Genomic DNA, 57,306 nt, shown 5'->3' with positions numbered 1-57,306 from the left:
GCGGGCCGGCCCCTTGTGAACTGCGGAAAACATCGTCCAACGACCGCGCGAGCGGACGCGTGGCCGGCCGGACGGGCGCCGCGCCGGGGGACGTCGTGAGCGGCGGGCATCGGCGACCGCGCGCCGGGAATCGTACCGCCCGGCCGCGCCCGCCGGCCGGGGCGCTCCCACGTCCGCGACCACGCCCGCCACGACGCGGCTCACTCCTCGTCGTCGGTCACCGGCAGCGTCGGTACGGCGGAGAACACCCCGCGCGGGTCGTAGCGGCGCTTGGCGCGGCACAGCCGCTCCCAGTTCCCGCCGTAGGCCAGCCGCACCCGGTCGGTCTCGTCCGGGGCGAGCAGGTTGGGATAGCCGCCCGGCAGGGCGAGCGGGGCGAGCGCCGCGGAGGTGCGCTCGGCCCAGTCCCGGTGCGCCCCCGGCTCGTCGCCCGGCGCCCAGACCGCGATCACCTCGGCGAGCAGGTGGTCGGCGCGCAGCCCGAACGCGGTGTCGGTGACCCCGATCCGGCTGGCCGCGCCGTGGAAGTGGTGCAGGGCGATCGCCGAGTACGGCGAGCTGACCCGCCGGGCCGCGTCGACCAGCACCTCGACGGCGTCGTCGGTGAGCTCCGGCAGCCACCGGGTACGCAGCAGGTAGTGGTTGCCGTCGACCATGCCGTCGTCGAACATCCGCAGCACGTCCTCGTACGGCAGGGGCGCGACCTGGTCGACCAGCGGGGTGCCCCACGCCCGGATCCGGTCGACGTGGCGCTGCCCCGCCGCCGGGTCGGCGCCGCTGTGGACCGGGCAGACGAAGACCAGCGGCTCACCCTGCGGGCCGGGCAGGAAGCCGGCCATCACGGTCAGCTCGTCGGGGGCGTCGGCGAGCAGGTCGCGGTAGCCGCGCAGCACGTCGACCGCCTCGTCCAGGGCGAACATGACCATCCCGGCGAGGGCGGCCGGCAGCCGGTGCGCCCGGTACGTCAGCCGGGTGACCACCCCGAAGTTGCCCCCGCCGCCGCGTAGCGCCCAGAACAGCTCGGGCTCGTGGGTCGGGTCGGCGACGACCCGGCGACCGTCGGCGAGCACCACCTCGGCGGCGAGCAGGTTGTCCAGGGCGAGGCCGTGCCGGCCGCAGAGCGGACCGTACCCGCCGGCGAGGGTGAGGCCGGCGAGGCCGACGGCGCGGACCACGCCGGTGGCGACGACCAGGTCGTACGGGCGCAGGGCGGCGACCACGTCGGCGGCGGTGACGCCGCCGGCCACGGTGACCGTCCCGGCGGCCGGGTCGACCTCGACCTCGCGCATCCCGGTGAGGTCGAGCACCAGGCCGCCGTCGCGCAGCGCGCGCCCGGCCCAGTCGTGGCCGCCGACGCGGACGGTCAGCGGCAGCCGGCAGCGCCGCGCGACGCGGAGCACGGCGGCGACCTCGCCGACGTCGCGGCAGCGGGCGATCATCGCGGGCGCCCGGTCGACCGCGCCGTTCCACACGGTCACAGCGGCGGGAAAGTCGACGTCGGCGGGCTGGAGCAGGCGGTCACCCAGCAGCTCACGCAGAAGGTCGGCGGCGTGGGAGACGGTGGGGGCGGAGGTCATCGAAGCTCCTCGGCCCGGGCCCCGGTGACGCCCGGCGCGCCCGCGGCGGAACCCGGATCCTCCCAGTGGACACCCGCGCGGCGGGAACCGCCGTCACCCGCCCGACAGTCCCCGGCGACTCAGCTCCCGGCCTTGGCCAGCGGGAACTCCATCGAGCCGGCCGGGCAGAGGAAGGTCAGCACGTCCACCTGGTAGAGCCCGGCCTGGACCGCCGGATCGGCCTCCATGACGGTGCGCACGTCGTCGACCGAGCCGGTGCGGGCCAACCCGATGCCGATCGGCGGGGCCGGCTCGCGCGCCGGCCCGTCGATGGAGCCGGCGACCAGCACCAGGCCCCGGCGTTGCAGGGCCTGCATGTGCTCGGCGTGCTCGGACTGGAGCCGCTGCACCGTCTCGCTGGGCAGCGCCGGGCCCGCCGGCCCCGGATAGAGCACGATGCACTCGTAGGTGTCGAGCGCGAAGTCCACCCTCGGCGTACCCGTCATGGCGCTCCCTCCCGCGCGGCGGGCGTCCGCGCCCCCGCCGCTCCCCCGACGGCCAGCGTCCCACGGCCGGGGCGCCCGCGCCCCCGGCTCCGGTCAACTCCCCGGTGCCGCGCCGGTTTGCCCACCGGGTGGGTCGTCCCCCGGATCCCGCCGACGGCGTGCTCGACGAGGGTCGGCGACGCACCTCGCTGGTACGGTCCGACTGATGGGGGCACGCCCGAGCCGCCGAGCGGAGGTCCCGACGTGACGGACCGGCACACGGCGCGGCTGCGCCGGCTGGTCGGCAGCGTGCTGGGCGTCACCCGGCTCGGGGCCGGCCGGCTCGCGCGCCGGCTGCGGGAAGCCGGCGAGCGGAGACGCGCCGGGCGGGCGGAGGCGGTCGCCCGCGCCGACCAGCAGCGATCCGACCAGCGGTTCCGGAGCCTGGTGGAGGCGTCCAGCGCGGTGGTCTGGACCGCCGACGCGACCGGGGCGATCGTCGCGCCACAGCCGTCCTGGGAGGCCTTCACCGGGCAGCGCTGGGAGGAGTACCGGGGCACCGGCTGGGGGACGGCGGTGCACCCGGACGACCAGCTGCGCATCCGGGCCGCCTGGCAGGAGGCGCTGACCGCCCGGGCGCCGCTGTTCGAGGCCGAGGGGCGGCTCTGGCACGCCGCCAGCGACGGGTACCGGCACTTCGCCGTCCGCGCGGCCAGCCTGCGCGACGCCGACGGCGCGATCACCGAGTGGATCGGCACCATCTACGACATCGAGGACCGGGTGGTCGCGGAGGCGGCGGCCCGGCGCACCGCGGCGATCAGCACCGCCCTGCTGGACAGTGCCCCGATCGGCATCGGCCTGGTCGACCCGGAGCTGCGCTACCTCCAGGTCAACCCGGAGCTGGCCCGGCTGAACGGGTTGCCGGCCGAGGCCCACCTGGGGTTGCGCCCCGGCGAGGTGCTGCCCGCGTACGAGCCTCGGATCGAGGAGTTGATGCGCCGGGCGCTGGAGCGGGGCCCGATCGTCGGGGTGGAGTTCACCGCCGAGCCGGAGCGGCCGGGAGTGGGCCGGCGTCACCTGGTGGCCAGCTACTTCCCGATCCGGATCCCCGACGCCGACGAGCCAGTGGGGCTCGGGTTCACCGTCGTCGACGTCACCGAACGCACCCGGCTGCTGGAGGAGCTGGGCGCCCAGCGGGCCCGCTTCGAGCGGTTGGCCGCCACCGACGTGCTCGCCGTGTTCGGCGGCGAGGAAGACCGGATCACCGAGGCCAACGAGGCGTTCCTGGCGATGCTCGGCCACACCGCGCAGGACGTCGCGCAGGGCCGGCTGACCTGGCCCGGCCTCACGCCCCCCGGCTGGGAGGAGGCGGACGCGCGGGCCCTGGCGGAGCTGCGCGCCACCGGCCGGGCCGGCACGTACGACAAGGAGTACCGGCACGCCGACGGGCACCTCGTCCCGCTGCAGATCGGGGTGGTGGCGCTGCGACGGCAGCCGCTGCGCTGGCTGGCGTACGCGACCGACCTCAGCGCGGAGCGGGCCACCCAGGCGGAGCTGCGGCTGTTCCAGGCGCTGGTGGAACGCTCGGGTGACTTCATCGCGGTGGCCGCGCCGGACGGGCGGGCGGTCTACGTCAACCCGGCCGGTCGGGAGTTCGTCGGCCTGGCCGACGGCGCCTCGCTGGATGAGCTGCGGCTGTTGGACTTCGCCGCGCCGCAGGCGCGCGAGGTGTGGCGCGCGGAGCTGATCCCGGCCGCGCTGCGCGCCGGGCACCATCGGGCGGAGAGCCGACTGGTCCGGTTGGACACCGGCGAGCAGCTCGACGTGGACCATCAGACGTTCACCGTCACCACCGGCGACGGTCGGGACACCACGGCGTTCGTCGCCACGGTGGCCCGGGACATCAGCGACCGGCAGCGGGCGCTGCGGCAGGCCGAGGGGCTGGCCGGGCTCGCCGGGGCGCTCAGCTCCGCCCGGGGCCGGGACGCGGTCGTCGACGCGATCACCTCGACCGCGCCGGCGGTGGTCGGGGCGTCCGCCGTCCGGGTGGCGGTGGCGCCGCCGGGGTCGCCGACCCTGCAGGTGTCCGACGGCGCCGGCCGGCATTCGCTGCCGGTGGCGGCCGACGTGCCGCTGGCCCGGGCGGTCCGCGAGGACACGACCGTCCCGTTGGCCGGCGACGCCGGGGTCTGCCTGCCGCTGCGCGACGGTGACGGCGGGGTGTCCGGCGCGCTGGAGGTGCGCTGGGGCCAGCCGGTCGCCGACGACGACGAGGCGCGGCGCACCCTGCTCGACGCGATGGCCGGGCTGTGCAGCCAGGCCCTGCGGCGTGCCGAGCTGACCGGGTCGGCGCTGGCGATGGCCGACTTCGCGGCGCGGCTGAGCGTGACCCGGTCCGCCCAGGAGGCGATCGAGGTCATCCTGTCGGCGGCGCCGGCGACGATGGGGGCGGCCGTGCCGGGCTTGGCGATGCGGGACGAGGGGCAGCGGCTGCGGCTCTGGTACGGCGAGACGCCGGAGGCGCTCGCCGCCAGCTTCGCCGACCTGACCCTGGACGACCCGCGGCCGATCGCCCGGGCGCTGCGCACCGGCGAGCGGATCGTGCTGCGGGACCGGGCCGAGTTCGCCGCGCGCTTTCCCGGCCTGGCCGACCCGGTCGGCGCGCACGGCATCGTCACCACGGTGGCGCTGCCGCTGCTGGACGCGCAGCGCCAGCCGATCGCCGCGCTGGGCTTCGGCTGGTTGCGGGAACGCCCCCTGCGGGAGGGCGACCTGGCCCTGCTGGACACCATCGCCGACCTCTGCGAGCAGACCCTGGAACGGGTCCGGCTGGCCGCCGCCGAGCACAACCTGGTGACCCGGCTGGCGGGACGGCTGCGTACCTCGGCGGCGGTGGCCCCGGCCGCCCTGGACCTCGCCACCCGCTACCAGCCGGCGATGAGTGGCCTGCACCTCGGCGGCGACTGGTACGACCTGATCGCGCTGGACGGCGGCCGGCTGACGGTGGTGGTCGGGGACGTGGTGGGGCACCGGGTGGAGGCGGCCGCCGACATGGCGCAGCTGCGGACGGTGGTGAACACCCTGATCCGTACGGGGGTGCCGCTGGCGGAGGTGTTCCCCCGGGTGACCGAGCTGATCGGGTTCGGGTTCCTCGGCACCTGCCTGGTGATGGAGGTGGACCCGGGGGCGGGCGAGGTGGCGGTGGCCCGGGTCGGGCATCCGCACCCGGTGCTGGTGCGCCCCGGCCGGCCACCGGAGACGGTGTCGACCGGCAACGCGCTGCCGTTGGGGATGGTCACGGACCCGGTGCCGGTGACCCGGGTGCCGTTCGGCCCGGGCGACCTGCTGGTCGCGTACACCGACGGGTTGGTGGAGCGGCGGGACCAGGACTACGACGCCGGGGTGGCGGCGCTGCACGAGGTGATCGCGCCGGTGCGGGACCAGCCGGTGGAGGCGATCGCCGACGCGATCCTGACGAAGCTCTCCGGTTCCGAGGACGACCAGGCGCTGGTGGTGATCCGGCACGTGGGGTGAGCCGGCGGTGCCGGTCCCCGGCCTTCGACGGCCGGCCGCCGCGCGGGTGGCCGGCCGTCGGAGCTGTCACAGGGCGAGGCAGTGGGGGCGGATCGGGGCGTCGGTGAGGGCCTGCCGCACCACCGAGTACGTGGTGCCGTCGAGCACCAGCCCGAGGTGACCGACGATCCGCAGCGGACAGGCGGACTGGATCAGCACGTTGGTCGCGCCCTCGCCGAGCGCCGCGTTGCCGACCGGCCGGACCAGCTCGTCCTGCCAGGTGCGGACGGTGGTCCAGCGCACCGCCCCCGGCGTGTCGTCATCGCCGTTGAGTTCGGCGAGCAGTGCCGACCCGATGGACATCTGCTGGCAGGCGACGATGCCGGCGCAGCTGCCCAGCCCGATGAACTTGAGGATGTTGGCGACGTAGGTGCCCTGCTGGGGGACGCCGAGGCTGACGAAGCGCCCGACGGCGTCGACGCCGCCGAGGAACTTCACGTACCAGCGGGCGACCAGGCCACCCTGGGAGTGCGCGACGAGGTCCACCTTCGACGCGCCGGTGCTGGCGCGCACCTTGTCGACGTGCCCCTTCAGGGCGCGGGCGGACTCCCGGAGGTCGCCGAAGCCGAGCCCCGGCAGCTCGTAGATCGAGACCCGGAATCCGTTGGCGCGCAGTCGGGCGGCGATCGGCTCGTAGGCGATGGAGACGCCGATGGTTCCCCCGACGACGATGACGGGGTTGGCCGTGGCGGCGACCGTGGCGGCGGACGCGTCGGTGGGCGCCGGGACGGTGGAGGCGGGGCGGTCGGGGGCGGCGCCGGCGGCGGTGGCCGGGACGAGCAGGGCGGCGACGGCGGTGGCCGTCGTCGCGGCGGCGAGGATCGTTCGGAGCAGCATGGCTGCACCTCCGGTGGGAGGTACCCGGGGAGCCGGGACGGGGTGGGTGAGGGATCCGATCGATCGTGGGAACGATGATGCGTGGCTGATTTCACAGTCGTCAATGGAAAGTTACGGGCCGGTAACGTGAAGTCGCCCCTGGGGCACAAACCGGCGTATCGGACCTCACCCGGCCGGCGCCCCCGGCACCCGGGTTGCGCTGCGGGAATGGCGAGGCCACTGAGGACGGTCTGGTCGGGCGGGTCGTCGGTGGAGTCGCGAGGCGACCGCACCGGCACCTGAGGCTGCGCGGCGAGGCGGCGGTGGCGGGAACCGGTCCCCATCGCCGGCGGGGAGTTGCCGGGCGCGCTTTAGAGCTGATGTCGCAGGCGAATCAGGGGTGGGAGATTCGGGTCGGTCGGTACTCGTCCACGCTGGATGGGTGCCGGGCGACCACTCGCACGGGATCCGCTGCCCCATCGACCGGATGGCATGCTGTGCCGGTGCCTCGGAGACCAGCACCGGACGAACGGCTGCGGGTGATGCCCTGGTGGCTGGTGCCCGTCGGTCTGCTGCTCGCGGTGCTGCTGGGCTGGCTGGTGCTGGACTGGCTGCTCGGCGAGGCGGACCGCGCCGCCCAGCCGGACACCCGCGCCACGCTGCGCGTCGACGCCATCCGCACCGGGCTGACGGTGGTGGCCGGCACCGGTGGCGGGCTGGCGCTGCTGCTCGCCGGCCGGCGGCAGTGGATCAGCGAACGCGCGCAGCGGCACCAGGAGACCGTCGACGCGCGGGACCAGGCGCACCGGGAGCGGGCGCAGGCGCACACCGAGGCGGTCGCCGAGGCCGCGCAGCGGCACCAGGACCGGCAGGCCGAGGCCGCGGAGCACGACGCGGCCGAGCGTCGGGTGACCGAGCTCTACACCCGCGCGGTCGAGCTGCTCGGCAGCGACAACCCGGCGGTACGCCTCGGCGGCCTGCACGCCCTCGATCGGCTCGGGCAGGACAACCCGGCCCAGCGCGGCACCATCGTCGCGGTGCTCTGCGCGTACCTGCGGATGCCCGCGCCGGACGACGACGCCCGCGAGACGGAGGTACGCCGCACCGCGCAGCGGGCGCTCACCCGACATCTGCACGCGGACGACGACGCCTGGTGGCCCGGGGTCAGCCTCGACCTGACCGGCGCGCGGCTGGACGCCTTCGACGCCAGCGGCTGCACGCTCGTCGACGCGGACCTGCGCGGCGCGGTCTGCGCGGGCACCACCCGGCTGACCGGCGCCACCGTACGGGGTCGGCTCCAGCTCGTGGCGGCGACCTTCGACGAGCTGGTCCTGGACGGCCTCACCGGCGACGCCGAGGTCCTGCTGGACGACGCCCGCTGCACCGGCGGAATCAGCCTCGACCGGGCCGAGCTGCGGGGCGGTCTCTCCGCGCGTGGGGCGATCCTCGGCCGGTTCTCCGCCCGCGGCGTGACGTTCCACCAGCCGGCCAGCTTCGACGGCGCCCGGTTCACCGACGGCGCCAGCTTCCGCGAGGCGGTGATCCTCGGCGGGCTCGCCCTGGACCACGCCGAGTTCGCCGGGGACGCCGACTTCCGGGCCGCCCGCTTCGCGGACCTGGCCCTGTTCCGCTGGACGGTGTTCCGGGACGGGGCGTGGTTCGAGAGGGCCCGCTTCGAGGGGCCGGTGAACCTGGGCCGGGCGACCTTCCACGGGCCGGTGACGTTCGGCGGGGCGACGCTGACCCAGCGACCCCTGGTCGACCGGGTCCGGGCCAGCGCCTCCGCCGCGCACGTCTGGCCGGAGGGGACGGCCGTGTCCGCCCTGGACGACGACTGGCTGCTGCTCACCGACCCGTGAGGCGCGCGACGTCAGGCTCAGTTTCCCAGGGCCTGGACCTTCGCGATCGTCTCCTGGACGTGCTGCCGGGCCGGGTCGCCGCCCTGGGAAGCCTGCTCCAACGCCTGCCGGTAGGAGTCGATGACGCCGATCAACTGGCCGGCGGCCACGCCCTCCAGCGCGCCGGCCACCAGGGCCCGCGCCTCGGCGGCGTCCTGCGCGGCGGCGGCCGCCTTGGCCTTCGCCTCGTCCAGCTTCTGCGCCGCCGCTGCCAGCCTCGCGATGATCTGCGCCGCGCTCACGCGCCCTCCCCCGGTCACCCCGCGTCGATCGGCCGCGCCACCGCACCGGCAGCGACCACAGGGGAGCCTACGAGATCCGCGCAGCGACCGCGACCATGCGAGAACGTAGGGAGCGCGCTACCGCTCGGCGACGAAGACGCCGACACCACCAACACCCTCAACGAGGCCCTCGATTTTTAGCGCGTTGATCGCCTGCCGCACGACGATGGACGACACGCCGTGCTGACGACACAGCTCAGAGGTTGAAGGCAGCTTGTCGCCGGGTGCGAGTTCACCGGACTGGATCTGGGCGCGGATGCCGTCTGCAATCAGCGCCCACTTGGCTTTGGCGGGCATTGGTGTCTCCCAGGTCTGCACCGCCATTTGATCACGAGCAACTTGGTATAGCAAGCAATGTGTGGTCGCGACGCTTGCGCGTGCATCACCTGTTATATACGCTTACATCGACCGGCTCCCAGGTCTGCAAACCCGGAGTTGGTCCGTTCCCACCGCACAGAGCGCCCGGCCGGTCCCCCGCCGGCCGGGCGTGCCGGACCGGCCCACAGGCCACTCGACCCGCCCGACACCGCACGGGTGCAGAGCACAGCGACACCAGACCCGAGGAGACCGACCCGACGGGAGAGACCCGTGGACGACCTACCCGAGCAGTCCGGCTTCGTGTCCACGCAGGACCTGGCCGACGCCGACGACATCCTCTTCGCCCATCCCCCGCGCCCGGTCAGCCGCTGGGTCTGCGGCTGCGGCGAGGACTACCCGTGCCCGGAGGTGCGCTTCGCCCTGCTGGTCAGGGGCGAACGATAAACGCGCCGGCCTACCGGGCGTACGCGGCGCAGCGGATCGCCGAGGCGCGGCGGACGATCGACGAGCACACCGTCGAGGCGTACACCGGGGTGTGCCGGGGCTGCGGACGGCCCGGGCCTTGCGACGCGCAGCGGGACGCGCGGACCTTGTTGCCGCCGCACGCCGGCGCGGGCGGGCCATCGCGCGCCGCCGCGGGACGACGGACGGCTCAACCCTGGCGGCTCAGCGCAGCAGGCGGACCAGCAGCAGGCTGGCGCAGTAGGCGGTGGGTACCAGGGCCACGCAGATGACGAAGCCGAGCGGGACGAAGCGGGGCGGGTCGACGGTGGCCAGAGCGGGACGACCCCAGCGGCCGAGGATGAACCAGCCGGCCGCGAACGACAGCACCGGCAGCCCCGCGCAGATCCACGCGCCCAGGGTGAAACCGCTGACCAGCCCGACCCCTGACGCCACCACCAGCACCAGCATGAGCAGCACGCCGACGGCGGCGCAGGCCACGTAGACGGCGACCGCCCGGGCCGTCGGCGTCCAGGTGGGCAGCAGTTCGGGCCGCTGGGCGAGCGCCTCGACGTACCCGGTGTGCCGGTCGGCCTCGTCGGCCAGCCGACGCGCCTCCTCCAGCACGACCACCGGATCGTCGGCGCCGGTGACCGCGAGGGCCGGCGCGCCGGCCGGGTCGGTCGCTGACGGGGCCGGATCGCCGCCGGGCGCCGGAGCCGCGTCGGGCGGCACGCCGATCGCCCGGCCGAGCTGGTCGAGGCGCTGGCCCTGGACGGCGAGCCGCTGCCCCAGCTCCGCGACCCCGGCGTGCAACCGGCGGCGGCGTTCCGCCTCGGCGGCCGCGCCCCGCTCCCCCTCGCGTACCTGGACGGAGAGTTGGCGGACGGCGGCGGCGTATTCGTCGAAGGTGGACACTCAGCGCTCCTCCTCCTCGAGCCGGTGCCCGGGCCGGACGAACGGCACGATCAGCGCGGTCCGCTGGGCGTGCCGGTCCACCAGCAGCGCCCGATCGGCCCGCGGCGTGTACGTCAGGTCGGTGACCCCGAGGTGCAGGCCCAGGTCGACGGCGGGCACGTCGAGGGCGACCAGGCAGGCCACGTCGTCCCGGTTCTGCGCGCCGCCGAGGTCGTCGGCGAGCCGGCGCAGCCCGCGCCACCAGCCGAGCAGGTGCACCCCGTGGCCCGGCCCCTGGCGCAGCAGCGCCCGCAGGTCGTCGTGCCCGGAGCGGAAGGTGCCCGGGTCGGGCCGGCCGAGGGTGGCGGCGGCCGCGTCCATGCCGAACACCACCAGGTACGTCCGGCCGCCGTCGGCCGCACCGGCGGCCAGTTCGGCGACCCGCCCGGGCAGGCCGGCGGCGTCGAGCAGGGTGACCGGGTGGCCGGCGGCCTTGATCCCGGCTGCGGTCTCGTCGGCCAGCTCGTCGGCGGCCTCCACCAGCGGCACGAGCACGAACTCCGCCTCGCCGGGGGTGTGCTGGCGGGCCAGCCCCAGCGCGGCGGCGCGCAGCACGTGCGCGCCGGTCGTCGCGGTGCCGACCACCGCCAGGTGCCGGCCGGGGGTGGCGTCCAGGGCGAACTGGGCGGGGGTGCCGTCCACGTCGACCGTCCGGCCGACCAGTGCGACGGGACGCCGGCCGCCGGGGCGCAGGGCGGCGCCGGCCGGATCGTCCTCCAGGTGCGCGGAGGCGTACCCCCGGAAGACGGCCGGGGGACGCGAGCCCGGCGGCCGGTCGTCCCACAGCTCGTAGCGCAGCCGGGCGACCTGCCGGCCGTCGGCGTGCGCGTCGGGGAACCGGATCAGGGTGTCCGCGCCGGCCGCGCCCGCAGCGGTGTTGACCACGGCGGTGCCGAGCGCGGTGGCGGCGCCGGCGGTGGCGCGGGGGCCGAGCACCGAGTCCCCGCCGGGCAGCGCCACCCGGAGCGCGAACTGCCCGAACAGCGACTCAGCCCGGCCGTAGAGGGCCTCGATGCCGGTGGTGCTCTGGCTGGCCAGCACCAGGTGCACGCCGTACGAGCGGCCCTTGCGGGCCAGCTCCTCCAGCAGGTCGGCGGCCTCCCGGGCCAGCCGGTCGTTGCCGGCGAGCAGCACGTGGAACTCGTCGACCACGACCACCGTCCGGGGCACCGCCTGCTCGGGCGGGAGGTCGGCCAGCTTGGTGACGCCGTGCCGCTTGAGCAGGTCGGCCCGCCGCCCCAGCTCCCGGCGCAGCTCGCGGAGCACCGCGAGGCCGTACTCCCGGTCGGACTCGACGCCGACCGCGCGGGCGTGCGGCAGGAACGACGGGTCCCGCTCGGTGGGGACGAACTCGGTGAAGCTGACGCCCTCCTTGAAGTCGAGCAGCCAGAGCTGGAGTTCGGCCGGGGAGTAGCGGGCGGCGAGGCCGTAGAGGACGTCGATCAGGAAGACCGTCTTGCCGGCGCCGGTGCGCCCCCCGACCAGCCAGTGCGGGGTGGCGTCGTCGAAGGCGAGGGTGGCCGGCGCGCGACCGGCCCGCCCGACGACCGTCCGCAGGCCGGTCCGCGCCGACTCGGTCCAGCGCCGTTCGGGCAGCAGGTCCGCGACGTGCAGCGCCGCGTCCCGGCGTACGGCCGCGTTCAGCCGCGCGGCGAGCGAGCGGACGGCCTCGGCGGGCGGGTCGCCGTCGAGCAGCACCGGTACGGCCAGCCCGGTGCCGTCGTCGCCGAACGGGTGCGCGGGCGGGTCGCCGACCCAGGCGTACCGCTCGTCCAGGCGCAGCGTGGTGGCGCCGCCCAGGGGGAGGGCGGGCTGGCCGGGCCGCGGGTCGGGGTGCCCGGCGAGCAGGACGCAGACCGCGGCGGTCGGCCCGGCGTGGGTGAGCGCGGCGAGCCGGGCCAGCTCCCGGGGGGCCGGGGCGGAGGCGGCGACCACCAGCAGCAGCTCGGCGTCGTCCGGGCCGGCCTGCTGGGCCGCGCGGGCGTGCGCCTCGGCCGCGTCGAGCAGCGCGCCGATCTCCCTCTCGGTGGTGGCGGTCGCGCCGAGGACGCCGGCGTCGCGCAGCGGGCGCAGCGGCAGGAACGTGGCGCCCAGCGCGGCCGGGTCGATGCCGACCACCCGGACCGCGCCCGGCGTGGCGGTGGCGAGCAGCCGCAGCACCAGCAGCCGCAGCAGCACGGCCACCCGGGGGTCCCGGGCGTCGGCGTTGACGGTGAGGTGGCGGCCGGCGCCCAGGGGCAGCAGCAGCGGGAAGCGTCCGTCGGCGGTGGACGCGTCGCCGATCCGGACGGGCGCCGGCACGTCGGTGCCGGTGGCGCCGCCGGTGCGCGGGGCGGCCAGGCCGTCCGCGAGCCGGCCCAGCCGGGCGATGAGGTCGACGGTGCGTTCCGGCGCGGGCTGGCCGGCCAGCCGGTCGAGCAGTGCCCGGGCCCGGTCCCACCGCTCACGGGCCTGCCGGTGGACCGCGACCGCCTGCCCGTACGCCGACGCGAGCCTGCCCACCCTCTGCTCCCCACCCACGTCCGTCCGGTCGAGCAGAACCCTAACGGAGCCGGGCCCGCGACGCACGGAGCTGTCGTCGCCTGCTTCGCCAGCGACGCCGCCGGGTCCGCGGTGGACGTGCCGGACGGCCGGTGGCTCCAGAGGGCCGCCGGCCGTCCGGTCGCGGGTCAGCCGAGCGCCGCGTTCAGCGCCGGCAGGTAGCCGTAGCGGTAGCCGTCGGCGTCCGGGTGGTACGCCTCGATGACGCCGCTGACGTCGCGGATCCACGGGTCGGCGGCGCAGACGCCGTGACCGGCGAACCAGGACCGGGTGTCGGCGAAGGTGGCGCCGGCCGCGCGGGCCCGGTCGGCGGTGACGGTGGCGAGCAGGTCGGCGGCCTCGTTGAGGATGGTGCGCTTGTAGGTGCTCATGGCCAGCAGCCCGCAGTAGTTCGTCTCGAACAGTCGCGGGTAGCCGAGCACGATCAGCCGGGCGTTCGGGGCCCGGCTGCGGATGGCGGAGTAGGTGGCGTCGAGCCGGCCGGGCAGGGTCGAGGTGGCGAACGCCTTGGCGTCGTTGACCGCGTTGGTGCAGGTCGAGGTGCTGCCGAAGCGGCAGCTGGTGATGACGTCGGCGAAGCCGGCGTCGTTGCCGCCGATGGTGACGGTGACCAGGGTGGTGCTGGTCCGCAGCGAATTCACCTGGCTGTTGATCACGTCGGCGGTGACCGCGCCGCCGCAGGCCGGGAAGGTGAAGCTGGTGACCGCGTTGGCGGCGGCCCAGAGCGGGGCGTACGACTTCTGGCTGCGGAAGCAGCCGGACCAGTCGTACGGGCCGGCGCCGACGCCGGAGGAGTAGGAGTCGCCGAGGGCGACGTAGTTGACGGTGGCCGCCTGGGCGGTGCCGGGGACGAGCACGACCCCCAGGACGGTGGCGAGCAGCGCGGTCAGCGCGGTGACGGCGCGGGCCAGGGCGCGGTGGGACATGTCGGGACCTCCACGGGACAGGGGTGGTGGGATCCTCGTGACCGCGCGCGTGGCCAAAGGTGTTACTGGTCGGTAATCGTATCGAAACATTTAGATCAAGTGAACAGCTGGCCAGGCCGGATGAGGCTGACACGTTCACAAACGTCGATTAGGTTGGCGGATGCGAACACCCCGACGGAGGGAGTCCACCTCGTGCGACGTGTCTTCACGGCGGCCATCGCCGCCCTGACCGTCACCACCGCCGGCACCCTGGTGTCCGGCGTCCCCGGCCAGGCCGCCCTACCGGGCGACCGGCCGGTCCCGGTCGCCGCCGCACCGGCGCCCGGCAGCCCGGGCCTGGGCGACATCTACTATCCCGACTACGGCAACGGCGGGTACGACGTCGACCACTACGACGTACGCCTGCGCTACGACCCGGCCACCGACCGGCTCACCGGCACCACCACCATCCTGGCGCGGTCCACCCAGGACCTGTCGCGGTTCAACCTGGACTTCCTGCTCGACGTGGAGTCCGTACGGGTCAACGGCTGGTCCGCCACCGTCACCCGGGAGGGCGTCCACGAACTCGTGGTCGCCGCGCCGCGCCCCATCGCCCGGGGCCAGCTGCTCACCATCGTGGTGAGGTACTCCGGCGTGCCGTCGGAGACCCTGGTCAACGGCTACACCGGCTGGACCCGCACCGCCGACGGCGCGCTGGCCGTCAACGAACCCGAGTCCGCCTGGTGGTGGTTCCCGGCGAACGACCACCCGCTGGACAAGGCCACCTTCGACATCTCGGTCTCGGTGCCCACGGGCGTCGAGGTGGTCAGCAACGGCGTGCAGCCGGGCAGCCCGGTCGCCGAAGCGGGCAACCGGACCCGGTGGAGCTGGCGCACCACCAGGCCGACCGCCACCTACCTGGCGTTCCTGGCGATCGGCCAGTACGACATCGTCACCGACACCGCGCCGAGCGGGCAGCCGGTGATCAACGCGTACAGCACCACGCTGGGCGAGCGCGGGCCGACCGCGCGGGCCAGCATCGAGCGGACCGCTGAAATCGTCGACTGGGCGAGCGGGCTCTTCGGGCCGTACCCGTTCGAGGCGCAGGGCGGCGTCGCCGGACCGGTGGACGGGATCGGCTTCGCCCTGGAGACGCAGACCCGCCCGGTGTACGGCCCCGGCTTCTGGCGGCGCGGCGCGAACACCTACGTCGTGGTGCACGAGCAGGCCCACCAGTGGTTCGGCAACTCGGTCTCGGTCGCGCAGTGGCGGGACATCTGGCTCAACGAGGGCTTCGCCTCGTACGCCTCCTGGCTGTGGTCGGAGGAGCAGGGCGAGGGCACCGCGCAGGAGCTCTTCGACTTCACCTACGCCAGCTACCCGGCCGAGTCGCCGTTCTGGCAGGTGCTGCCGGGCGACCCGGGCGCCGACCGGGTCTTCGACCGCGCCGTCTACGACCGGGGCGCGATGGCGGTCCACCAGATCCGCCTCGCCGTGGGCGACGAGGCGTTCTGGCGGATCCTGCCGGCGTGGACGACGGAACACCGGTACGGCAACGGCACCGTCGCGCAGTTCCAGGCACTGGCCGAGCGGATCTCCGGCCTGGACCTGGACGAGGTCTTCCAGACCTGGCTGTTCACCGCCGGCCGGCCGACGGTGGCCACGGCCCGCGCGACGGCCACGGCCGCTCCCCAGCAGCCGAAGTCGTGGACGAAGATTCGCGAGGCGCACCAGCTCCTGCAGCGCTGACCCCGCTCCGGCCGGGTGCCCGTCCCCGACTCCGGGCCGGGCACCCGGCCGGTACGACGTCCACCTCCGCCGCGGGCACGTAGCCCGGGCGGGGGTCAGGCCCTCGGCGTCGACACCGGCGGCCCGGTCGGGGCGCCGGTGTCGGCCTCGATCGCCCGGATGTGCCGGTAGGCGAACCAGAGCGGCGGGAAGGCACCGACGGCGAAGGAAAGGTCGACCAACGTCCAGAACCACGGGATGTCCCGGATCGGCCCGCAGATCAGCGCCAGCGGCACGATGCCCGCGCACGCGATCATGCCCAGCTGCACCACCCAGACGTTGCGCACCGGGTCCCGCAGCGGCCCCCAGAAGGCCACCGCCAGCACCAGGTGGGCGAAGGCGAGCCAGTCGGTACCGTAGAGCATGAAGGGGTGGCGGTCGCCGGTCTCCACCAGCCCGGTGTGCACCCGCTCGACCCAGGCGACCAACGCCGGCAGGTCGTCGGCGAGCGGGGCCAGCGCGCGCAGCAGCCAGCGCACCTCGATCTCGAGCGGGAACGCGGTCACTCCACTGAGGAAGAGACCGACCAGCACGACCCACAGCCACCGGCGGATGCGCCGCAGCCGCTCCTCGGTATCCATGCCCGGAGCGTAGCGATGATCTTCCCGCCGCCCGGCCCCGTGGACGCCGCATCCCGCGCCGAACCTCATGACCTCGCTCACCCGCGGCCGGTCCCCGCGACCCCGGGTGACCCCACGAGGAACGGCGACGCGGCCACGAAGGGATCTGCTCAGGGCAGGTAGTCGGACGGGGGTACGTCGACCGGGGCCGCGCCGGCCAGCCGGGGGCGACGGCGGGGCCGGGCCGGCCCGCCGCCCGGGCAGCCGTGGGCGGCCCGCACCAGCCGGCTGGACGGCAGCCGTCCCGCGCCGGGACGACGCCCGGCCAGGTACGGGCCGGGCGGCGGACTCCCCGCCGGCCGGGGCGCCGCAGCCGGGCCGATCGCCGGGGCCAGGCCGACCCCGACAGCCGGGGCGAGTCCGACGACCGCGACAGCCGGGGTCGCCGGCCGGGCCACGCGGGCGGCCATCGCGGCGACCCGGCGGGCCGGGTGGCGCACCACGGGCGCGGTCAGCACCCGGGTGACCCGGTGGCGCAGCCGGCGGTCACGCAGGCCGTCGAGGGCCACGCCCGCGGCGGCGGTGGCGATGGCGGTCACCGCCCCGGCCAGCACCAGGGTCTGCCGGGGGCCGGCGTGCTCGGAGAGCCACCCGAGCAGGGGCGCGCCGACCGCGGCGGAGACCGAGCCGGTGACCGCGAGGGCGGCCAGCACCCGGCCGCGCATGGCGTAGTCGGTGTCGAGCTGGGCGCGGGCGCCGACCGTGGTGTCGATGACCACCGCCGCCGCGGCCACCGGGAGGATCACCGCGGCGAAGCTGGGCGTGCCGGGAGCCAGCCCGGCGACGATCTGCAGCACGCTGGCCAGCAGGCCGGCGCCGACCAGCATCCCGTAGCCCAGCTCCCGGCGGCGGGCCGCCACCAGCGCGCCGAGCACCGTGCCGACCGCGAAGACGGTGGAGAGCACGCCGTAGCCGGACGCGCCGCCGCCCAGCGGGCCGTCGCTCATCGCCGCCATGGTCACCTGGTAGTTGCGCCCCAGGCTCCCCAGCACGAACGACAGCCCCAACGCGACCAGCACCACCGGCTGGCGCAGCAGGTAGCGGAAGCCGGCCCGGATGCCGCCGTCGGCCACCGCCGGGTCGGCCACCACCGCGTCCCCGCCCCGGTAGCGCTCCCGCTCGCGGACGGCGAGCAGGGCGGCGACCACCGCGACGAAGCTGGCCGCGTTGACGGCGAAGAGCAGCGCGGGGCCGACGGCGGCGACCACGACGGCGCCGGCGCTCATGCCGAGGATGCGGCCGGCGGAGTTGGTCAGCGAGCCGAGCGCGAGGGCGTTGCCCAGGTCCTCCGGGTCGACCAGGGTGGAGGACCAGCGGCCCGACACCGGCCCCTCGATCGCCGACACCGCCCCGGTGACCAGGGCGATCACGTAGATCGCCGGGAGCCCACCGGCACCGGTGACGGCGACCACGGCGAGTCCCGCGGCGAGCAGGGCGTGCACCGCCTGGGCGGCGACCAGCAGCGGCTTCGCCGGCAGCCGGTCGGCCAGCGCCCCGCCCCAGACGCTGAGCAGCAGCGTCGGCAGGGCCTGGAGCAGGACGGCCAGGCCCATCGAGGTCGCCGAGCGGGTCTGCTCGAGCACGTACCAGTTGACGCCGAGCACCTGCATCCAGGTGCCGATCACCGACACGAAGCCGGCACCGGCCCAGATCCGGTAGTTCCGGTGACGCAGTGCGGCGAACGTGCTTCCGAGGGCCACGAGGGCCTCCCCGTCCAGACGACGACATGACGAAGCCGAACCCACGGCGGGTTCGGCAGCGGCCAAGTCTGCCGCGCGCTAAACCTTTTTGCGGCTTTCGTGAGCGGTCTCACCGGCTCCGCGGGGCCGGCGCGGGGCACGCCCTACCAGGCCGTCGGCGTCCGGCACGGACCGGACGCCGACGACGGACACCCCGGTCCGGGACGGACCGGGGTGTCCGGGCGGCGGAGCCGCCACCGGGGTCGGCGGGCGGCGGAGCCGCCGGGATCAGCGGGCGGCGAGCGGCTGCCGGGCCGGGTCCACCGGTGCCGCCGGTCATGTACTCGCAGCCGTGGTCGCCGACACCCTCGACGACGGCCACCGCGCCGGAGTTGCACACCGCGAACCGCGGGTGGGCACTCCCGGGTGAACTCGCGTCAGGCTGCCTGGGTGCGCTGGTAGAGCGACTCGATGGCACTACCGAAGTACGGTCCCCACATCATGTTGGGGTGGTTGGTGTAGAGGAAGCTGTTCACGGAGTTCACGTACCCGAGGCCGCGGGCGGCGTCGAACTGGAAGAACCACGGGCCGCCGCTGGATCCGGGGGTCATGTCGCACGTCATCCCCTGCGACTGCGTGCCTCCGATGGTGTCCGGGAAGACCGTGCTCGCGCAGGCGATGAGGCGCTCCCCGTCGAACGGGGGGCCGCTCGGGTAACCGAAGGCGTACATGAAGGTGTTGCGCGGTTCGTTGAAGGTGATGCCCTGGGCGCCGACGGTGTCGGCGACGTCGCGCCCGTTGAGCGGGTTCATCAGCGCGACGCCCACGTCGTAGTTGAAGTCGCTCCTGCTGGTCCACTTGTTGAGGGCGTGCAGCGAGCGCGCCGTGAACGTCCCGACCGGCCGGGCGCCGTTGTGGTAGGCCGGCACGAAGACGAAGTTCTCGAAGAAGCCCGTGTTTCCCTGCCAGTCGATGACGCCGTGCACGCAGTGCCCGGCGGTGACGACCATGTCCCTGTTCGCGCTGGACACGACGCTGCCCGAGCACACCCATTCATAACCCAGGCGGGTGAAGAAGACCTTGCCGGTGGTCCACGCCACGGTGCCCCCACCGGTCCACTCGATCGACGACGCCACGGCGCGCACGGCGGCCGAATCGGGGGCGGGGATCGGGGCGACGGACTTCCGTTCGCCCACGGGCTCCGGGGCGGAGATGGACCTGCCGACCGCGCCGGGGGCGACGGAGTCGGCGGACCGGGCGGCCCGCATCCGGGCCGGAGTCCAGTAGTCGGTGATCCTGCGTTGTTCCGCCGCGTCGTCGGCGGCACGGTGGGTGACGACGCCGGCCCTCAGCGCCTCGTTTGTCGTGACCCGGGGGTCGGCCTCGGCCGTCGCCGGGGTGGCCCCCACCATCACGGACGCCACCCCCACCAGGGTGATCAGTCCGACTCGTAGGACGTGCACGTGGCCTCCCGCCAGGCTCAGGCGCTGACCGATCAGCGCCGGTCATGAGCGGCAGGACACGTCCCCACCGATGTGCGGGCGATGCGCCGGCTGCCGCCAATCGGTAGTATTCATCGTTGACCTTCTACATGCAAGAACATCAATGTAAAGCGGGAGCCCGCCGCGGTCGCCGATCGACAGCGGCACGGTTGACCCGGGCCGCTGACCGACAGGTCAGGTCAGCGGCCCTCGGGCGTGGATGACGAGCTAGCGGGCGGCGAGGGGCTGCGCCGACGAGGTCACCGGGGCCGCGAGCGTCCCGACCCCGCCGAGGTACGCGTGGATCGCCGCGGCCGCCGCGCGCCCCTCGGCGATCGCCCAGACGATCAGCGAGGCGCCCCGGTGCATGTCCCCGGCGACGAAGACGCCGTCGGCGGCGGTCTGCCAGTCCGCCCGGGCGTCGACCGCGCCCCGGGCGTTGCGGGCCACCCCGAACTGGGTCAGCAGCGGCTGCTCCTCGGTGCCCTCGAAGCCGATCGCGAGCAGCACCAGGTCCGCCGGGAGCTCCCGCTCGGAGCCGGGCAGCGCGGTGACGATCCGCCGGCCGTCCCGCTTCTCCACCGTGACCTCGGCGATCCGGACACCCTTGACCTGGCCGGCGCCGTCGTCGACGAACTCCTGCACGGCGACGGCGAAGACCCGCTCGCCGCCCTCCTCGTGCGCCGGGTAGCTGCGCAGCACCCACGGCCAGGTCGGCCACGGGTCTCGGGCGGCGTCCCGGGCGTGCGGAGGCTCCGGGTAGAGGTCGAGCTGGTGCACCCCGGCGGCGCCCTGCCGGTGGGCCACGCCCAGGCAGTCCGCGGCCGTGTCGCCGCCGCCGATGATGACCACGTGCTTCCCGGCCGCGTCGATCGGCGTGCCGTCGGCGAGCACCGCCGGCGCCGGCCGGCCGGCAACCGCCCCGGCGACCGCGCGGTTGGCGGCGACCAGGTGGGTCATCGCCTGGTGTACGCCGCGCAGCTGCCGTCCCGGCGTCTCCGGGGTGTCCCGGCCCTGCAACGCGCCGCAGGCCAGCAGCACCGCGTCGTGCTCGGCGCGCAACTGCTCGGCGGTCACGTCGACGCCGACGTCCACCCCGGTGCGGAACCGGACGCCCTCGGCGGCGAGCTGGGCCAGCCGCCGGTCGATGTGCTGCTTCTCCAGCTTGAAGTCGGGGATGCCGTACCGGAGCAGGCCACCGAGCGAGTCGTCGCGCTCGTACACCGTGACGGCGTGACCGGCGCGGGCCAGCTGCTGGGCGGCGGCCAGGCCGGCCGGGCCGGAGCCGACCACCGCCACCGACCGGCCGGTCGGCGCCGGCACCGGGCGGGGACGCAGCCCGCCCCGGGCCACCGCCGCGTCGGCGATCTCCACCTCGACCTGCTTGATGGTGACCGGGTCCCCGCCGCCGATGCCGAGCACGCAGGCGGCCTCGCAGGGCGCCGGGCAGAGCCGGCCGGTGAACTCCGGGAAGTTGTTGGTGGCGTGCAGCGACTCCACCGCGGCGTCCCAGTTGCCGGTGCGGACCCAGTCGTTCCAGTCCGGGATGCGGTTGCCCAACGGGCAGCCGTCGTGGCAGAACGGGATGCCGCAGTCCATGCACCGGGTGGCCTGCTCGCGGATCAGCTCCTCACCGGCCGGTGGGTAGACCTCCCGCCAGTCGGTGATCCGCACCGGCACCGGACGGCGGGCCGGCAGCCGCCGGTTGTAGCGCAGGAAACCGTTGGGGTCAGGCACGGGCCACCTCCTGGGCCGCCGCCCGCGGGGCGGGCGGCACCGGCGCGGTCAGCGCAGACATGACCGCGTCGTCGACGTCGTGGCCGGCGGCTTCGGCGGCCCGCATGATCTCCATCACCCGGCGGTAGTCCCGGGGCACCACCGCGGTGAACTCCTCCACCGCCTCCGGCCAGCGCTTGAGCAGCTCCGCGCCGATCGCCGAGTCGGTCTCCGCGACGTGCCGCTGCACGAGTTCGTGGAGCAGTTCCCGCTCGGCGTCGCGCAGCGGGGACAGGTCGACCAGTTCGGCGTTGACCCTCCCCCGGTCCAGCCGGTGCACGTAGGCGGTGCCGCCGGACATGCCGGCGGCGAAGTTGCGGCCGGTCTCGCCGAGCACCACCACGGTGCCGCCGGTCATGTACTCGCAACCGTGGTCGCCGACGCCCTCGACGACGGCCACCGCGCCGGAGTTGCGCACCGCGAACCGCTCCCCCACCCGGCCACGCAGGAACAGCTCGCCGCCGGTGGCCCCGTACAGGATGGTGTTGCCGGCGATGATCTGATCCTCGGCCCGCTGCCCGACCGCGGCCTCCGGGTCGACGAACGGGGCGGTGGCGTCCGGCCGGACGACGATCCGGCCACCGGAGAGGCCCTTGCCGACGTAGTCGTTGGCGTCGCCGTGCAGCCGCAGGGTCACCCCGCGCGGCAGGAACGCGCCGAAGGACTGCCCGGCGGTGCCGCGCAGCACGAACTCGATGGTGTCGTCGGGCAGACCGGCGCCGCCGAAGCGACGGGTCACCTCGCCGCCGAGCATCGCGCCGACGCTGCGGTGCTCGTTGCGCACCGCCACCTCGACCCGGACCGGGCTGCCGTCGCGCAGCGCCGGCTGCGCCAGCGCGATCAGCTCGTTGTCCAGGGCCAGCTCCAGGCCGTGGTCCTGGGCCCGCACGCCGCGCCGGGCGGCGTCGGCGGGCAGCTCCGGCAGGTGCAGTACGCGCCCCAGGTCCAGCCCGTGCCCCTTCCAGTGGTCGATCGCCGGGACGACGTCGAGCAGCTCGGTCTGCCCGATCGCCTCTTCGATGCTGCGCAGGCCCAGCTCGGCGAGGTAGCCGCGGACCTCCTCGGCGAGGAAGAGGAAGAAGTTCTCCACGAACTCCGGCTGCCCGGTGAACCGCTCGCGCAGCACCGGGTTCTGGGTGGCGATGCCGACCGGACAGGTGTCCAGGTGGCAGACCCGCATCATCACGCAGCCCTCGACGATCAGCGGGGCGGTGGCGAAACCGAACTCCTCGGCGCCGAGCAGCGCCGCGACCAGCACGTCCCGGCCGGTCTTGAGCTGACCGTCGACCTGCACGGTGACCCGGTCGCGCAGCTTGTTGAGCAGCAGCGTCTGCTGCGCCTCGGCCAGGCCCAGCTCCCACGGCGTGCCGGCGTGCTTGAGCGAGTTCAGCGGGGACGCCCCGGTGCCGCCGTCGTGCCCGGAGATCAGGATGACGTCGGCCTTGAGCTTGGCGACACCGGCCGCGACCGTGCCGACGCCGACCTCGCTGACCAGCTTGACGTGCACCCGCGCGGCCGGGTTGACGCACTTGAGGTCGTGCACCAGCTGGGCGAGGTCCTCGATGGAGTAGATGTCGTGGTGCGGCGGTGGGGAGATCAGGCCGACGCCCGGCGTGGCGTGCCGGGTCCGGGCGATCCACGGCCAGACCTTGTTGCCGGGCAGCTGCCCGCCCTCGCCGGGCTTGGCGCCCTGGGCCATCTTGATCTGGAGGTCGTCGGCGTTGACCAGGTATTCGCTGGTCACGCCGAACCGGCCGCTGGCGATCTGCTTGACCGCGGAGCGACGGGCCGGGTCGTGCAGCCGGTCGACGTCCTCGCCGCCCTCGCCGGTGTTGGACTTTCCGCCGAGCCGGTTCATCGCGATGGCCAGGGTCTCGTGCGCCTCCGCCGAGATCGACCCGTACGACATGGCGCCGGTGGCGAACCGCTTGACGATCTCGGTGGCCGGCTCGACCTCGTCCAGCGGCACCGGCGGGCGCAGGCCGGTGCGCAGGGTGAACAGCCCGCGCAGCGAGCCGGCCCGCGCGGCCAGCTCGTCGACCTTGGCGGTGTACTGCCGGAAGACGTCGTACTGGCGGCTGCGGGTGGCGTGCTGGAGCAGGAAGACCGTCTCCGGGTTGAACAGGTGCAGCTCGCCCTCGCGGCGCCACTGGTACTCGCCGCCGACCTCCAGCCGGTCGGACGCCTCGCCGCCGGACGGCGGCCAGGCCAGCGAGTGCCGGGCGGCCACCTCGGCGTGGATCTCGTTGAGCCCGATGCCGCTGATGGTGCTCGGGGTACCCCGGAAGTAGCGCTCGACCAGGCGGGTGTCCAGCCCGACCGCCTCGAAGACCTGCGCGCCGCAGTACGACGACACCGTCGAGATGCCCATCTTGGACATGATCTTCAGGACGCCCTTGCCGAGCGCCTTGACGTAGTTGCGGATCGCCTTCCCCGGCTCGACGCCGACCAGCGCACCCGTGGCGATCATGTCCTCGACCGACTCGAAGGCCAGGTACGGGTTGACCGCCGCCGCGCCGTAGCCGATGAGCACCGCCGCGTGGTGCACCTCGCGGCAGTCGCCGGACTCGACGATCAGCGCCACCTGGGTACGGGTCTGCTCGCGGACCAGATGCTGGTGCACCGCGGCGGTGAGCAGCAGGGACGGGATCGGGGCGAGGTCGGCGTTGGAGTCCCGGTCGGAGAGGACCAGGATCCGCACGCCGTCCTCGATCGCCTCGGAGACGTGCCGGCAGATCTCGGTCAGCCGGGCCTTGATGCCGGCGCCGCCGTCGCGGACCCGGTAGAGCCCGGAGACCCGGACCGCCTTGAAGCCGGGCAGGTCGCCGTCCTCGTCGATGGAGAGGATCTTGGCCAGCTCGTCGTTGTCGATCACCGGGTACGGCAGCACGATCTGCCGGCAGCTGGCCGCGCCCGGGTCGAGCAGGTTGCCCTCCGGGCCGATGGTCGACGACAGGCTGGTCACCAGCTCCTCCCGGATGGCGTCCAGCGGCGGGTTGGTGACCTGGGCGAAGAGCTGGTGGAAGTAGTCGTAGAGCAGTCGGGGCCGGGTCGACAGCGGAGCGATCGGGGTGTCCGTGCCCATCGAGCCGAGCGGCTCCGCGCCGAGGCGGGCCATCGGCGCGAGCAGGATCTTCAGCTCCTCCTCGGTGTAGCCGAAGGTCTGCTGCCGGCGGCGTACCGAGTCGTGGGTGTAGACGGTGTGCTCGCGCGGCGGCAGGTCGGTCAGGTCGATCAGCCCGGCGTGCAGCCACTCGGCGTACGGCTGGGCGGCGGCCAGCTCGGCCTTGATCTCGTCGTCGGAGACGATCCGCCCGTTGACGGTGTCGACCAGGAACATCCGGCCCGGCTGGAGCCGCCCCTTGGCGACCACGTCGGCCGGGTCGAGGTCGAGCACCCCCGCCTCGCTGCCGAGCACGACCAGGCCGTCGGAGGTGCGCCACCAGCGGCCCGGGCGCAGGCCGTTGCGGTCCAGCACCGCGCCGACGACCTCGCCGTCGGTGAAGGCGACCGAGGCGGGGCCGTCCCACGGCTCCATCAGGCTGGCGTGGAAGCGGTAGAAGGCCCGCTTGTCGGGGCGCATGGTCGAGTCGTTCTCCCACGCCTCCGGGATCATCATCAGCACCGCGTGCGGCAGGCTCCGCCCGGCCAGGTGCAGCAGCTCCAGGACCTCGTCGAAGTTCGCCGAGTCGGACGCGCCCGGGGTGCAGACCGGGAAGATCCGCCGGATGTTGCCGGGGAGGTCCGGGCTGCGCAGCAGCGCCTCCCGGGCCTGCATCCAGTTCCGGTTGCCGCGGATCGTGTTGATCTCGCCGTTGTGCGCGATGAACCGGTACGGGTGCGCCAGCGGCCAGGACGGGAAGGTGTTGGTGGAGAAGCGGGAGTGCACCAGCGCGATCGCACTCTCCACCCGCTCGTCGGTCAGCTCCGGGAAGTACGCCGGCAGCTGGTCGGGGGTGAGCATCCCCTTCCAGGTCATGGTCCGCGCCGACAGCGACGGGAAGTACGCGGGCACGCCCCGCTCCGCGCTCTCCCGCTCGGCCTGCTTGCGCACGCAGAACGCCACCCGGTCGAGGTCGAGCCCGGTCAGCGGGGAGCCGGCCGGGCCGGCCGGGGTGTCGGTGAGCCGGTGCGCGGCCAGGAAGAGCTGGCGGATCCGGGGCATCGCGGCGAGCGCGGTCTCCCCCAGCCCGCTCGGGTCGACCGGGACGTCCCGCCAGCCGAGCAGGTCGGCCCCCTCGACCAGGGCGTACTTCTCCACCACCTGCCGGGCGCGGGCCTCGGCGGCGTCGTCGTCGGGGAGGAAGACCAGGCCGGTGGCGTACTGGCCGGCCGGCGGGAGCGGGAAGTCCACCACGGCGCGCAGGAACGCGTCCGGCACCTGGATCATGATCCCCGCGCCGTCGCCGGTGTTGTGTTCCGCGCCCCGGGCGCCCCGATGGTCCAGGCGACAGAGCGCGCCGAGGCCGCGGGCCACCACCGCGTGGGAGCGCCGGCCGTGCAGATCCGCCACGAAGGCCACGCCGCACGCGTCGTGCTCGTTGGCCGGGTCGTAGAGACCGGCCGCGGGCGGGGCCGACTGCGGGCTGAGAGGGTACGGAAAGGCCACCGGGCCTCCTGTCGTCACTCAGGTTCGTACATGGTCGGGACGACGTCGGCCCTTGCGGTTTATTGAGTCTACGTTAGGGCGACCCCCGCAAGGCCAGTGCGGATTGATCACACCTTCCAGACTCTGGGACGTGTAGTCTCGCGCGGTGGATCCCCTGCACGGCGACCTCCTCGCCCGCCTGGAACGCTTCTACGACGCCGTCCCCCGGGACGTCGCGCGCGCGGAGGAGCACGGCGCGCTGGTGCTCTTCGTCCGGGACGGGGCCGGCTGGCCGTTCTACGCCCGTCCCCGGCTGGACGCCGCCGAGCCGCCCTCCCTCGCCGACATCCAGTCCGTCCGCGAGCGGCAGCGCGAACTGGGCCTGCCGGAGGCCTTCGAGTGGGTGCACGAGAACACCCCGGACCTGCTGGCGGTGGCCCGCTCGGCGGGGCTGGGCGTGCTGGAGGCGCCGCTGATGGTGCTCGACCCGGCCGCGCTGCCCGACCCGGCGACGCTCACCGACGTACCCCTGCGGATGCTGGACCCCGACGCGCCCGGCTTCGCCGCCGACGTGGCGGCCCGGCGGGCGGTCGCCGCGGTGGGTTTCTCCGCCGCCGGCACCGCGACCGGCGACGCCGGCCCGGCGGAGCGGGACGCCGCCGTCACCGAGCTGGACGTGGCGGCGCTGGACGAGGAGCGGACCCGGATCGCCGACGGCCGGCGGGTGTCGGCCCTGGCCGGCACCGCCGGCCAGGGCGCGCTGGCCAGCGGGATGGCGATGCGGGTGGACGACGTCGCGGAGATCGCCGGAGTCGCCACCCTGCCGTCGGCCCGCCGTCGTGGCCTCGGCGCGGCGGTCACCGCCACGCTGGCCCACGCGCTGCGCGACGCCGGCACCGACCTGATCTTCCTCTCGGCCGGCAGCGAGGAGATCGCCCGCGTCTACCTGCGGGTGGGCTTCCGCCGCATCGCCACCGCGTGCATAGCCGAACCCACCGCCCTCATCTGACCCGCCCTCTCCCCGGCGCTCACCCACGCGTCGATCATGAAGTTGGTGCGCCCACCTCAAGGACCGGGGGCCAGGGTCAGGAGGTCGGGGGCCGCCACTGGGCGGCGGCGGTGGCGGCGGTGGAGAGCAGGCGCGGGCTGATCGTGCCGAGGGCGGCGTCCCGGGCGCGCAGGGCCAGCCGGCCCCGGGCCTGGAGGACTGCCGACATCCGGCGGGTCTGCCGGACCACGGTGGCCGCGCGGGGGCGACGCAGCCGGTCGTACGCCCGCACGGCGTCGGGCAGCCGGGACTCGCGCAGCAACGACGACAGCGTCGCGGCGTCCTCGAAGGCCAGGCAGGCGCCCTGCCCGAGATGCGGCGGCATGGCGTGCGCGGCGTCCCCCAGCAGCACCGCCCCGCCGGGGCCGGCCGGGAAGCCGTACGCCCGGGGCAGCGGGCGCAGCTCCCGGACCTCCTGCTGCACGAGGTCGGCCGGGTCGGTGGCGTCGAGCAGCTCGCCGACCGGGGCGGGCCAGCCGGCGTACCAGCGCTTGAGCAGGGCGAGCTGGGTCTCCGGCGGCTCGGGGCGGGACGCCCCGACCGCCGTCGCCACCCAGTAGATGCCACCCCGGCGGGAGGCGCCGGAGGAACCGCGCTCGCCCAGCGAGGCGGCCACGAAGCGGTAGCCGGCGCCCAGCACCTCACCACCGACCGGCCGGTCGGTGGTGAGCCGGGGCGCCCGGTACCAGGGGATCACCGCCCGCCACGCCGCGCAGCCGGAGCTGACCACGGCCGCCTCCGGGGCGAGCTGCCGGCGCACCTGGCTGTCGGTGCCGTCGGCGGCCACCAGCAGGTCGGCCTCCACCAGCTGCCGGCCGGCGCCGACCGCCGGCCGCTCGCCGGGACCGACCCGCACGGTGTCCACCGCCACGCCGGTGCGCAGCTCCACCCGGTCGCCGAGGCCGGCGATCAGGGCGTCGTGCAGGTCCTCCCGGTGCACCACCACCGGCATCCGCTCCGCCGGGGTGGGCCGGGCCTGCACCAGCCAGTGCCCGTCCGGGCGGCGCACCCCGCCGTCGGGCAGCGGGGTGGCGATGGCGTCCAGGCCGGCGCCGAGGCCGAGGGCGTGCAGGGCGCGTACCCCGTTGGGCCAGAGCACCACGGCGGTGGGTTCCGGGCGGACCCGGTCGGCCCGCTCCAGCAGGGTGACCCGCCAGCCGGAGCGGGCCAGCGCGCCAGCCGCCGCCAGTCCGCCGAGCCCGGCGCCGACCACCACCGCGGTACGCATGCCGCGCGCTCAGCTGTCCCGGTCGGCGGGACGGGCACCCGCGGCGCCGGCCCGGTCGTCCCGCTCCGCGGCGTCGACGCGGTCGTCCTCGCCGTCGGCCTTCGCGGCGGTGTCGTCGGCGGCCGGCTCGTCGCCGGTCCCGGCCGCCGGCGCGGCGGCGGGCTCGTCGGGAAGCTCGCCGGTCTCCCGGTACGCCTCGAACTGTTCCTCGCTGACGACCCGGTAGCCCTCCGGCGCGACCGCCTTCGGACCCTGCTCGGTGCGGGAGAGGTCGACCTGGGACACGTCGCCGGCCGACGGCGCCGGGACCGCCGGAGCGCCCACCGGGACCAGGTACTCGCGGGGGCCGCGGACCCGCAGGAAGTAGACGAGGGCGCCGAGGAAGACCAGCCCGGCGGTCCAGACGTTGAGGCGCAGGCCCAGGATCTCGTTGGCCTCGTCGGTGCGGATCAGCTCGATCCAGAACCGGCCGACGGTGTAGCCCATCACGTAGAGCGCGAAGGCCCGGCCCCGGCCCAGCTTGAGCTTGCGGTCCAGAACGAGCACCAGGGCGACGACCCCGAGGTTCCACAGCGCCTCGTAGGCGAAGGCCGGGTGGTAGAGACCCGGCTCCCGGATCGGCTCACCGGCGTCGTCGCGCAGCGCCCGCCCGGGGTTGTCCGGGTCCATCCGGTGGATCTCCAGACCCCAGGGCAGGGTGGTCCGGCCGCCGTACAGCTCGTTGTTGAACCAGTTGCCGAGGCGGCCGATCGCCTGGGCCAGCGGCAGGCCGAGCGCGAGGGCGTCGGCGACCACCACGAGCGGGATGCCGAGCTGGCGGGCGGCGATCCAGGCGCCCAGCGCGCCACCGGCCACCGCGCCCCAGATGCCGAGGCCGCCCTCCCAGATGGCGAACGCCTTCATCGGGTCCCCGCCGGTGCCGAAGTACTTCTCCGGCGAGGTGAGCACGTGGTAGATCCGGGCGCCGATGATGCCGGCCGGGACGGCCCAGACGGCGAGGTCGAGCACCGCGCCGGGGGCGACGCCACGCTGGCGCAGCCGCCGATCGGTGAGCCAGCAGGCCACCACGATGCCGAGGATGATGCAGAGCGCGTACGCCCGGATCGGCACCGGCCCGAGCTGCCAGACAGCGGTGGTGGGGCTCGGCAGAGCCGCCTGAGGGGTCATCGAGGCGAGGGTCACGGGTGCACACGCTACCGCTGCGGACCGCTGTCGCGGCACCCCGGTCGGCGCGGTCGGGGCGTCGGATGACTTCTGGTTTGCACGGTCGTAGGCTCTTTGTCCATGAGCACGCTCACCTGGGCGGTCGCCGCGGTCGTCACCGACGACGCGGGTCGCGTGCTGCTCTGCCGCCGCGAGCCGGGCGGTCGTTGGGGACTGCCCGGCGGGCGGTTGCGCCGCCCGCAGTGCCCGACCGGCGCGGTGGCGGGCGCGGTCCGGCAGGAGATCGGGTACGCCGTCGAGGTGGTCGACCTGGTCGGCCTCTACCACCTCAGCGGCTCCACCTGCGGCGGGCCGCCGGCGTCGGACTCCCTGCCGGACGTGGTGGTGCACGTGTTCCGGGCTCGTGCCCAACCGGACGCGGCCCTCGCGCCGCCGGCCGGGTGCACGCTCTCCTGGCACCTGCCGGACCGGCTGCCGGCGGAGGTCACCCCGGTCACCCGCGCGGCGGTCGCCGACGCGGGGGTCGGGCGCTCCGGGGTGCTGCGCGACCTGCGCCCCGACCCGGCGACGGGCGTCCCGGCCACGCCGGTCCGGGCGGTCGATTCCGTGCCGCCCGCGCCGCGCGCCGGGTCGGACGTCCGACCCGGCCCCTGACCGGGGCACCCACCCCTGCGCCTGGGGGCGCGCCGGTTTGCGGCGTGTCGGGGTGTTCCGGCGCGAGGACACCCCGACGCGCCGCAAACCGAGTTGATCATGGAACGCGGACACCGGCGCGGCGACGACGCCGCGCGGGTCAGCGGGCCGGGTTGCGGACGCCCTCGGCGAGTTCGGCGCCGAGCGTGCGCAGGGCGGTCAGCCCGGCGGCCTGGTCCGGGGCGTCCAGGACGCAACGGACCAGCGCGCTGCCGACGATCACGCCGTCGGCGTACCCGGCGACCGTGCCGGCCTGCGCGCCGGTGCCCACGCCGAGGCCGACCCCGACCGGCAGGTCGGTGACCTCCCGCAGCCGTGAGACCAGGATCGGCGCGGCCTCGGAGGTCTTCGCCCGGGCGCCGGTGACGCCCATGATGGCGGTCGCGTAGACGAAGCCGCGGCAGTGCGCGGCGGTCATCTTCAGCCGGGCGTCGGTGGACGACGGGGAGACCAGGAACGTCCGGTCCAGCCCGTGCGTGTCCGAGGCGGCCAGCCACTCGTCCGCCTCTTCGGGGATCAGGTCCGGGGTGATCAGGCCGGTCCCCCCGGCGGCGGCCAGGTCGCGGGCGAAGGCGTCCACGCCGTACTGCTCGATCGGGTTCCAGTAGGTCATGGTGACCACCGGGGCGCCGGTGGCGGCGACCGCCTCGACGATGCGCAGCGCGTCCGCGGTGCGCACGCCCCCGGCCAGGGCGATGTCGCTGGCCTTCTGGATCACCGGGCCGTCCATCACCGGGTCGGAGTAGGGAATCTCCACCTCGATGACGTCCACCCCGGCCTCGACCATGGCGGTCATCGCGGCGATGCTGCCCTCGACGGTCGGGAAGCCGGCCGGCATGCAGCCGACCAGCACGGCCCGCCCGTCGGCGCGGGCCTTGTCGAAGGCCACCCCGATCCGGCTCATCTGTTCACTCCTTGTCGAGGATGCCGAAGTACTCGCCGGCGGTGTGCACGTCCTTGTCGCCCCGCCCGGAGAGGTTGACCACGATCACCGGCTCCCGGCCCAGCTCCGCGGCGAGCTGCGGACCGACCTTCAGCGCGCCGGCGAGCGCGTGGGAACTCTCGATCGCCGGGATGATCCCCTCGGTGCGGCAGAGCAGCTCGAACGCCGCCATCGCCTCCCGGTCGGTCACCGGCGCGTAGGTGGCCCGGCCGCTGTCGTGCAGCCAGGCGTGCTCCGGCCCGACGCCCGGGTAGTCCAGGCCGGCCGAGATGGAGTGCGACTCGACCGTCTGGCCGTCGGCGTTCTGGAGCACGTACGTCCGGGTGCCGTGCAGCACGCCGGAGGTGCCGCCGGTGATGCTGGCCGCGTGCCGGCCGGTCTCCACCCCTTCGCCGCCGGCCTCGAAGCCGTAGAGCCGGACGTCGGGGTCGCCGACGAAGGCGTGGAAGATACCCAGCGCGTTGGAGCCGCCGCCGACGCAGGCGAGGACCGCGTCCGGCAGCGCGCCGGTCAGGTCGAGGCACTGCCGGCGGGCCTCGTGGCCGATGCCGCGTACGAAGTCCCGGACCATCTCCGGGAACGGGTGCGGGCCGGCGGCCGTGCCGATCAGGTAATGGGTGTCGTCGACGTTGGCGACCCAGTCCCGCATCGCCTCGTTCATCGCGTCCTTGAGGGTGCGCGAGCCGGTGGTGACCGGGACGACGGTGGCCCCGAGCATCCGCATCCGGGCCACGTTCAGCGCCTGCCGCTCGGTGTCCACCTCGCCCATGTAGACCACGCACTCGAGGTCGAACAGGGCGGCGGCGGTGGCGGTGGCCACCCCGTGCTGACCGGCGCCGGTCTCGGCGATCACCCGGCGCTTGCCCATCCGCCGGGTGAGCAGCGCCTGGCCGAGCACGTTGCGCACCTTGTGCGCGCCGGTGTGGTTCAGGTCCTCCCGCTTGAGCAGCACCCGCGCGCCGACCTCGGCGGAGAACCGCTCGGCGGAGTAGAGCAGCGAGGGGGCGCCGGCGTAGTCGCGCAGCAGGGCGTCGAACTCGGCGAGGAAGCTCTCGTCGGTCATCGCCTTGCGGTACGCCGCGTCCAGCTCGTCCAGCGCCGCGACGAGGGCCTCCGGGACGAACCGGCCGCCGAACCGGCCGAAGTGACCGGCGGCGTCGGGAAGCTGGCCGGTCGGGGCGTTGGCGCTCATCGCGATGTCCTCTCGCAGCAGCGGGTGCCCGGCGCGGTCAGCGCACCGGGCGGGGCGTGGCCGGGTGGTTACCGGCGTTGACCAGCTCGGCGACCGCCTCGCGCGGGCTCTTCTGGGTCACCAGGCCCTCGCCCACCAGCACCGCGTCGGCGCCGGCCGAGGCGTACCGGATGAGGTCGTGCGGACCGCGGACACCCGACTCGGCGATCTTGACGACGCTGCTGGGCAGGCCGGGCGCGATCCGCTCGAACACCGAGCGGTCGACCTCCAGGGTACGCAGGTCGCGGGCGTTGACCCCGATCACCTGCGCGCCGGCCTCCAGGGCCCGGTCGGCCTCCTCCTCGGTGTGCACCTCGACCAGCGCGCACATGCCGAGCGACTCGATCCGCTCCAGGAGCCCCATCAGCACGTTCTGCTCCAGCGCGGCGACGATCAGCAGCACCAGGTCGGCGCCGTGCGCCCGGGCCTCGTGCACCTGGTAGCTGGAGACCACGAAGTCCTTGCGCAGCACCGGCACCCGCACGGCGGCCCGGACGGCGGCCAGGTCGTCGAGCGACCCGCCGAACCAGCGGCCCTCGGTCAGCACGCTGATCGCCCGGGCGCCGCCGGAGGCGTACTGCCCGGCCAGGTCGGCCGGGTCGGCGATCTCGGCGAGCCGGCCCCGGCTCGGCGAGGAGCGCTTGACCTCGGCGATCACCGCCACGCCGGGCTTGCGCAGGGCCGCGTACGCGTCCAGTGGCGGCGGCGCGGCGGCGGCCAGCTCGCGGATCCGCTCCAGCGGAACCTGCTCCTGTCGCCGCGCCACGTCCTCGCGGACGCCGGCCAGGATCTCGTCGAGCACGCTTGCGGACGCTGCCGGACCGGCCTCGTCCCCCTCCGCGTGCGCATGCTCAGCAGTCACCAACGGACTCCCCTCTCCGGGTGTCATGGCCCGATGCTAGGTGGCGCCACCTGGCTCCGGGTGCCGGGGGTATGGCGCTCCTCACGAAATGGGCTGTGGCATGATGGCCGACTTCCGGTGAACGCCGCGTCACGCAGCGCTGTCGCCACACCGACCGGCGTCACCCCGCCGGTCGCCGGCGCCGCGGGCCCGGGATCGTCACCCATGAGCCATGAGAGCACGCCGGCCCGGCCGGCGCATCGCGACGACGCCTCTCGATGCTGTGACGAAGCTCAAGGACGAACGGCCCTGTGCAGTTCGTTCCCCCCGAGGGACAGTTTGACCGGCTCGTCACCGACGCGAAACGTGAGCCGGGCAGCATCTTGCTCGGGCAGACTCGATGACGCGCCTGCCCACCGTCGGACCTCATCGTGCGGGGTGACCATGACCAACTCGGAGCCGAACTCCAGCATCGGACTGACCACCCTCTCCCGGACCGTCGCGTCACTCGCGGTCGGCGTGGTGCACACCCTCGAACGCGCCGTGGTCGGCGAGGCTCGGGTGCGCACCGCGCGGGGCAACGCCTGGGAGGCCGTCTGCGCCGACCGGGCCCGAGCCGACCAGCGCGCCGAACTGGACCGCCTGGTGGCCGAGCTCGCCGCCGCCCGCGCCGCCGCCCGGGACCGGCGCGACGTCCGGGACCGCCAGCCGGTCAGCTGACAGTCGGGTCCTCGCCCCGGTCCAGCGCGTCCCACGCCTCCCGGGTGCGGCCCCCGCCCGCCGTGGACGCCGCCCCGGCCCGGTCGCCCCGCTCGTAGCGGGCCCCCATCGCCGGCCAGGCGCCACCCCGCAGCGCGGTGAACGCCCCGCCGGCGGCGGCGAGCAGCCCGCCGACCAGGCAGAGGGCCGGCCAGTGCCGGCTCACCTCGCCGCCGAACGCCGCGACCAGGCCGTACCCGCCGCCAGCGGCGACGGCGAAGCCGAGCAGGGCGAGCAGCCCGCCCAGCACCCGCCGCGCGCGGCCGCGGGTGGCCAGCACCGCGCCCCCACCGGCGAGACCCACCAGCGCCAGCGCGGACACCCAGGGCAGCAGGTCCGCGCCGGACCGGTCCGCCCGGATCGCCGGCAGCCCACCGCGGGCGGTCACCTCGACCGACCAGGTCCGGGTCGCGGCCCAGAGCGCCAGGCCCGCGCCGGCCAGGCAGAGCAGCACCGCGTACGTCAGCTCGCGCCGGCCCCGCGCGGCGGGCGCGACGTCCGACGGGGCGGCCGGGGACGGCTCGGCGGGGATGCCCTGCCCGCTCATCGCGCCGGCCGGAGGGTCTCGGCGGCGGCGATCGCGGCGAGCACGGCCGCGGCCTTGTCGCGGGTCTCCCGGTCCTCGGCGAGGGGATCGGAATCGGCCACCACGCCTGCCCCGGCCTGCACGTACGCCCGACCGTCGCGCAGCAGCGCGGTACGGATGGCGATCGCCATGTCCAGATCACCGCCGAAGCCGAAGTAGCCCACGGTGCCGCCGTAGAGACCGCGGCGGACCGGCTCCAGCTCTTCGATGATCTCCATGGCGCGCACCTTCGGGGCGCCGGAGAGGGTGCCGGCCGGGAAGGTGGCGGCGAGGGCGTCGAAGGCCGTGCGGTCCTCGCGCAGCGTCCCCACCACGGTGGAGACGATGTGCATGACGTGGCTGTACCGCTCGATGGTGGCGAACTCAGGCACCTGGACGGTGCCCGGCCGGCAGACCCGGCCCAGGTCGTTGCGGCCCAGGTCGACCAGCATCACGTGTTCGGAACGTTCCTTGGGGTCGGCGAGCAGCTCGGCGGCGAGCCGGGCGTCCGCGGCCGGGGTGGCGCCGCGCGGCCGGGTGCCGGCGATCGGGTGCAGCAACGCCCGCCGCTGCCCGTCCGCCCCGGCGCTGACCTTGAGGTGCGCCTCCGGGGACGAGCCGACGATGTCGAACCCGTCGAAGCGCAGCAGGTACATGTACGGGCTGGGGTTGCTGGTGCGCAGCACCCGGTAGACGTCCAGCGGGTCGGCGTGGGTGTCCCGCTCGAAGCGCTGGGAGAGGACGATCTGGAAGCACTCGCCGGCCCGGATGGCCTCCTTGGCCGCCTCGACGGCCTTCGGGTACCCGCCCTCGACGGTCCGGCTGACCACCTCGCCGGCCGGTGGCCGGCCCACGGTGGAGATCATGGGCGGAATCGGCCGGGACAGCGCCGTGGTCATCGCGTCCAGGCGCCCCACCGCGTGGTGGTACGCCGCGGTGACCAGCGACGCCCGGTCCGGCGCGTCCAGCGGCGGCAGCACCGCGTTGGCGACCAGGAGCGCCGAGCCGTCGTAGTGGTCGAGCACCACCAGGTCGGTGGCGAGCATCATGCCCAGCTCGGGCAGGCCCAGGTCGTCCTCGGTCAGGTCGGGCAGCCGCTCGAAGCGCCGGATCAGGTCGTAGCCGAGGTAACCGACCATGCCACCGGTCAGCGGGGGCATGCCGCTGGCCGGGTCCCACACCGGTCCGGCGAGCGCCGCGACGGTCTCGCGCAGCACCCGGACCGGGTCGCCGGTGGACGGCACGCCCGCCGGCGGCGTGCCGGTCCAGACCGCGACGCCGTCCCGCTCGACCAGCGTGGCGCCGCTGCGCACGCCGATGAACGAGTACCGGGACCAGGCCATGCCGGCCGAGCCGACGCCCTGCTCGGCGGATTCCAGCAGGAACGTGCCGGGGCCGCCGGCCAGCTTGCGGTAGACCCCCACCGGGGTCTCCGCGTCGGCGAGCAGCCGCCGGGTCACCGGGACGACCCGCCAGCGCCCGGCCAGCTCGGTGAAGGTGCCCAGATCGGGGCTGAGCGCGCCGTCGGTCATGGCTGGGTCTGCCTCTCGTTCGCGACTGCGGGGCTCCGCTGCGCTGCACTCCTCGCGCTCACCGGGGCCTGCCTCTCGCTCGCGACCGCGGGGCTCCGCTGCGCTGCACTCCTCGCGCTCACCGGGGCCTGCCTCTCGTTCGCGACCGCGGGGCTCCGCTGCGCTGCACTCCTCGCGCTCACCGGGGGTCACTCCCTGTGACGGGCAGTGCGGTGAAGAAGCAGGTGCGGTGCCCGGTGTGGCAGGCCGCCCCGACCTGGTCGACGTCGACCAGCAGGGCGTCGCCGTCGCAGTCCAGCGACACCGAGCGGACGTACTGGTGGTGACCGGAGGTCTCACCCTTGACCCAGTACTCCCGGCGGCTGCGCGACCAGTAGGTGGCCCGGCCGGTGGTCAGCGTGCGGTGCAGCGCCTCGTCGTCCATCCAGGCGACCATCAGCACCTCGCCGGTGTCGTGCTGACGGACGACGGCGGCCACCAGCCCGTCGGGGTTGCGGCGCAGCTGCGCGGCGACGGCCGGGTCGAGGCGGGACGGGCGGACCGCGCCGGTCTCGGCGTCGGCGTCGCTCAGGGCGGAGTCAGGTACGGGCACAGTTCCCCATTGTCCCGCACGGGGAGCGGGAACCTGCGGCGCGTCCCCGCCCCGCCGGGCCGCCCGGGCGAGCTGGTCGACGTAGCGGTCCAGCCGCCCGTCGGCCAGCGCGTCGGCCAGGTCCGGGCCGGCCACCTCGGCGATCCGGTCGGCGTACGGGCGGACCAGCGGGACGACACCGGCGACCAGGCGGGCGGCGGCGCCGCCGAGCTGCCCGGTGGAGGCGGAGCGCAGCCCGAGGCAGAGCAGCATGTCGTCGCGGTAGCCGGCCGGGGCGACCGGCAGGTGCAGGGCGGCGGCGAAGGCGGCCCGGCGGGAGGAGACCCGCACGCCCGGGTTGGCCAGCCGCAGCACCGAGGGACAGAGTCGGGCCAGGTCGGCGGCGGCCAGCCGGACCCCGAGGTGGTCGCCGCGGGACCGGGCGCCGGCGACCTTCCCGAGGGTGGCGAGGAGATCCTCCAGTCGGGGCTCGTCCGCCGGCTGGCAGAGCACCGGCAGGTCGATCCGGGGACGCCAGCGGGGGTCGGCCCAGAGCAGCCGGGCGGGCGCGGTGACCGGCAGGCCGAACGCCCACTCGGCGGGTTCGCCGAGCCGGTCGACCCAGGACCGCACGTCCCGGGCGGCCACCGAGACGTGCACGATCCGCCCCTCCACCTCGGCGAGATACGCCCGGCGGGCGGCGTACCCGGGGTCCGCGCCGGCGGGGTGCGGCGGGCGGGCCGGGGCGTCGACGAGCACGTCGAGGTCGACGTCGCTGTGCGCGGTGGCGCCGCGTCGGGCGTGACTGCCGCGCAGCAGGATGCCGACGACCGGACGGTCGGCGCACTCGCGCAGCCGGGTCGCCCAGTCGTCGAGGAAACCGCCCTCCGGCAACGGAGCGTGATCCACTGCGCCATCGTGCCGTACGCCCCATCGGCGCGCAATGCCCGATGACGGACGCCCTGTCCGGTCCGTCGGGTCACTCGAAGTCCACCGTTGCGCCGGGGCGGACAACTCATCTACCGTTGAGTTCAACAGATGATGAGTTTCGAGGGAGGTGGACGGTGGAGGACGCGATCACGATCCGCGACCTGGTCGTCGACCGGGGCCGACGACGCGTGCTGCACGGCGTCAGCTGCGCGGTGCCGCGCGGCACGGTGACCGGTCTGCTCGGGCCCAGCGGCAGCGGCAAGACCACCCTGATGCGGGCGGTGGTGGGGGTCCAGGTGGTCGGCTCCGGCTCGGTCACCGTGCTGGGCGCGCCGGCCGGGGCGCCGGCGCTGCGGCACCGGGTCGGCTACCTCACCCAGGCACCCAGCGTCTACGCCGACCTGACCGTCCGGGAGAACGCCCGCTACTTCGCGGCGCTGCACGGGCGCGACGCGGCCGACGCCGACCGGGCGGTCGCCGACGTCGGCCTGGCCGGTGCGGCCACCCAACTGGTCGGCACCCTCTCCGGCGGCCAGCGCAGCCGCGCGTCGCTGGCCTGCGCCCTGGTCGGGGAGCCGGAACTGATCATCCTCGACGAGCCGACGGTCGGGCAGGACCCGGTGCTGCGGGCCGACCTCTGGGCCCGGTTCCACGCCATGGCGGCCACCGGGACGACCCTGCTCGTCTCCAGCCACGTGATGGACGAGGCGGCCCGCTGCGACCGGCTGCTGCTCATCCGGGAGGGGCGGCTGATCGCCGACGACACCCCCGACGCGGTCCGCGCGCGCACCGGCGCCGACGACCTCGAGGAGGCGTTCCTGCGGTTGATCCGGACCAGTGAGGCGGGCCAGGACGGCCCGACCCGTGAGGAGGTGTCATGAACCCGAGGATCCTGACCGCCACCACCGGCCGCATCCTTCGCCAGCTGCGGCACGACCGGCGCACGGTCGCCCTGCTGGTGGTGGTGCCGACGGTGCTGCTGACCCTGGTCTACTTCATGTACGTCGACCAGCCCACCCCGCCCGGGCAGCCGTCGCTGTTCGACCGGGTGGCGCTGGTGATGCTGGGTCTCTTCCCGTTCATCATCATGTTCCTGGTGACCAGCATCGCGATGCTCCGGGAACGCACCACCGGCACCCTGGAACGGCTGCTCACCACCCCGCTGGGCAAGCTGGACCTGCTCTTCGGCTACGGCATCGCGTTCGGGCTGGCCGGCGCGGTGCAGGCCACGGTCGCCGCGTCCGCGGCGTACTGGCTGCTCGACCTGGACACCGCCGGTAGCATCTGGCTGGTGATCATGATCGCGGCGGTGAACGCCGTGCTGGCGGTCGCGCTCGGGCTGCTCTGCAGCGCCTTCGCCCGTACCGAGTTCCAGGCGGTGCAGTTCATGCCGGTGGTGGCGCTGCCGCAACTGCTGCTCTGCGGGCTCTTCGTGCCGCGCGGCGAGATGGCCGGCTGGCTCCAGGCCGTCAGCGACGTGCTGCCCCTGTCGTACGTGGTCGAGGCGTTGCAGGAGGTCGGGGCGCACGCCGAACCGACCGGCACGATGTGGCGGGACGTGGCGATCGTGGCCGGCGCCGCGGTGCTGGCCCTGGTGCTCGCGGCGGCGACACTGCGGCGGCGCAGCGGGTGATGGCCCGACGCACCGGCCGGCGGCCCGGCAATCCGGACACCCGGGAGGCGATCCTCGACGCCGCTCGGACGGCCTTCGCCGAGCGCGGTTTCGACGCCGCCTCCATCCGGGGCATCGCCACCGCCGCCGGGGTGGACCCGGCGCTGGTGCACCACTATTTCGGCACCAAGGAGCAGCTCTTCCGGGCCACCGTGAACGTCCCGCTGGACCCGGCCGAGCTGCTCCCCGGCGTGCTGGCGGGCGGGACGGACGGGGTGGGCGAGCGGCTCGTCCGGACGTTCCTCACGGTCTGGGACTCGCCGGCCGGGGCGGGGGCGGTGGCCCTGCTCCGTTCGGCGACCAACAACGAGTGGACCGCCCGGCTGATGCGGGAGTTCCTGGTGACCCAGGTGCTGCGCCGGGTCCTGGACCACCTGGACATGCCGCCGGCAGAGCTGCCGCTGCGCGGCTCGTTGGTGGCCACCCAGATGATCGGCCTGGCCATGATGCGGTACGTCATCCGGCTGGAGCCGGTCGCCTCCGCCGACCCGGAGACGCTGGTCCGGGCGATCGGCCCGACCGTGCAGCGCTACCTCACCGGCGACCTGGGCTAGGCGGTCACCGGTCGTCCGCCGCCGGGCGGGTGGCCGCCGCGCGCGGGCAGAGCACCGGGTGCAGCAGGCGGGACAGCTCCGCCTGGTCGGCGACGGGACGCGGGAACGCCAGCCGGGCCCGCCGTCGGTCGCCGGGCCGGCCGTACGCGACCACCAGGCCGTAGCGGTCCAACCGGACCACCCGGGGTTCGCCGTCGGTCAGGTCGAGCCGCCGCCGCAGGTGTCCGGTCAGCTCCGGCCCGTGGTGGTCGGCGAGGTCGGCCAGGAGCGCGGACTCGATCGGGTGCAGCGGATCGGGCTGCGCGGCGGCGTACTCGGCGGGGTCGATCCGGGCCACCGGGCCGGCGCCCTCCAGGCGGGCCTCGACCACCTCGAAGCGGTGCAGCCGGAACCGGGTGCCGACGTCGAGCAGGTCCCCGGTGGGCTCCGTCGCCGCGAAGTCGACGGCCGCCTGCCGGGCCTCCGCGCCGGCCAGCGGCGTCGCCCAACCGGAGACCCAGGCGCGGCCGAGCGCCGGCGCGCCGGCGGCCGGGGGCAGGTCGAGCACGTCCAGCACCACGGCCACGTCGTCGCCGTCGTCCGGGCTCAGCCCGGCGGCGAGGTCGCTGCTCACCGGCACCAGCATCAGCACCCGCCCTTCGGCGTCGGTGACGTGCCGCACGTGGTGGGGACCGGGACGGTGCGCGAGGTGCACGAGGCCGGGGAGCCGGCCGGCCACCAGGGTCCGGACGATCTCGGCGGGGCTGGGTCCCACGGGAACACCTCCGACATAGGTTAGGCTTACCTAACTAACCCTAGAACACCTGAGCGGAGACGTCCAACCGTGAACCACCCCCGTCCCAAGGCCCGGCTGTCCCGGGCCCTCGGCATCCCGTTGACCCGCAAGTGCGTCCGCTACCTCGAGCGCCGCCCCTACCCGCCGGGCGTGCACGGCCGGGCCCGCCGACGCACCTCCGACTACCAGGTCCGGCTGCTGGAGAAGCAGCGGCTGCGGCACCAGTACAACGTCAGCGAGGTGCAGCTGCGCCGGGCCTTCGACGAGGCCGCGCGGGACGCCGGCAAGACCGGCGAGACCCTCGTCGCGCTCCTGGAACGCCGCCTCGACGCGGTGGTGCACCGGTCGGGCCTGGCCCGCAGCGTCTACCAGGCCCGACAGCTGGTCGCGCACGGGCACTTCACCGTCGACGGCCGCAAGGTCGACCGGCCCTCGTACCGGCTGCGGCCGGGCCAGGTGGTGGCCGTCCGGCAGCGCAGCCGGCAGCTCCCGCCCTTCCAGCTCGCCGCCACCGGCGCCAACGCCGACGGGCCCGGCCGGCCGTACCTCTCGGTCGACCTGGCCGGGCTGCGGGCCACCCTGCTGCGCGCGCCGGCCCGCGACGAGGTGCCGGTGCACTGCGACGAGCAGCTGGTGGTGGAGTACTACTCGCGCTGAGCCACCCGGGTCCGGCGGCCGGACCGCCGGACCCGGCTCAGCGGGTCTGCTCCAGCCAGGAGGCGTAGAGCAGCCCGTAGATCGACCCGGGGTCGCGGACCAGCTCCTCGTGCGGCCCACGCTGCACGATCCGGCCCCGGTCCACCACGATCACCTCGTCGGCCGACTGCGCGGTGGAGAGCCGGTGGGCGATGGCCAGCGTCGTCCGGCCGCGGGTGACCGCGTCCAGGGTGCGCTGCAGGCGTACCTCGGTGGCCGGGTCGACGGCGCTGGTCGCCTCGTCGAGCACCAGCAGGTCCGGGTCGGCCACGTACGCCCGGGCCAGCGCGACCAGCTGCCGCTCCCCCACGCTCAGCGCCTCGCCCCGCTCGCCGACGGGGGTGTCCAGCCCCGACGGCAACCCGTCCAGCCAGTCGGCCAGCCCCAGCTCTGTGAAGGCCGCGGTGAGCTGCGCGTCGGTCAGCTCGGGGCGGGCGAAGCGGACGTTCTCCCCGACCGTGGCGTCGAAGAGGAAACCGTCCTGCGGCACCATCACCACCCGCGAGCGCAGCGAGGAGAAGCGCACCTCGTCCAGCGGCACCCCGGAGAGCAGCACCTGACCGGCCGTCGGGTCCATCAGCCGGGTGAGCAGCTTGGCGAAGGTGGTCTTGCCGCTGCCGGTCTCCCCGACCACCGCCACCCGGCTCTTCGCCGGGATGTCCAGCGTCACGTCGTGCAGCACCGGCGGGCCACCGGGATAGCCGAAGGTCACCCCGGCGAACCGGATGTCCAGCGGGCCCGCCGGCAGGTCCCGGCCCTGCTCGCCCGGGTCGGCGACGTCGGGGGCGACGTCGAGGACGTCGAGCACCCGCCGCCACCCGGCGATCGCGTTCTGCGCCTCGTTGAGCACCTCGGTGGCGATCTGCACCGGCTGGATGAAGAGCGTCACCAGGAACAGGAAGGCGGTGAGCTGGCCGATGGAGAGCGTCCGGTCCACGCCGAGGCTGACCCCGACGACGACCACGCCCGCCAGGGCCAGGCCGGCGGCCAGCTCCCCGACCGAGCTGCCCAGGATGCTGATCCGGATGGCCCTCTGCTGGGCCTGCCGCTGCGCGTCGATCGCGTCGTCCAGCCGCCGGGCGGTGCGCCCGGCGATGCCGTACGCCCGGATCACCGGCGCCCCCACGACGCTCTCGCCGATGGTGCCGAGCAGGGTGCCGGTCCGCTGCCGGACCACCCCGTAGGCCGTGCCGAGCCGGCGTTGCAGCAGCCGGATCACCAGCACCGCCGGCGCGAAGGCGGCGAACACCACCAGGGTCAACTGCCAGGAGTACGCGAACATCACGGCCGTGGTGACCACCAGCTGACCCAGGTTGACCAGCAGGATCACCCCGCCCCACTGGAGGAACTGGGTGATCTGGTCGACGTCGCTGGTCACCCGGGAGACCAGCGAGCCGCGCCGCTCGGACTGCTGGTGCAGCATCGACAGGTCGTGGACGTGCCGGAACGCCCGGGTGCGGACGTTGGCCAGCGCGGTCTCGCTGACCGTGAAGAGCCGGCGGGTCATCAGGTAGCCGCAGGTGGTGGTGACCACCAGCACGGCCGCGGTGACGGCGACGACCCCGCCGATCACGTCGAGGTCGGGGCCGCCGACGATGCCGTTGTCGATGCCGCGCTGCACGGCGACCGGCACCGCCACCCGGCCGACCATGTAGATCAGGGCCAGGGCCAGCGTCCCGGCGAGCCCGATCCGCAGCTCCGGGGAGAGCGACAGCCCCCGCCGCAGCGTGCTCCAGGTTGTCTCCCGCGCCGCCGGCCGTTCGGCCTCCACCGTCGCGCTCACCGGTGGGCCTCTTCGTTCGCGACTGCGGGGCTCCGCTCCGCTGCACTCCTCGCGCTCACCGGTCCACCTCCAGGCCGGAGGTCAGCGGGGTGACCTCCTCGTACGTGTGGGTCTGCTCGCGCTCGTGCTCGGCCTGCTCGTACGCGGTCACCAGGTCCGCGTAGCCGGGCACGGTGGCCAGCAGCTCCGAGTGGGTGCCGCGGGCGATCACCCGCCCCTGCTCCAGGTAGATCACCTCGTCGGCCAGCGCGATGGTGGCCCGGCGGTACGCCACCACCAGGATCGACGCGGCGGCGCCGCCGCCGGCGGCCGGGGCGCGCAGCCCGGCCAGGATGGCCGCCTCCACCCGGGGGTCGACGGCGCTGGTCGCGTCGTCCAGCACCAGCAGCCGGGGCCGGCCGGCGAGCGCCCGGGCCAGGGTGAGCCGCTGCCGCTGCCCGCCGGAGAGCGAGGTGCCGCGCTCGCCGACCATGGTGTCCAGCCCCTCGGGCAGCGCGGCGACGAAGCCGTCCGCCTCGGCCAGCCGCAGCGCCGCCCAGACGTCGGCGTCGGTGACGCCGGGCCGGTCCAGGGAGATGTTGGCCCGGACGGTGTCGTCGAAGACGAACGGCACCTGGGCGACCAGCGCGACCGTCCCGGCGAGCGAGGCGGCGGTGAGGTCGCGGACGTCGACGCCGTCCAGGGTGACCGCCCCGGATCGCGGGTCGACCAGGCGTACCGCCAGGGAGGCGACGGTGGACTTGCCGGCGCCGGTGGGCCCGACCAGGGCGACCGTCTTCCCGGCCGGCACGGTGAAGCTCACCTCGCCGAGTACCTCGGTGCCGGGCAGGTGCGCCTCGGCGGGCTCGTACCCGAAGTGCACGTCGGCGAAGGCGAGCGTGGCCGGCGTCGGATCGGCCGGGTCGAGCACCCGCTGCCCGTACGGCATCTCGCCGGTGGCGTCGAGCACCCGACGGACCCGGTCCCAGCCGGCGACGCTGCGCGGCAGCTCGGCGAGCACCCAGCCGATGGCCCGCACCGGGAAGGCCAGCACGGTGAAGAGGAAGGCGACGCTGACCAGCTCGGCCACGCTGATCGCGCCCTGCCCCAGCCGGACCGCCCCGACCACCAGCACGGCCAGGGTGCCGAGGCTGGGCAGCGCCTCCAGCAGCGGGTCGAAGATGCCCCGCAACCGGCCGACGGAGATCAACGCGTCGCGCAGCTCGCCGGCGCGGGAGGCGAACCGGGCGGTCTCCTGGGCCTCCCGGCCCATGGTCTTGACCACCAGGGCGCCGTCGAAGCTCTCGTGGGCGATGCCGCTGACCTCGGCGCGCAGCCGCTGGGCGCGGGCCTGCCGGGGCGCCATCCGGCGGGAGTAGACCACGTTGAGCGCGAACAGCGCCGGGAAGACCGCCAGCCCGACCAGGGCGAGCGCCCAGTCGGTGAGGAAGAGCGAGACGATCGCGCCGACCAGCATCACCAGCGTGCCGACGGCGAAGGGCAGCGGGGCGATCGGGTGCCAGGCCGCCTCGACGTCGGAGTTGGCGTTGGAGAGCAGGGTGCCGGTGGCGTTGCGGTGGTGCCAGGCCAGCGGCAGGTCCAGGTAGCGGCGGGTCACCCGGCGCCGGTAGGCGGCCTGGAGGCGGTACTGCATGTACCCGGCGCCCAGCCGGCGGCCGAAGATGCCCACCACCCGCAGCACGCTGATCCCGAACAGCGCGGTCGCGGCCAGGGCCAGCGCGCCCGCGCCGACCGCCCCCCGGGCGATCGCCGGCACCACCACGTCGCCGACCACCGCGCCCACCACGAACGCGCTGGCGATCACCATCGCACCGAAGAGCACACTGCCGGCCACCGCGACCGCGAAGATGCGCGGTTGCTCCCGGATGGCCACCCCGAGGACGGAGAGTCCCCGGCCGAGCACGTCCCGACTCGTCCCGCTCGCCACGCTGTCCCCCGCCGTAAGCCGTATCGTTCTCCCTCATCCTTACCGGTCGCGGCCAGGTACGCCGACCCCGGCCCGTATGTCCGCCGTCACGTGTACCGCCACGCCCGCCCACCACCGCCGGCGGGCGCACGGCGCGCCGACGGCGGCGCGCGGCCCTACGATCGGCCTCATGCCGCGGTACGCCCGATCGGAGCGCGAGGCGCTCGCCGATCTGATGCTGGAGCTGGGACCGGACGCTCCGACGATCAACGAGGGGTGGACGACCCGCGACCTCGCCGCCCACCTGGTGGTGCGGGAGCGCCGCCCGGACGCCGCCGGGGGCATCGTGCTGCCGCCGCTGCGCGGGTACGCGGAGCGGGTGCGCCGCCGGATCGCCGCGCGCCCGTGGCCGCAGCTGGTCGGCCAGGTACGCCGCCCGCCGGCGTGGAGCCCGCTGGGCAACCCGCTCACCGACGAGCTCGCCAACACCATGGAGTTCTTCGTCCACCACGAGGACGTGCGGCGGGCCCGGCCGGGCTGGTCGCCCCGGGATCTGCCGGCGGGACTCCAGGCCCGGCTCTGGAAGCCGGCGGGGCTGCTGGCCCGGGTCGCCCTGCGCCGGTTCCCGGCCGACCTGCTCATCCAGGCCCCCGGGTTCGGCGAGCTGTCGGTGGGCCGGGGCGGCGAGCGGCTGCGGCTGGTCGGCGCCCCGGGCGAGCTGACCCTCTTCCTCTCCGGCCGGCAGCGGGTCGCCCGGGTGCAGATCGACGGCCCCCAACCCCTCGCCGACCGCCTCCGCACCGCCCCCCTCGGCCTCTGACGCCCACCGCGCCCGCCGCGCCCGCCGCGCCCGCCACGCCGCGGTGATCAAGGAGTTCTGGTCACGGCGGGCCCCGAACCCGGACGCAAACTTCTTGATCATCGAGCGTCGGCGGGGCGGCCGGGGTGGGCGGGGCCGGGGGGGTGCCCAGCGATCGACGTTGATGCGCTTCTGTCGTACTCTCTTGCGCGCCGACCCCGAAGCGGGTGGCCGGACAGGGGGCAGCATGCGCGGCATCGCCGGCTGGGGACTGCACGAACCCCCCTTCACCGGTGGGCGGCACGCCGCCGTCGACCAGGTGGCCGGGGAGAGTCTCGACTGGGCCCGCCACCTCGGGCTGGTCGACAACGGCCGCCGGTGGCGTCGGCTGCGCGCGGCGCACGCCGCCGAGCTGGCCGGGCGGGCCTGTCCCCGGGTGCCGGTCGACCGCCTGCGACTGCTCACCGACCTGATCAGCTGGCTGTTCGTGATGGACGACTGCTGCGACGAGGACGGTCTCGGCGCCGCGCCGGTCCGGCTCGCGCCGACCGTCTCCGCGCTGCTCGACGTGCTGGACCGACACGGCGCGTCGACCGGCGCGCCGGACGCCGGGCCGCTCGGCGTCGCGCTGGCCGACATCTGCCGGCGGGTCCGGGAGCACGGCCGCCCGCCCCTGCTGCTGCGACTGGTCAGCCAGCTTCGCGAGTACCTGCTGGCGCTGCTGTGGGAGGCGGCCAACCGGGAGCGGCGCCGGGTGCCCGAGCTGACCGAGTACCTCCAGATGCGCCGGCACACCGGCGGGGTGCGCCCCAGCCTCACCCTCACCGACCTGGCGTACGGCGGCCTGCCCGGACCCGGCCGGCGGGTGGACCCGGCGGTGGCCGCCCTCGACGACCTCACCGCCGACCTGGTCTGCTGGTGCAACGACCTCTTCTCCCACCACAAGGAACGCCACACGGCACCGGACGCGCCCAACCTCGTCACGGTGATCGCGGCGCGGACCGGGCAGGACCCCGACGCCGCCTTCCGGGCGGCGGCCGGGCGGTACAACGACGGGCTGGAGCGCTGGCTGGTCCTCGAGGCGGCGCTGGCCGGGGATCCCGCGCTCGCGCCGTTCCTGGCCGCCCGCCGGGCCTGGATCCGGGCCACCTACGACTGGTCGCTGCGCGCGGACCGCTACGCCTGAGCGGGTCCACCTCGCGAGACGCGGCGGGCCGACCGGAACCGGGGCTAGCCGATGGCCGGGTGCAGGCAATACCCTTCGGTAACCGCAGACCGGCGTGACCCCGGTCACGTCATCCACCCTCGAAGGCGGCTACAGCGATGGCTCTCGATGTACCGTACCGTTCCATCCCCGACATGTTCCTCAAGCGCGTCGCCGCCACCCCTGAGCGGCCGGCGTTCGCCCGCCCGGCACCGGACGACTCCGGGCCGGACTGGCTGACGTGGGAGCAGGTCGGACACCGTGCCAAGGCGGTCGCCGCCGGGCTGCACGGGCTCGGCGTCGGCCTGGAGGATCCGGTGGCGATCCTGGCCAACACCCGGCTCGACTGGGTGATCGCCGACTTCGGCATCATGTGCGCCGGCGGCGCGACCACCACCGTCTACCCCACCACCGAGCCCGAGGACGCGACCTACATCATCGCCGACTCCGGTTCACGGGTGCTCTTCGCGGAGAACCCGGCACAGGCGGCCAAGATCGCGGGGGCCGAGCTGCCCGCGCTGACCCACGTGGTGCTCTTCGACGGGGCCGCCGACCCGGCCGCGGCCGTACCCCAGCTGACCCTCGCCGAGCTGGAGGAGCAGGGCGCCCGCGCGCTGGCCGCCGAGCCGGACCTGATCGAGCGCATGGTCGCGCCGGTCGGCCCGGACCACCTGGCCACCCTGATCTACACCTCCGGCACCACCGGCCGGCCCAAGGGCGTCGAGCTGCTGCACGGCGGCTGGTGCTGGGAGGCGGTCGTGCAGGCCGAGACGAGCCTGCTCCGCTCCGACGACGTGCACTACCTCTGGCTGCCGCTGTCCCACTCGTTCGGCAAGACCCTGCTCTGCGGGTCGACCCACGTCGGCCTGCCGACCTACGTCGACGGCCGGGTGGACAAGCTGGTCGAGATGCTGGCGGTGATCAAGCCGACGCTGATGTGCGGCGCACCCCGGGTCTACGAGAAGGTCTACAACAAGGCGGTCACCACCGCCCAGGGCGCCGGCGGCGCCAAGGCCAAGATCTTCGCCTGGGGGGTGCGGACCGGCAAGGAGAAGGTCGCGCTGGAGCAGGCCGGCCAGCCGGTCCCGACCGGGCTGAGACTGAAGTACGCGCTCGCCGAGAAGCTGGTCTTCAGCAAGCTCCAGGCCCGCCTGGGCGGGCGGATCCGGGTGCTGGTCTCCGGCGCGGCCCCGCTGAGCAAGGAGATCGCCACCTTCTTCGCCGCCGCGAACCTGCCCATCTCCGAGGGGTACGGCCTGACCGAGACCAGCGCCGGCAACTTCGTCAACCCGCCGGAGGGGCTGCGGATCGGCACCGTCGGCAAGGCGATGGGCGACCTGGAGTGCCGGATCGACACCGACGGGGAGATCCTGGTGCGGGGCCGGCCGGTGATGCGCGGCTACCACAACCTGCCGGAGGAGACGAAGGCGGCGTTCACCGAGGACGGCTTCTTCCGCACCGGTGACATCGGCACTCTCGACTCCGACGGCTACCTGCGCATCACCGATCGCAAGAAGGACCTGGTCAAGACCTCCGGTGGCAAGTACATCGCCCCGTCGCACATCGAGGGCATGTTCAAGGCGATCTGCCCGTACACCTCGCAGGCCGTCGTGATCGGCCAGGCCCGCAACTACTGCACCATGCTGGTCAGCCTGGACCCGGACGCGATCGTCGGCTGGGCGGCCGGCGGGCCGCTGGAGGGGCGTTCCTACCACGAGATCGTCACCTCCGCCGAGGCGAAGGCCATGGTCGAGGAGTACGTCGCCAAGCTCAACGCCAAGCTCAACCGGTGGGAGACGATCAAGAAGGTCACCATCCTGCCGCGTGACCTGACCATCGAGCACGGCGAGATGACCCCGTCTCTCAAGATCAAGCGGCGCGGTGTGGAGACCAACTTCGCCAACGAGATCGACAGCATGTACGAGGGCACCCTGGCCGAGATCTGACCGGCCCCGGTGGCCGTGCCCGCTCCGCTGGTGCGGGCACGGCCACCGACCGGGTCAGAAGTGGTGACGGCCACAGCCCGCGGGGCTCGTCCCGGAAGGCGACGCCGGTGGTCAGCGCGAGCACGAAGACCGCCGCCATGACCAGGAAGCCGACCACCGGCATGACCTCAGGCGGGTCACCCGGGTCCCCGGCCCCACCCCAGCTGACCAGCCCGGACCGGGTCGTCCTACCCACCCTCGCAGTGTTCCAGCCGGCGCACGGACGACGAGCCCGATCGTGGGAAGCTCCCCCGCCGGGTCAGCGGCCGTGGGCCGGGCCGGCGCCGTGCTCGTCGAGGAAGGAGTCGCGCAGCTTCCGCCGGACCTCGCCGAAGAGCAGCACCTCGGCCGCGATCATCCCGACGCAGACCAGGGCGAGCAGCGCCAGCGCGGCGAGCGCCGGCAGCCGGTCGGCCACCGGCACCAGCACGACCAGCAGGACCATCGCCACCGCCCGGGGCCAGTTGACCGAGCGCAGGTTGCGCAGCCGGAAGCCGAGGTGGCCGAGCAGGTAGAGGACCACCCCGCCGTAGAGGGCGTAGAGGCCCAGCCCGTGCAGCGGGTCGGTGAGGTCGTGCTCGCCGCCGTCCCCGACGTACGACAGCACCTTCTTGAGCCCGAGGGCGAGCAGGACGATGCCGGCCACCATGGGCAGGTGCAGGTAGGTGTAGGAGTCCCGGGCCAGGGCGGCCCGTTCGGCGCCCTGGGCCCGCTGCAGCACCCGCTCGGCGGCGATGGCCATCACATCGAAGTACGCCCACCAGAGCGCGGCGGCCACCGCGATGCCGAGGAACGAGGCGACGATGATCGGCCAGGAGATGGGTAGCGCGGTCACCCCGACGCCGATCGCCACCAGTGACTCGCCGAGCGCGACGATGATGATCAGCCCGTGCCGTTCGGTCCAGTGCGCGGCGGAGAAGATCCGCCACCCGCCCGCCCCGATCGCCAACATGCCGCCGTAGTCGACGGCGAGGGCGAGCGCCCAGAGCAGGGTGCGCAGGTTGTCGACGCCGAGTGGGGTGTCGGCGAGCCGCTGGGGCAGCAGCGCGGCGGTGAAGAGCAGCGTCGCCCCGCCCAGCATCGGCAGCGCGGCGCGCAGCAACTGGCGACGCAGGTCGGCGTCGCCCCGGGCGGCGTGCCAGTAGATGACCAGGTGCAGCACCCGGACCACCAGGTAGCAGCCGGCGAAGACCACCGGCCCGGAGAGCCCACCGGGCAGGTCGGTGAACGCCTCGGGGATGGTCACCGCGACCACGAACATGGCGGCCATCACCGCGAAGATCGCCACCCGGACCACGCCCTCGTCGGCCCGGACCGTGTTGCCCAGCCAGGCGTAGCAGCACCAGCACCACCAGAGCAGGGCGAGCACGAGCACCCCGTGCACCATGCCCCGCCCGGTCAGGTCGCCCGCCATCAGCGCGGTCACCTGGGTGAGCGCGTAGACGAAGACCAGGTCGAAGAAGAGTTCCAGCGGGGTGACCGTGGCACCCTCGGTCATCCCGCGCATCCGAGCCCGCCGCGCCGTACCGCCGTCCGTCACGGCGCACAGTGTGGCAGCCGGCGTGGCGACGCGCACCCGCCGGGCGTCCGGCGCGTCGCACGGTTCAGGCGATCACCGACGGCTCCCGCCAGCGCGGCCGGCCGGCCCGGTCCAGGTCGTAGCGGACCGCGGCGAGTCGGCCGACCGCCTCGACCAGGTCCGCGGCGGGCAGCGTGAAGGGCAGCCGCAGGAAGCGTTCCAGCGTCCCGTCCAGGCCGAACCGGGGGCCGGGCGCCAGTCGTACGCCGACCTCCTCGGCGGCGCGCGCGAGGGCGCTGGAGATCGGTCCGTCCAGCTCCGCCCAGAGGGTCACTCCGCCGCGCGGCGGAGTGACCCGCCAGTCAGGCAGCCGCTCGGCGAGCGCGGCGAGCAGGGCGTCGCGCTGCCCGGCCAGTTGGGCCCGGCGGGCGGCGACGATGGCCGGGGCCTCGGCGAGCAGGTGCACGGCGACCAACTGGTCCAGCACCGGGCTGGCCATGTCCACCCCGACCCGGGCGGCGGCCAGCCGCTGCACCTGCGGGGCGGCGGCCCGCACCCACCCGATCCGCAGCCCGCCCCAGTACGGCTTGCTCATCCCGCCGATGCTGATCACCCGGGAGTGCCGGTCGAAGGCGGCGACCGGCGGGGGCGGTTCGGTGTCCTCCAGGGGCAGGTCCACGAAGGACTCGTCCACGACCAGGTCGGTGCCGGCAGCGTGCGCGGCGGCGACGAGCCGCTCGCGCAGCGCGGTGGGCATCAGGTGGCCGGTCGGGTTCTGGAACTCGGGGATCAGGTACGCCAGCTTGGGGCGGGTCTGGCGGATCGTGCCGAGCAGCAGGTCGGCGTCCCAGCCGGCGCCGTCCGCGGCCAGCCCGTGGGTGGCGATCCGGGCCCGGCGGGCGGAGAGCGCGGCCAGCGCGTTCGGATAGGTCGGCGACTCGACCAGCACGTTGCCGCCGGGCGCCAGCGCGAGCCGCAGCACCAGGTCCAGGGCGTGCTGGGTGCCGTTGGTGACCATGATCTGCTCGGCGCTGGTGGGCAGCCCCCGCGCGGTGTACGACCGGGCGATCGCCTCCCGCAGCTCGATGATGCCGGTGGGGTGGTAGCCGGCGCCGCCCAGGTAGCGGGGCAGGTCCTCGGTGGCGGCCCGGGCGGCCGGCACGAGCTGCGGCGGGGCGGCCAGCGCGGCGACCCCGAGGTCGATCATGTCGCGGTCGTCGAGCGGGGCCCACAGGCCGGTGCTGGCCACCCGGTGGGTGCCGGGCAGCCGGGTCCAGCTTCCCGCGCCGCGGCGGCTGGCCAGGTGGCCGGTCTCCCGCAGCTGCCCGTACGCGGCGGTGACCGTGGTGCGACTGATGCGCAGCGCCTCGGCCAGCTCCCGCTCGGCCGGCAGGCGTACCCCCAGGGGTAGCCGGCCGTCGGCGAGCAGGCCGCGGACCGCGGCGGCGAGCGCGGCGTAGTCCGGGCTGCGGCGGCGGCCCGGCAGCGCGTGCCACTGCCCCAACAGCCGAGCCAATTGGGCTCCCCTGACCTGACTCGTCATGGCCACCCCCCGCGAATTGGCTCTGTTCCGCCTCAGATTGGCTCCTAGGGTGGCATGCATGGCAGTGATTGGCAATCTCCGGCACCGGCCGGCCCGCCGGCTCACCCAGCTCTACGCCGGGCTCGTGCTCTACGGCGTCAGCATGGCCCTGATGATCCGCTCCGGGCTCGGGCTGAACCCGTGGGACGTCTTCCACCAGGGGCTGTCCCGGCAGACCGGTATCTCGGTGGGCACGGCGAGCATCCTGGTCGGCGCGGTGGTGCTGCTGCTCTGGATCCCGCTGCGGCAGCGACCGGGGCTCGGCACGGTGAGCAACGTCGTGGTGATCGGCCTGGCCGTGGACGCCACCGTCGCCCTGCTCCCCGCCGACCTGCCGCTGCCCGCCCGGGTCGGCCTGCTGGTCACCGGGATCGTCGCCAACGGCGTCGCGACCGGCCTCTACCTCGGCGCCGATCTCGGTCCCGGGCCCCGCGACGGGCTGATGACCGGATTCGCCGCCCGGCGCCCCGGCCGCTCGGTACGCCTGGTCCGCACCGTCATCGAGGTCGTCGTGCTGGCGCTGGGCTGGCTCCTGGGCGGCACGGTCGGACTCGGCACGGTCGGCTACGCCCTCGCCATCGGGCCGCTGGCGCAGTTCTTCGCCCCGATCTTCGCCGTCCCGGCCCCGACGTCCAGTCCGGACGTTCCCCGGGAAACCGTGCCTGAGCTGCGCTGACCGTGACCGGGAAAAATTGGGTGTTTTCTCCGTCGACACCTACGGGCATCATTCGTGCATGGGGGAGAGCGGATGGCGCTGGACGGACGCCTGGATCTTCGTGTCACTGGTGATCGCGAGCGGCGCCGGACGGCACCGCCGCGCGGCGGACACCCGGCGACCCGAAGGCGTCCGGCTGGCCGACGTCATCTCCACGGCGGACCACCTCAACCAGGCGATCCCGGAACGGCACGACGTGGAGGCGGCGGTCCGCCGGTTGGCCGGGGCCGGGCTGGTCAGCGTCACCGACGGCTGGTTCCGGATCACCTCGGACGGCGAGCGGCTCTGGCGCACCCGGCCGAGAGCCGGCGTGGGGACCACCGTGGACACGGTGCAGGGGGTGCTGGTCCGGCGGCACAGCCCCGGCAGCGCGGAGTGGCGCCTGGCCGAGGAGGAGCACGCCGCGGCGGTGCAGGAGTACCTGGTCCGGTCCATCCCGGCGCCGCGCCGCTCCCCCGAGGGGCAGACCGGGCGCTGACCGCCCAGCGGGACGGCGCCGACCCGAGGCGTGCTCAGCGGGTGGGGTGACCCGCGGCGCGCAGCGCGTCCTTGACCTCGCCGACGGTCAGCTCGCCGAAGTGGAAGACGCTCGCGGCGAGCACCGCGTCGGCGCCCGCGCCGATCGCCGGCGGGAAGTGCGCCACCTCGCCGGCGCCGCCACTGGCCACCACCGGCACGTCCACCACCGCACGGACCGCCTCGATCAGTGCCAGGTCGAAGCCGGCCTTGGTGCCGTCGGCGTCCATCGAGTTGAGCAGCAGCTCCCCCGCCCCCAGCTCGGCGCCGCGGCGGGCCCACTCGACGGCGTCGATCCCGGTGCCCCGGCGACCGCCGTGGGTGGTCACCTCGTACCCGCTGGGGGTGGTGCCCGTGGCCGCCCGGCGCACGTCCAGCGAGAGCACCAGCACCTGCCGGCCGAACCGGTCGGCGATCTCGGCGATCAGCTCCGGACGGGCGATCGCCGCGGTGTTCACGCCGACCTTGTCCGCACCGGCGCGCAGCAGGGTGTCGACGTCGGCGACCTGGCGCACGCCACCGCCCACGGTCAGCGGGATGAAGACCGACTCCGCGGTGCGGCGGACCACGTCGAGCATGGTGCCCCGGTCGCTGGAGGAGGCGGTCACGTCGAGGAAGGTCAGCTCGTCCGCGCCGGCCCGGTCGTACGCCGCGGCGAGCTCCACCGGGTCCCCGGCGTCGCGCAGGTCGAGGAAGTTGACCCCCTTGACCACCCGCCCGGCGTCCACGTCCAGACACGGGATCACCCGTACCGCCACCGTCATGTCACGAGCCTATCCAACGGGCACGCGGCGGCGGCCGACCTGTGAGGCCGGCCACCGCCGCGCGTCGGGACTCACACCCGGACGAGCATCTTGCCCAGGTTCTCGCCGCGGAGCAGGCCGAGGAAGGCCGCCGGGGCGTTCTCGATGCCGTCGACGACCGTCTCGTCGTACGACAGCCTGCCGTCGCGCAGCCAGCCGGCCACGTCGGCGACGAACTGGTCCCGGAGGTCGCCGTGGTCGGCGACGAGGAAGCCGCGCAGGGTGAGCCGCTTGCCGATGACCAGCGCCAGGTTGCGCGGCGCGGCCGGCGGCTCGGTGGCGTTGTACTGCGCGATCATGCCGCAGATGGCGGCCCGGCCGTGCAGGTTCATCGCCGAGATCGCGGCTTCCAGGTGGTCGCCACCGACGTTGTCGAAGTAGACGTCGACGCCGTCGGGGGCGGCCGCCTTCAGCGAGTCGCGCACCGGACCGTCGTGGTAGTCGAAGGCGGCGTCGAAGCCGAGCGCCTTGAGCCGCTCGACCTTGGCCGCCGAGCCCGCGCTGCCGACCACGTGCCCGGCGCCCTTGAGCTTGGCGATCTGGCCCACCATGCTGCCGACCGCGCCGGCCGCGCCGGAGACGAAGACGGTCTCCCCCGGCTTCATCGCGGCCACGTCGAGCAGCCCCGCGTACGCGGTGAGGCCGGTCATGCCGAGCACGCCCAGGTAGGCGCTGACCGGGGCGAGCGTCGGGTCGACCCGCCGGGCCGCCCTGGCGTCGACCAGCGCGTACTCGCGCCAGCCGAGGCCGTGCAGCACGGTGTCGCCGACCTTGATCCCGTCGGCCTCGCCGGCCACCACCTCGCCGACCGCGCCGCCGTCGAGCGGCGCGTCGAGCGCGAACGGCGGCACGTACGACTTCACGTCGTTCATCCGGCCCCGCATGTACGGGTCGACCGACATGAACTGGTTGCGGACCACGATCTGTCCCGGGCCCGGGGTGGGCACCTCGGTGGAGACCAGGCGGAAGTTGTCGGCGGTCGGCCAGCCCTGCGGGCGGGAGGCCAGGTGGATCTCACGGTTGGTGCTCATACGCTGTCGTCCTTCCGTACGTGGGGCAGGGGCCGGGGCGGGATCAGGCCGCCGCGGCCTCGCGCACGGTGAGGGCGACCTCGACGTTGCCGCGGGTGGCGTTGGAGTACGGGCAGACCTGGTGGGCGGCCTCGACCAGCTGCTCGGCGGCGGCGCGCTCCACGGCGGGCAGGTCGACCACGAGGGCGACGGTCAGGCCGAAGCCGCCGCTGCCGTTCGGGCCGATGCCGACCTCGGCCTCGACGACCGAACCGGAGACGTCGGCCTTGGCCTTGCGGGCGACCAGGCGCAGCGCCGAGTGGAAGCAGGCCGCGTAGCCGGCGGCGAAGAGCTGCTCCGGGTTGGCCGCGCCGCCGGCGCCGCCCATCTCCTTCGGGATCGCCAGGTCCAGGTCGAGGGTGGCGTCGGAGGTGCGGACGTGGCCGTCCCGGCCGTCGCCGGTGGCCTTGGCGGAGGCGGTGTAGAGGACCTGCACGGGGATCACTGCTCCTTCTGTCGGTGGATCGTCTCGGTGACCCGGGTGAGGGTGTCGCGCAGGGCGATCAGGTCGGCCTCGGAGAGGCCGGTGGCGCAGGCGATCCGCGCCGGCACCTCGTCCATCCGCTGCCGCAGGGCCCGACCGTCGGCGGTCAGGCCCACCTCCACCCGCCGCTCGTCGCGCGCCGCGCGGCTGCGGACCACCAGACCCGCGGCCTCCATCCGCTTGAGCAGCGGGGAGAGCGTGCCGGAGTCCAGCCGCAGCGCGGCGCCGAGCTCGGAGACCGTGGGGGCGTCGTCGCCACGCTCCCAGAGCACCAGCAGCACCAGGTACTGCGGGTAGGTCAGGTCGAACTCGTCGAGGATGGGCCGGTAGACGTCGGTCACGGCGCGCGACGCGGCATAGAGCGCGAAGCACACCTGACGGCGCAGCACCAGATCATCGGTCACCGGAAAACCATAGCCCGCAATTAAGTTGTGCACAACCGATCGGGCTGTGGCGTGACCGCCCCCACCGACACGCGGGGACGGCCCCGGATCACCGGTCGCCGAGCCAGGCCTCCAACTCGACCTCGACCAGCAGGTCCGGGTCGATCAGACCCGCCACCACGACCATCGTCGCCACCGGCCGCACCGCGCCGAGGACCGCGTTGTGCGCCCGACCCACCTCGTCGGCGTGGATCCGGTCGGTCACGTACATCCGGGTCCGGACCACGTCGGCCGGCTCCGCCCCCACCTCGGCGAGCGCGTCCAGGCCGATCCGCAACGCCTGCGCGGTCTGCGCCGCTGCGTCCCCCACGTGCGCCACCCGGCCGTCCACCATCGCCGTGCAGCCGGCCGTCCAGGCCAGGTCACCGGCGCGCACCACCCGCGCGTAGCCGTAGACGGCCTCCCACGGGCCGCCCGAACCCAGCCGGGTGACGGTCACGCGCGGGCCAGCGTTTCCAGGGCCTGGGCCACCGTGAACGCACCCGCGTAGAGCGCCTTGCCGGCGATCACACCCTCCACCCCGAGCGGTTCGAGGGTGGCCAGGGCGCGCAGGTCGTCGAGGGTCGAGACGCCGCCCGAGGCGATCACCGGCGCGTCCGTGCGGGCGCAGACCTCACGGAGCAGGTCGAGGTTCGGCCCGCGCATGGTGCCGTCCTTGGTGATGTCGGTCACGACGTACCGGGTGGCGCCCGCCTTGTCGAGCCGCTCCAGCACCTCCCACAGGTCACCGCCGTCGCGGGTCCAGCCACGGGCCGAGAGGGTACGACCCCGCACGTCGAGCCCGATCGCCACCCGGTCGCCGTACTCGCCGCAGACCCGGTCGCACCAGACCGGATCCTCCAGCGCGGCGGTGCCGATGTTGACCCGCGCCGCGCCGGTGCCCAGCGCGGCGTGCAGCGACTCGTCGTCCCGGATGCCGCCGGAGAGTTCGACCTTCACGTCGAGCTGCCGGACCACCTCGGCGAGCAGGTGCGCGTTGGAACCCCGACCGAACGCGGCGTCGAGGTCGACCAGGTGGATCCACTCGGCGCCGTCGGACTGCCAGGCCAGCGCGGCCTCCAGCGGGTCGCCGTAGGCGGTCTCGCTGCCGGCGGCGCCCTGCACGAGCCGGACGGCCTGGCCGTCGGCGACGTCCACGGCGGGCAACAGGGTGAGGCTCAACTCTTCTTCTCCTCGGTCAGATCCGACGGTCCAGCGCGATCACGACGATCGCCGGCAGGACCAGCAGCAGTAACACGGTCAACGCCAGCCGCAGCGCCAGGTCGTCGACCAACGTCCAGATCAGCCCCAGCGTCGCCAGGGTCAGCCCCACGATGGCGGCCCGCTCCCCCCGGCTGCGCCGGCCCAGCCGGCCGGTACGCCCGCGTCGCCACTGCGGGTTCAACCGGCGTACCAGCGCACGCCGGCGGTGCCGCCGGGCCAACTTCCGCTGCCGCACCAGCCGATCCCGGGCGGCCTCGGCCTCCCGGACCGCGCGCCGGCGCGCCCGCTCCTTGCTCACCGCGGACCCGAACGGCGGCCGACCGGCCCGGCGGGCCCGGCCGGCCCACCGGCGCCGCGACGACGCCCGGCCGCCGAAGTCGGAGGCCAAG

At 74.8% G+C, this 57,306-nt stretch carries 49 protein-coding genes and 2 pseudogenes; 16 read left to right on the top strand and 35 right to left on the bottom strand.

Annotation, left to right across the window (positions count from 1 at the left end):
- Nucleotides 1–200: 200 nt before the first annotated feature.
- Nucleotides 201–1,577, bottom strand: coding sequence for an FAD-binding oxidoreductase (locus tag V6U79_RS17810; protein WP_334615234.1), 1,377 nt, complete (start codon nt 1,575–1,577; stop codon nt 201–203).
- Between the two features lie 119 nt (nt 1,578–1,696).
- The gene (locus tag V6U79_RS17805; RefSeq protein ID WP_334615233.1) at nt 1,697–2,062 is read right to left on the bottom strand and encodes a YciI family protein; all 366 of its coding nucleotides are present in this window, start codon (nt 2,060–2,062) and stop codon (nt 1,697–1,699) included.
- A gap of 243 nt (nt 2,063–2,305) precedes the next feature.
- Here V6U79_RS17805 and V6U79_RS17800 point away from each other — a divergent pair, with 243 nt between their 5' ends.
- Nucleotides 2,306–5,575 (top strand): SpoIIE family protein phosphatase, encoded by a 3,270-nt coding sequence (locus V6U79_RS17800; RefSeq protein WP_334615232.1) that lies wholly within the window; start codon nt 2,306–2,308, stop codon nt 5,573–5,575.
- A 66-nt stretch (nt 5,576–5,641) separates the two neighbouring features.
- Here V6U79_RS17800 and V6U79_RS17795 read toward each other — a convergent pair whose 3' ends face one another.
- A complete protein-coding gene (locus V6U79_RS17795) occupies nt 5,642–6,451 on the bottom strand; it encodes a lipase family alpha/beta hydrolase (RefSeq protein WP_334615231.1) in 810 nt (269 codons plus the stop codon).
- A 482-nt stretch (nt 6,452–6,933) separates the two neighbouring features.
- On the opposite strand from V6U79_RS17795, the gene V6U79_RS17790 reads away from it, so the two are divergent.
- Nucleotides 6,934–8,289, top strand: a complete 1,356-nt coding sequence (locus tag V6U79_RS17790; RefSeq protein WP_334615230.1) for a pentapeptide repeat-containing protein — start codon at nt 6,934–6,936, stop codon at nt 8,287–8,289.
- 17 nt (nt 8,290–8,306) lie between these two features.
- Here V6U79_RS17790 and V6U79_RS17785 read toward each other — a convergent pair whose 3' ends face one another.
- Together V6U79_RS17785 and V6U79_RS17780 are read right to left on the bottom strand one after the other, a co-directional pair.
- A complete protein-coding gene (locus V6U79_RS17785; protein ID WP_334522614.1) occupies nt 8,307–8,570 on the bottom strand; it encodes a DUF6244 family protein in 264 nt (87 codons plus the stop codon).
- Nucleotides 8,571–8,687: 117 nt separating this feature from the next.
- Nucleotides 8,688–8,933, bottom strand: coding sequence for a winged helix-turn-helix domain-containing protein (locus tag V6U79_RS17780; RefSeq protein ID WP_334615229.1), 246 nt, complete (start codon nt 8,931–8,933; stop codon nt 8,688–8,690).
- Between the two features lie 264 nt (nt 8,934–9,197).
- Between V6U79_RS17780 and V6U79_RS17775 the strand changes: the two genes are divergently transcribed.
- Entirely contained in the window at nt 9,198–9,371 is a 174-nt protein-coding gene (locus V6U79_RS17775; RefSeq protein WP_334522608.1) for a hypothetical protein, read from the top strand.
- A gap of 222 nt (nt 9,372–9,593) precedes the next feature.
- On the opposite strand, the gene V6U79_RS17770 is transcribed toward V6U79_RS17775, so the two are convergent.
- The 3 genes from V6U79_RS17770 to V6U79_RS17760 all read right to left on the bottom strand — a co-directional run bounded on the left by V6U79_RS17770 (nt 9,594) and on the right by V6U79_RS17760 (nt 13,792).
- The gene (locus V6U79_RS17770; protein ID WP_334615228.1) at nt 9,594–10,286 is read right to left on the bottom strand and encodes a hypothetical protein; all 693 of its coding nucleotides are present in this window, start codon (nt 10,284–10,286) and stop codon (nt 9,594–9,596) included.
- Nucleotides 10,287–12,827 (bottom strand): FtsK/SpoIIIE domain-containing protein, encoded by a 2,541-nt coding sequence (locus V6U79_RS17765; protein WP_334615227.1) that lies wholly within the window; start codon nt 12,825–12,827, stop codon nt 10,287–10,289.
- A gap of 167 nt (nt 12,828–12,994) precedes the next feature.
- Nucleotides 12,995–13,792, bottom strand: coding sequence for an SGNH/GDSL hydrolase family protein (locus tag V6U79_RS17760; protein WP_334522599.1), 798 nt, complete (start codon nt 13,790–13,792; stop codon nt 12,995–12,997).
- A gap of 192 nt (nt 13,793–13,984) precedes the next feature.
- On the opposite strand from V6U79_RS17760, the gene V6U79_RS17755 reads away from it, so the two are divergent.
- Nucleotides 13,985–15,520, top strand: coding sequence for a M1 family metallopeptidase (locus V6U79_RS17755; protein ID WP_334615226.1), 1,536 nt, complete (start codon nt 13,985–13,987; stop codon nt 15,518–15,520).
- A 95-nt stretch (nt 15,521–15,615) separates the two neighbouring features.
- Here V6U79_RS17755 and V6U79_RS17750 read toward each other — a convergent pair whose 3' ends face one another.
- From V6U79_RS17750 to gltB, 6 genes and pseudogenes are all read right to left on the bottom strand, one after another.
- Complete coding sequence (locus tag V6U79_RS17750; protein ID WP_334522595.1) at nt 15,616–16,140, bottom strand: hypothetical protein; 525 nt, start codon at nt 16,138–16,140, stop codon at nt 15,616–15,618.
- 149 nt (nt 16,141–16,289) lie between these two features.
- Nucleotides 16,290–17,879 (bottom strand): MFS transporter, encoded by a 1,590-nt coding sequence (locus tag V6U79_RS17745; protein ID WP_334615225.1) that lies wholly within the window; start codon nt 17,877–17,879, stop codon nt 16,290–16,292.
- Nucleotides 17,880–18,186: 307 nt separating this feature from the next.
- A pseudogene (locus V6U79_RS29835) lies at nt 18,187–18,282 on the bottom strand (GltB/FmdC/FwdC-like GXGXG domain-containing protein); the annotation flags it as partial.
- 13 nt (nt 18,283–18,295) lie between these two features.
- Complete coding sequence (locus V6U79_RS17740) at nt 18,296–19,321, bottom strand: trypsin-like serine peptidase (RefSeq protein ID WP_334522589.1); 1,026 nt, start codon at nt 19,319–19,321, stop codon at nt 18,296–18,298.
- A gap of 246 nt (nt 19,322–19,567) precedes the next feature.
- Nucleotides 19,568–21,076, bottom strand: a complete 1,509-nt coding sequence (locus tag V6U79_RS17735; RefSeq protein WP_334522586.1) for a glutamate synthase subunit beta — start codon at nt 21,074–21,076, stop codon at nt 19,568–19,570.
- Entirely contained in the window at nt 21,069–25,724 is a 4,656-nt protein-coding gene (gene gltB, locus V6U79_RS17730; protein WP_334615224.1) for a glutamate synthase large subunit, read from the bottom strand. The genes V6U79_RS17735 and gltB overlap by 8 nt, the downstream gene beginning before the upstream one ends.
- Nucleotides 25,725–25,869: 145 nt before the next feature.
- Between gltB and V6U79_RS17725 the strand changes: the two genes are divergently transcribed.
- Nucleotides 25,870–26,712, top strand: coding sequence for a GNAT family N-acetyltransferase (locus V6U79_RS17725; RefSeq protein WP_442933793.1), 843 nt, complete (start codon nt 25,870–25,872; stop codon nt 26,710–26,712).
- 76 nt (nt 26,713–26,788) lie between these two features.
- Here the strand turns inward: V6U79_RS17725 and V6U79_RS17720 are convergent, their stop codons facing one another.
- Nucleotides 26,789–27,979 (bottom strand): FAD-dependent oxidoreductase, encoded by a 1,191-nt coding sequence (locus V6U79_RS17720; protein WP_334615223.1) that lies wholly within the window; start codon nt 27,977–27,979, stop codon nt 26,789–26,791.
- A 9-nt stretch (nt 27,980–27,988) separates the two neighbouring features.
- Complete coding sequence (lgt, locus tag V6U79_RS17715) at nt 27,989–29,161, bottom strand: prolipoprotein diacylglyceryl transferase (RefSeq protein ID WP_334615222.1); 1,173 nt, start codon at nt 29,159–29,161, stop codon at nt 27,989–27,991.
- 102 nt (nt 29,162–29,263) lie between these two features.
- On the opposite strand from lgt, the gene V6U79_RS17710 reads away from it, so the two are divergent.
- Nucleotides 29,264–29,797: an NUDIX hydrolase gene (locus V6U79_RS17710; protein WP_334615221.1), complete on the top strand. Its 534-nt coding sequence runs from the start codon at nt 29,264–29,266 to the stop codon at nt 29,795–29,797.
- 139 nt (nt 29,798–29,936) lie between these two features.
- Here the strand turns inward: V6U79_RS17710 and trpA are convergent, their stop codons facing one another.
- From trpA to trpC, 3 genes are read right to left on the bottom strand one after another with little or no spacing between them, the layout of a single operon-like run.
- Nucleotides 29,937–30,740, bottom strand: coding sequence for a tryptophan synthase subunit alpha (gene trpA / locus V6U79_RS17705; RefSeq protein ID WP_334522563.1), 804 nt, complete (start codon nt 30,738–30,740; stop codon nt 29,937–29,939).
- Nucleotides 30,741–30,744: 4 nt separating this feature from the next.
- The gene (trpB, locus tag V6U79_RS17700; RefSeq protein ID WP_334522560.1) at nt 30,745–31,971 is read right to left on the bottom strand and encodes a tryptophan synthase subunit beta; all 1,227 of its coding nucleotides are present in this window, start codon (nt 31,969–31,971) and stop codon (nt 30,745–30,747) included.
- A gap of 37 nt (nt 31,972–32,008) precedes the next feature.
- The gene (gene trpC, locus V6U79_RS17695; RefSeq protein ID WP_334522572.1) at nt 32,009–32,812 is read right to left on the bottom strand and encodes an indole-3-glycerol phosphate synthase TrpC; all 804 of its coding nucleotides are present in this window, start codon (nt 32,810–32,812) and stop codon (nt 32,009–32,011) included.
- Between the two features lie 483 nt (nt 32,813–33,295).
- On the opposite strand from trpC, the gene V6U79_RS17690 reads away from it, so the two are divergent.
- A complete protein-coding gene (locus tag V6U79_RS17690) occupies nt 33,296–33,571 on the top strand; it encodes a hypothetical protein (RefSeq protein ID WP_334522558.1) in 276 nt (91 codons plus the stop codon).
- Here the strand turns inward: V6U79_RS17690 and V6U79_RS17685 are convergent.
- The 4 genes and pseudogenes from V6U79_RS17685 to V6U79_RS17670 form a co-directional block, all read right to left on the bottom strand.
- Nucleotides 33,564–34,157: a Trp biosynthesis-associated membrane protein gene (locus tag V6U79_RS17685; RefSeq protein WP_334615220.1), complete on the bottom strand. Its 594-nt coding sequence runs from the start codon at nt 34,155–34,157 to the stop codon at nt 33,564–33,566. The genes V6U79_RS17690 and V6U79_RS17685 overlap by 8 nt on opposite strands.
- The gene (locus V6U79_RS17680; RefSeq protein WP_334615219.1) at nt 34,154–35,707 is read right to left on the bottom strand and encodes an anthranilate synthase component I; all 1,554 of its coding nucleotides are present in this window, start codon (nt 35,705–35,707) and stop codon (nt 34,154–34,156) included. Before V6U79_RS17680 ends, V6U79_RS17685 begins: the two co-directional genes overlap by 4 nt.
- A gap of 178 nt (nt 35,708–35,885) precedes the next feature.
- On the bottom strand, nt 35,886–36,299 hold the full coding sequence (gene hisI / locus V6U79_RS17675; RefSeq protein ID WP_334522569.1) for a phosphoribosyl-AMP cyclohydrolase: 414 nt from the start codon (nt 36,297–36,299) through the stop codon (nt 35,886–35,888).
- 177 nt (nt 36,300–36,476) lie between these two features.
- Nucleotides 36,477–36,791, bottom strand: a pseudogene (locus V6U79_RS17670) (phosphoribosyl-AMP cyclohydrolase); the annotation flags it as partial.
- 551 nt (nt 36,792–37,342) lie between these two features.
- Here V6U79_RS17670 and V6U79_RS17665 point away from each other — a divergent pair.
- Genes V6U79_RS17665 through V6U79_RS17655 form a run of 3 tightly spaced genes read left to right on the top strand, consistent with a single transcriptional unit; the run spans nt 37,343 to nt 39,434 of the window.
- Nucleotides 37,343–38,089, top strand: a complete 747-nt coding sequence (locus V6U79_RS17665; RefSeq protein WP_334615218.1) for an ABC transporter ATP-binding protein — start codon at nt 37,343–37,345, stop codon at nt 38,087–38,089.
- The gene (locus V6U79_RS17660; RefSeq protein ID WP_334615217.1) at nt 38,086–38,841 is read left to right on the top strand and encodes an ABC transporter permease; all 756 of its coding nucleotides are present in this window, start codon (nt 38,086–38,088) and stop codon (nt 38,839–38,841) included. The genes V6U79_RS17665 and V6U79_RS17660 overlap by 4 nt, the downstream gene beginning before the upstream one ends.
- A complete protein-coding gene (locus V6U79_RS17655; protein WP_334615216.1) occupies nt 38,841–39,434 on the top strand; it encodes a TetR/AcrR family transcriptional regulator in 594 nt (197 codons plus the stop codon). The genes V6U79_RS17660 and V6U79_RS17655 overlap by 1 nt, the downstream gene beginning before the upstream one ends.
- Before the next feature lie 4 nt (nt 39,435–39,438).
- Here V6U79_RS17655 and V6U79_RS17650 read toward each other — a convergent pair whose 3' ends face one another.
- Nucleotides 39,439–40,188, bottom strand: coding sequence for a DUF2470 domain-containing protein (locus V6U79_RS17650; RefSeq protein WP_334615215.1), 750 nt, complete (start codon nt 40,186–40,188; stop codon nt 39,439–39,441).
- 69 nt (nt 40,189–40,257) lie between these two features.
- On the opposite strand from V6U79_RS17650, the gene rpsD reads away from it, so the two are divergent.
- Nucleotides 40,258–40,866 carry a 30S ribosomal protein S4 gene (gene rpsD / locus V6U79_RS17645; RefSeq protein WP_334615214.1) on the top strand — a complete coding sequence of 203 codons (609 nt, stop codon included), beginning with the start codon at nt 40,258–40,260 and terminating at the stop codon, nt 40,864–40,866.
- Between the two features lie 37 nt (nt 40,867–40,903).
- Here the strand turns inward: rpsD and V6U79_RS17640 are convergent, their stop codons facing one another.
- Nucleotides 40,904–42,688: an ABC transporter ATP-binding protein gene (locus V6U79_RS17640; protein ID WP_334522537.1), complete on the bottom strand. Its 1,785-nt coding sequence runs from the start codon at nt 42,686–42,688 to the stop codon at nt 40,904–40,906.
- A gap of 55 nt (nt 42,689–42,743) precedes the next feature.
- A complete protein-coding gene (locus tag V6U79_RS17635) occupies nt 42,744–44,615 on the bottom strand; it encodes an ABC transporter ATP-binding protein (RefSeq protein ID WP_334615213.1) in 1,872 nt (623 codons plus the stop codon).
- A gap of 169 nt (nt 44,616–44,784) precedes the next feature.
- On the opposite strand from V6U79_RS17635, the gene V6U79_RS17630 reads away from it, so the two are divergent.
- The 3 genes from V6U79_RS17630 to V6U79_RS17620 all read left to right on the top strand — a co-directional run bounded on the left by V6U79_RS17630 (nt 44,785) and on the right by V6U79_RS17620 (nt 48,543).
- The gene (locus tag V6U79_RS17630) at nt 44,785–45,414 is read left to right on the top strand and encodes a TIGR03085 family metal-binding protein (RefSeq protein ID WP_334522534.1); all 630 of its coding nucleotides are present in this window, start codon (nt 44,785–44,787) and stop codon (nt 45,412–45,414) included.
- A 226-nt stretch (nt 45,415–45,640) separates the two neighbouring features.
- Nucleotides 45,641–46,579, top strand: a complete 939-nt coding sequence (locus V6U79_RS17625; RefSeq protein WP_334615212.1) for a terpene synthase family protein — start codon at nt 45,641–45,643, stop codon at nt 46,577–46,579.
- A 137-nt stretch (nt 46,580–46,716) separates the two neighbouring features.
- Nucleotides 46,717–48,543 carry an AMP-dependent synthetase/ligase gene (locus V6U79_RS17620; protein WP_334522530.1) on the top strand — a complete coding sequence of 609 codons (1,827 nt, stop codon included), beginning with the start codon at nt 46,717–46,719 and terminating at the stop codon, nt 48,541–48,543.
- A 298-nt stretch (nt 48,544–48,841) separates the two neighbouring features.
- Here V6U79_RS17620 and V6U79_RS17615 read toward each other — a convergent pair whose 3' ends face one another.
- Both V6U79_RS17615 and yczR read right to left on the bottom strand, forming a co-directional pair.
- The gene (locus tag V6U79_RS17615) at nt 48,842–50,080 is read right to left on the bottom strand and encodes a low temperature requirement protein A (protein WP_334522528.1); all 1,239 of its coding nucleotides are present in this window, start codon (nt 50,078–50,080) and stop codon (nt 48,842–48,844) included.
- Nucleotides 50,081–50,186: 106 nt separating this feature from the next.
- The gene (gene yczR / locus V6U79_RS17610; protein ID WP_334615211.1) at nt 50,187–51,644 is read right to left on the bottom strand and encodes a MocR-like transcription factor YczR; all 1,458 of its coding nucleotides are present in this window, start codon (nt 51,642–51,644) and stop codon (nt 50,187–50,189) included.
- Between the two features lie 58 nt (nt 51,645–51,702).
- On the opposite strand from yczR, the gene yczE reads away from it, so the two are divergent.
- Complete coding sequence (gene yczE / locus V6U79_RS17605; protein ID WP_334522522.1) at nt 51,703–52,359, top strand: membrane protein YczE; 657 nt, start codon at nt 51,703–51,705, stop codon at nt 52,357–52,359.
- Between the two features lie 58 nt (nt 52,360–52,417).
- Entirely contained in the window at nt 52,418–52,876 is a 459-nt protein-coding gene (locus V6U79_RS17600; protein WP_334522519.1) for a hypothetical protein, read from the top strand.
- Between the two features lie 34 nt (nt 52,877–52,910).
- On the opposite strand, the gene hisF is transcribed toward V6U79_RS17600, so the two are convergent.
- The 7 genes from hisF to V6U79_RS17565 form a co-directional block, all read right to left on the bottom strand.
- Nucleotides 52,911–53,678: an imidazole glycerol phosphate synthase subunit HisF gene (gene hisF / locus V6U79_RS17595; RefSeq protein WP_334522516.1), complete on the bottom strand. Its 768-nt coding sequence runs from the start codon at nt 53,676–53,678 to the stop codon at nt 52,911–52,913.
- Between the two features lie 71 nt (nt 53,679–53,749).
- Nucleotides 53,750–54,748, bottom strand: a complete 999-nt coding sequence (locus tag V6U79_RS17590; RefSeq protein ID WP_334615210.1) for an NADP-dependent oxidoreductase — start codon at nt 54,746–54,748, stop codon at nt 53,750–53,752.
- 43 nt (nt 54,749–54,791) lie between these two features.
- A complete protein-coding gene (locus V6U79_RS17585) occupies nt 54,792–55,223 on the bottom strand; it encodes an organic hydroperoxide resistance protein (RefSeq protein WP_334522566.1) in 432 nt (143 codons plus the stop codon).
- A gap of 5 nt (nt 55,224–55,228) precedes the next feature.
- A complete protein-coding gene (locus V6U79_RS17580; protein WP_334522510.1) occupies nt 55,229–55,675 on the bottom strand; it encodes a MarR family winged helix-turn-helix transcriptional regulator in 447 nt (148 codons plus the stop codon).
- An 88-nt stretch (nt 55,676–55,763) separates the two neighbouring features.
- Nucleotides 55,764–56,153, bottom strand: a complete 390-nt coding sequence (locus V6U79_RS17575; RefSeq protein ID WP_334522507.1) for a RidA family protein — start codon at nt 56,151–56,153, stop codon at nt 55,764–55,766.
- Nucleotides 56,150–56,875, bottom strand: coding sequence for a bifunctional 1-(5-phosphoribosyl)-5-((5-phosphoribosylamino)methylideneamino)imidazole-4-carboxamide isomerase/phosphoribosylanthranilate isomerase PriA (gene priA / locus V6U79_RS17570; protein WP_334522505.1), 726 nt, complete (start codon nt 56,873–56,875; stop codon nt 56,150–56,152). The genes V6U79_RS17575 and priA overlap by 4 nt, the downstream gene beginning before the upstream one ends.
- Nucleotides 56,876–56,891: 16 nt before the next feature.
- Nucleotides 56,892–57,215, bottom strand: coding sequence for a hypothetical protein (locus V6U79_RS17565; RefSeq protein WP_334615284.1), 324 nt, complete (start codon nt 57,213–57,215; stop codon nt 56,892–56,894).
- Nucleotides 57,216–57,306: the final 91 nt, after the last annotated feature.

The sequence above is a fragment of the Micromonospora psammae genome (assembly GCF_036902725.1).
Taxonomy (GTDB): Bacteria; Actinomycetota; Actinomycetes; order Mycobacteriales; family Micromonosporaceae; genus Micromonospora.
Note: the sequence above shows the minus strand (reverse complement) of the source record. Positions and strands in the feature narration are given on the sequence as shown.

Bases quoted from the DNA above. Each gene is read 5' to 3' on its own strand.
- V6U79_RS17810 (WP_334615234.1), bottom strand. From the start codon at position 1,577: ATGACCTCCGCCCCCACCGTCTCCCACGCCGCCGACCTTCTGCGTGAG.
- V6U79_RS17805 (WP_334615233.1), bottom strand. From the start codon at position 2,062: ATGACGGGTACGCCGAGGGTGGACTTCGCGCTCGACACCTACGAGTGC.
- V6U79_RS17795 (WP_334615231.1), bottom strand. From the start codon at position 6,451: ATGCTGCTCCGAACGATCCTCGCCGCCGCGACGACGGCCACCGCCGTC.
- V6U79_RS17780 (WP_334615229.1), bottom strand. From the start codon at position 8,933: ATGGCGGTGCAGACCTGGGAGACACCAATGCCCGCCAAAGCCAAGTGG.
- V6U79_RS17760 (WP_334522599.1), bottom strand. From the start codon at position 13,792: ATGTCCCACCGCGCCCTGGCCCGCGCCGTCACCGCGCTGACCGCGCTG.
- V6U79_RS17750 (WP_334522595.1), bottom strand. From the start codon at position 16,140: ATGGATACCGAGGAGCGGCTGCGGCGCATCCGCCGGTGGCTGTGGGTC.
- V6U79_RS17720 (WP_334615223.1), bottom strand. From the start codon at position 27,979: ATGCGTACCGCGGTGGTGGTCGGCGCCGGGCTCGGCGGACTGGCGGCG.
- V6U79_RS17710 (WP_334615221.1), top strand. From the start codon at position 29,264: ATGAGCACGCTCACCTGGGCGGTCGCCGCGGTCGTCACCGACGACGCG.
- trpA (WP_334522563.1), bottom strand. From the start codon at position 30,740: ATGAGCCGGATCGGGGTGGCCTTCGACAAGGCCCGCGCCGACGGGCGG.
- trpB (WP_334522560.1), bottom strand. From the start codon at position 31,971: ATGAGCGCCAACGCCCCGACCGGCCAGCTTCCCGACGCCGCCGGTCAC.
- V6U79_RS17690 (WP_334522558.1), top strand. From the start codon at position 33,296: ATGACCAACTCGGAGCCGAACTCCAGCATCGGACTGACCACCCTCTCC.
- V6U79_RS17685 (WP_334615220.1), bottom strand. From the start codon at position 34,157: ATGAGCGGGCAGGGCATCCCCGCCGAGCCGTCCCCGGCCGCCCCGTCG.
- V6U79_RS17680 (WP_334615219.1), bottom strand. From the start codon at position 35,707: ATGACCGACGGCGCGCTCAGCCCCGATCTGGGCACCTTCACCGAGCTG.
- V6U79_RS17660 (WP_334615217.1), top strand. From the start codon at position 38,086: ATGAACCCGAGGATCCTGACCGCCACCACCGGCCGCATCCTTCGCCAG.
- V6U79_RS17655 (WP_334615216.1), top strand. From the start codon at position 38,841: ATGGCCCGACGCACCGGCCGGCGGCCCGGCAATCCGGACACCCGGGAG.
- V6U79_RS17630 (WP_334522534.1), top strand. From the start codon at position 44,785: ATGCCGCGGTACGCCCGATCGGAGCGCGAGGCGCTCGCCGATCTGATG.
- V6U79_RS17625 (WP_334615212.1), top strand. From the start codon at position 45,641: ATGCGCGGCATCGCCGGCTGGGGACTGCACGAACCCCCCTTCACCGGT.
- V6U79_RS17620 (WP_334522530.1), top strand. From the start codon at position 46,717: ATGGCTCTCGATGTACCGTACCGTTCCATCCCCGACATGTTCCTCAAG.
- V6U79_RS17615 (WP_334522528.1), bottom strand. From the start codon at position 50,080: ATGACCGAGGGTGCCACGGTCACCCCGCTGGAACTCTTCTTCGACCTG.
- yczR (WP_334615211.1), bottom strand. From the start codon at position 51,644: ATGACGAGTCAGGTCAGGGGAGCCCAATTGGCTCGGCTGTTGGGGCAG.
- yczE (WP_334522522.1), top strand. From the start codon at position 51,703: ATGGCAGTGATTGGCAATCTCCGGCACCGGCCGGCCCGCCGGCTCACC.
- V6U79_RS17600 (WP_334522519.1), top strand. From the start codon at position 52,418: ATGGGGGAGAGCGGATGGCGCTGGACGGACGCCTGGATCTTCGTGTCA.
- hisF (WP_334522516.1), bottom strand. From the start codon at position 53,678: ATGACGGTGGCGGTACGGGTGATCCCGTGTCTGGACGTGGACGCCGGG.
- V6U79_RS17590 (WP_334615210.1), bottom strand. From the start codon at position 54,748: ATGAGCACCAACCGTGAGATCCACCTGGCCTCCCGCCCGCAGGGCTGG.